This is a genomic window from Pedococcus sp. P1_H8 (assembly GCF_056405175.1).
In genome coordinates, this window is the sequence record NZ_JBFUCP010000014.1 from 1 (window position 1) to 57,239 (window position 57,239).

General features: G+C 70.3%; 51 protein-coding genes and 1 pseudogene (1 of these 52 running past the window's edge). 22 read left to right on the forward strand and 30 right to left on the reverse strand.

Going from position 1 to position 57,239, the window contains the following annotated elements; translation table 11 throughout:
- Both AC1DYG_RS17325 and AC1DYG_RS17330 read right to left on the reverse strand, forming a co-directional pair.
- Window positions 1-510 (reverse strand): annotated as a pseudogene (locus tag AC1DYG_RS17325) (hypothetical protein); the annotation flags it as partial.
- Between the two features lie 81 nt (window positions 511-591).
- On the reverse strand, window positions 592-1,389 hold the full coding sequence (locus AC1DYG_RS17330; protein ID WP_477641116.1) for a hypothetical protein: 798 nt from the start codon (window positions 1,387-1,389) through the stop codon (window positions 592-594).
- Window positions 1,390-1,623: 234 nt separating this feature from the next.
- Here AC1DYG_RS17330 and AC1DYG_RS17335 point away from each other — a divergent pair, with 234 nt between their 5' ends.
- Window positions 1,624-2,196 (forward strand): DinB family protein, encoded by a 573-nt coding sequence (locus tag AC1DYG_RS17335; RefSeq protein WP_477641117.1) that lies wholly within the window; start codon window positions 1,624-1,626, stop codon window positions 2,194-2,196.
- A gap of 93 nt (window positions 2,197-2,289) precedes the next feature.
- On the opposite strand, the gene acnA is transcribed toward AC1DYG_RS17335, so the two are convergent.
- The 3 genes from acnA to AC1DYG_RS17350 form a co-directional block, all read right to left on the reverse strand.
- The gene (gene acnA, locus AC1DYG_RS17340) at window positions 2,290-5,097 is read right to left on the reverse strand and encodes an aconitate hydratase AcnA (RefSeq protein WP_477641118.1); all 2,808 of its coding nucleotides are present in this window, start codon (window positions 5,095-5,097) and stop codon (window positions 2,290-2,292) included.
- 176 nt (window positions 5,098-5,273) lie between these two features.
- Window positions 5,274-6,572 (reverse strand): class I SAM-dependent RNA methyltransferase, encoded by a 1,299-nt coding sequence (locus AC1DYG_RS17345; RefSeq protein ID WP_477641119.1) that lies wholly within the window; start codon window positions 6,570-6,572, stop codon window positions 5,274-5,276.
- A complete protein-coding gene (locus AC1DYG_RS17350; RefSeq protein WP_477641164.1) occupies window positions 6,569-8,602 on the reverse strand; it encodes an APC family permease in 2,034 nt (677 codons plus the stop codon). Before AC1DYG_RS17350 ends, AC1DYG_RS17345 begins: the two co-directional genes overlap by 4 nt.
- Window positions 8,603-8,657: 55 nt before the next feature.
- Here AC1DYG_RS17350 and AC1DYG_RS17355 point away from each other — a divergent pair, with 55 nt between their 5' ends.
- Together AC1DYG_RS17355 and AC1DYG_RS17360 are read left to right on the forward strand one after the other, a co-directional pair.
- Window positions 8,658-9,326 (forward strand): potassium channel family protein, encoded by a 669-nt coding sequence (locus AC1DYG_RS17355; protein WP_477641120.1) that lies wholly within the window; start codon window positions 8,658-8,660, stop codon window positions 9,324-9,326.
- A 26-nt stretch (window positions 9,327-9,352) separates the two neighbouring features.
- Window positions 9,353-10,036 (forward strand): potassium channel family protein, encoded by a 684-nt coding sequence (locus AC1DYG_RS17360; protein WP_477641121.1) that lies wholly within the window; start codon window positions 9,353-9,355, stop codon window positions 10,034-10,036.
- A gap of 13 nt (window positions 10,037-10,049) precedes the next feature.
- On the opposite strand, the gene AC1DYG_RS17365 is transcribed toward AC1DYG_RS17360, so the two are convergent.
- From AC1DYG_RS17365 to AC1DYG_RS17385, 5 genes are all read right to left on the reverse strand, one after another.
- Window positions 10,050-10,757 carry a DUF3159 domain-containing protein gene (locus AC1DYG_RS17365; protein ID WP_477641122.1) on the reverse strand — a complete coding sequence of 236 codons (708 nt, stop codon included), beginning with the start codon at window positions 10,755-10,757 and terminating at the stop codon, window positions 10,050-10,052.
- Window positions 10,747-11,166, reverse strand: a complete 420-nt coding sequence (locus AC1DYG_RS17370) for an OB-fold nucleic acid binding domain-containing protein (RefSeq protein ID WP_477641123.1) — start codon at window positions 11,164-11,166, stop codon at window positions 10,747-10,749. Before AC1DYG_RS17370 ends, AC1DYG_RS17365 begins: the two co-directional genes overlap by 11 nt.
- Window positions 11,167-11,174: 8 nt before the next feature.
- The gene (locus AC1DYG_RS17375) at window positions 11,175-12,047 is read right to left on the reverse strand and encodes a DUF3710 domain-containing protein (protein WP_477641124.1); all 873 of its coding nucleotides are present in this window, start codon (window positions 12,045-12,047) and stop codon (window positions 11,175-11,177) included.
- Between the two features lie 7 nt (window positions 12,048-12,054).
- Window positions 12,055-12,549, reverse strand: coding sequence for a dUTP diphosphatase (dut, locus tag AC1DYG_RS17380; protein WP_477641125.1), 495 nt, complete (start codon window positions 12,547-12,549; stop codon window positions 12,055-12,057).
- Between the two features lie 84 nt (window positions 12,550-12,633).
- Window positions 12,634-12,933: a DUF4193 domain-containing protein gene (locus AC1DYG_RS17385; RefSeq protein ID WP_056920802.1), complete on the reverse strand. Its 300-nt coding sequence runs from the start codon at window positions 12,931-12,933 to the stop codon at window positions 12,634-12,636.
- Between the two features lie 346 nt (window positions 12,934-13,279).
- On the opposite strand from AC1DYG_RS17385, the gene AC1DYG_RS17390 reads away from it, so the two are divergent.
- Window positions 13,280-13,465, forward strand: a complete 186-nt coding sequence (locus tag AC1DYG_RS17390; RefSeq protein ID WP_477619130.1) for a hypothetical protein — start codon at window positions 13,280-13,282, stop codon at window positions 13,463-13,465.
- A gap of 21 nt (window positions 13,466-13,486) precedes the next feature.
- Here the strand turns inward: AC1DYG_RS17390 and AC1DYG_RS17395 are convergent, their stop codons facing one another.
- Genes AC1DYG_RS17395 through AC1DYG_RS17405 form a run of 3 tightly spaced genes read right to left on the reverse strand, consistent with a single transcriptional unit; the run spans window position 13,487 to window position 16,126 of the window.
- Window positions 13,487-14,356 carry an inositol monophosphatase family protein gene (locus tag AC1DYG_RS17395; RefSeq protein WP_477641126.1) on the reverse strand — a complete coding sequence of 290 codons (870 nt, stop codon included), beginning with the start codon at window positions 14,354-14,356 and terminating at the stop codon, window positions 13,487-13,489.
- Window positions 14,357-14,358: 2 nt separating this feature from the next.
- Window positions 14,359-15,477, reverse strand: a complete 1,119-nt coding sequence (locus AC1DYG_RS17400; protein WP_477641127.1) for a ferrochelatase — start codon at window positions 15,475-15,477, stop codon at window positions 14,359-14,361.
- 13 nt (window positions 15,478-15,490) lie between these two features.
- Window positions 15,491-16,126, reverse strand: coding sequence for a trimeric intracellular cation channel family protein (locus AC1DYG_RS17405; protein WP_477641128.1), 636 nt, complete (start codon window positions 16,124-16,126; stop codon window positions 15,491-15,493).
- 127 nt (window positions 16,127-16,253) lie between these two features.
- Here AC1DYG_RS17405 and sepH point away from each other — a divergent pair, with 127 nt between their 5' ends.
- Window positions 16,254-17,426, forward strand: coding sequence for a septation protein SepH (gene sepH, locus AC1DYG_RS17410; RefSeq protein WP_477641129.1), 1,173 nt, complete (start codon window positions 16,254-16,256; stop codon window positions 17,424-17,426).
- Between the two features lie 22 nt (window positions 17,427-17,448).
- Here the strand turns inward: sepH and AC1DYG_RS17415 are convergent, their stop codons facing one another.
- From AC1DYG_RS17415 to AC1DYG_RS17440, 6 genes are read right to left on the reverse strand one after another with little or no spacing between them, the layout of a single operon-like run.
- A complete protein-coding gene (locus AC1DYG_RS17415) occupies window positions 17,449-18,123 on the reverse strand; it encodes a thymidine kinase (RefSeq protein WP_477641130.1) in 675 nt (224 codons plus the stop codon).
- An 11-nt stretch (window positions 18,124-18,134) separates the two neighbouring features.
- A complete protein-coding gene (locus AC1DYG_RS17420; protein WP_477641131.1) occupies window positions 18,135-19,283 on the reverse strand; it encodes an alkaline phosphatase family protein in 1,149 nt (382 codons plus the stop codon).
- Between the two features lie 46 nt (window positions 19,284-19,329).
- On the reverse strand, window positions 19,330-19,986 hold the full coding sequence (locus tag AC1DYG_RS17425; protein ID WP_477641132.1) for a DUF5998 family protein: 657 nt from the start codon (window positions 19,984-19,986) through the stop codon (window positions 19,330-19,332).
- Window positions 19,987-20,045: 59 nt separating this feature from the next.
- Entirely contained in the window at window positions 20,046-22,712 is a 2,667-nt protein-coding gene (locus AC1DYG_RS17430) for a bifunctional acetate--CoA ligase family protein/GNAT family N-acetyltransferase (RefSeq protein ID WP_477641133.1), read from the reverse strand.
- A 56-nt stretch (window positions 22,713-22,768) separates the two neighbouring features.
- Window positions 22,769-24,220, reverse strand: a complete 1,452-nt coding sequence (locus AC1DYG_RS17435; protein ID WP_477641134.1) for a beta propeller repeat protein — start codon at window positions 24,218-24,220, stop codon at window positions 22,769-22,771.
- Window positions 24,217-24,738, reverse strand: a complete 522-nt coding sequence (locus AC1DYG_RS17440) for an RNA polymerase sigma factor (protein WP_477641135.1) — start codon at window positions 24,736-24,738, stop codon at window positions 24,217-24,219. The genes AC1DYG_RS17435 and AC1DYG_RS17440 overlap by 4 nt, the downstream gene beginning before the upstream one ends.
- Window positions 24,739-24,869: 131 nt before the next feature.
- Here AC1DYG_RS17440 and AC1DYG_RS17445 point away from each other — a divergent pair, with 131 nt between their 5' ends.
- From AC1DYG_RS17445 to AC1DYG_RS17480, 8 genes are all read left to right on the forward strand, one after another.
- Complete coding sequence (locus tag AC1DYG_RS17445; RefSeq protein WP_477641136.1) at window positions 24,870-25,553, forward strand: nitroreductase family protein; 684 nt, start codon at window positions 24,870-24,872, stop codon at window positions 25,551-25,553.
- A 66-nt stretch (window positions 25,554-25,619) separates the two neighbouring features.
- Window positions 25,620-28,067, forward strand: a complete 2,448-nt coding sequence (locus AC1DYG_RS17450) for a DNA gyrase/topoisomerase IV subunit A (RefSeq protein WP_477641137.1) — start codon at window positions 25,620-25,622, stop codon at window positions 28,065-28,067.
- A complete protein-coding gene (locus tag AC1DYG_RS17455; RefSeq protein WP_477641138.1) occupies window positions 28,064-29,053 on the forward strand; it encodes a sucrase ferredoxin in 990 nt (329 codons plus the stop codon). Before AC1DYG_RS17450 ends, AC1DYG_RS17455 begins: the two co-directional genes overlap by 4 nt.
- 190 nt (window positions 29,054-29,243) lie before the next feature.
- A complete protein-coding gene (locus tag AC1DYG_RS17460; protein ID WP_477641165.1) occupies window positions 29,244-30,515 on the forward strand; it encodes an ABC transporter substrate-binding protein in 1,272 nt (423 codons plus the stop codon).
- 154 nt (window positions 30,516-30,669) lie between these two features.
- The gene (locus tag AC1DYG_RS17465) at window positions 30,670-31,746 is read left to right on the forward strand and encodes a carbohydrate ABC transporter permease (protein ID WP_477641139.1); all 1,077 of its coding nucleotides are present in this window, start codon (window positions 30,670-30,672) and stop codon (window positions 31,744-31,746) included.
- Between the two features lies 1 nt (window position 31,747).
- Entirely contained in the window at window positions 31,748-32,662 is a 915-nt protein-coding gene (locus AC1DYG_RS17470) for a carbohydrate ABC transporter permease (protein WP_477641140.1), read from the forward strand.
- A gap of 87 nt (window positions 32,663-32,749) precedes the next feature.
- A complete protein-coding gene (locus AC1DYG_RS17475; RefSeq protein WP_477641141.1) occupies window positions 32,750-32,911 on the forward strand; it encodes a hypothetical protein in 162 nt (53 codons plus the stop codon).
- Between the two features lie 20 nt (window positions 32,912-32,931).
- Window positions 32,932-33,993, forward strand: coding sequence for a LacI family DNA-binding transcriptional regulator (locus tag AC1DYG_RS17480; protein WP_477641142.1), 1,062 nt, complete (start codon window positions 32,932-32,934; stop codon window positions 33,991-33,993).
- Window positions 33,994-34,049: 56 nt separating this feature from the next.
- On the opposite strand, the gene AC1DYG_RS17485 is transcribed toward AC1DYG_RS17480, so the two are convergent.
- The gene (locus AC1DYG_RS17485; RefSeq protein ID WP_477641143.1) at window positions 34,050-36,197 is read right to left on the reverse strand and encodes a DNA gyrase/topoisomerase IV subunit B; all 2,148 of its coding nucleotides are present in this window, start codon (window positions 36,195-36,197) and stop codon (window positions 34,050-34,052) included.
- 366 nt (window positions 36,198-36,563) lie between these two features.
- Between AC1DYG_RS17485 and AC1DYG_RS17490 the strand changes: the two genes are divergently transcribed.
- Together AC1DYG_RS17490 and AC1DYG_RS17495 are read left to right on the forward strand one after the other, a co-directional pair.
- Window positions 36,564-36,785, forward strand: a complete 222-nt coding sequence (locus AC1DYG_RS17490; protein ID WP_477613175.1) for a DUF7455 domain-containing protein — start codon at window positions 36,564-36,566, stop codon at window positions 36,783-36,785.
- 24 nt (window positions 36,786-36,809) lie between these two features.
- Window positions 36,810-37,295 carry a DUF456 domain-containing protein gene (locus AC1DYG_RS17495; RefSeq protein WP_477641144.1) on the forward strand — a complete coding sequence of 162 codons (486 nt, stop codon included), beginning with the start codon at window positions 36,810-36,812 and terminating at the stop codon, window positions 37,293-37,295.
- Window positions 37,296-37,342: 47 nt separating this feature from the next.
- Here the strand turns inward: AC1DYG_RS17495 and AC1DYG_RS17500 are convergent, their stop codons facing one another.
- From AC1DYG_RS17500 to AC1DYG_RS17525, 6 genes are all read right to left on the reverse strand, one after another.
- Window positions 37,343-37,744: a DUF3040 domain-containing protein gene (locus tag AC1DYG_RS17500; protein ID WP_477617989.1), complete on the reverse strand. Its 402-nt coding sequence runs from the start codon at window positions 37,742-37,744 to the stop codon at window positions 37,343-37,345.
- A 134-nt stretch (window positions 37,745-37,878) separates the two neighbouring features.
- A complete protein-coding gene (dinB, locus tag AC1DYG_RS17505) occupies window positions 37,879-39,162 on the reverse strand; it encodes a DNA polymerase IV (RefSeq protein ID WP_477641145.1) in 1,284 nt (427 codons plus the stop codon).
- Between the two features lie 19 nt (window positions 39,163-39,181).
- Window positions 39,182-39,955 carry a methyltransferase domain-containing protein gene (locus AC1DYG_RS17510; RefSeq protein WP_477641146.1) on the reverse strand — a complete coding sequence of 258 codons (774 nt, stop codon included), beginning with the start codon at window positions 39,953-39,955 and terminating at the stop codon, window positions 39,182-39,184.
- Window positions 39,956-40,049: 94 nt separating this feature from the next.
- Window positions 40,050-43,940: a DNA polymerase III subunit alpha gene (locus AC1DYG_RS17515; protein ID WP_477641147.1), complete on the reverse strand. Its 3,891-nt coding sequence runs from the start codon at window positions 43,938-43,940 to the stop codon at window positions 40,050-40,052.
- The gene (locus AC1DYG_RS17520) at window positions 43,937-44,410 is read right to left on the reverse strand and encodes an SAV_6107 family HEPN domain-containing protein (RefSeq protein ID WP_477641148.1); all 474 of its coding nucleotides are present in this window, start codon (window positions 44,408-44,410) and stop codon (window positions 43,937-43,939) included. Before AC1DYG_RS17520 ends, AC1DYG_RS17515 begins: the two co-directional genes overlap by 4 nt.
- Complete coding sequence (locus tag AC1DYG_RS17525; protein ID WP_477641149.1) at window positions 44,410-44,754, reverse strand: DUF6504 family protein; 345 nt, start codon at window positions 44,752-44,754, stop codon at window positions 44,410-44,412. The genes AC1DYG_RS17520 and AC1DYG_RS17525 overlap by 1 nt, the downstream gene beginning before the upstream one ends.
- Window positions 44,755-45,103: 349 nt before the next feature.
- On the opposite strand from AC1DYG_RS17525, the gene AC1DYG_RS17530 reads away from it, so the two are divergent.
- Window positions 45,104-45,628 carry a YbaK/EbsC family protein gene (locus AC1DYG_RS17530; RefSeq protein WP_477641150.1) on the forward strand — a complete coding sequence of 175 codons (525 nt, stop codon included), beginning with the start codon at window positions 45,104-45,106 and terminating at the stop codon, window positions 45,626-45,628.
- Window positions 45,629-45,657: 29 nt separating this feature from the next.
- On the opposite strand, the gene ggt is transcribed toward AC1DYG_RS17530, so the two are convergent.
- Window positions 45,658-47,451, reverse strand: coding sequence for a gamma-glutamyltransferase (ggt, locus tag AC1DYG_RS17535; RefSeq protein WP_477641151.1), 1,794 nt, complete (start codon window positions 47,449-47,451; stop codon window positions 45,658-45,660).
- A gap of 194 nt (window positions 47,452-47,645) precedes the next feature.
- Between ggt and AC1DYG_RS17540 the strand changes: the two genes are divergently transcribed.
- Window positions 47,646-48,461, forward strand: a complete 816-nt coding sequence (locus tag AC1DYG_RS17540) for an HAD-IIA family hydrolase (RefSeq protein ID WP_477641152.1) — start codon at window positions 47,646-47,648, stop codon at window positions 48,459-48,461.
- Between the two features lie 27 nt (window positions 48,462-48,488).
- Here the strand turns inward: AC1DYG_RS17540 and AC1DYG_RS17545 are convergent, their stop codons facing one another.
- A complete protein-coding gene (locus tag AC1DYG_RS17545; RefSeq protein ID WP_477641153.1) occupies window positions 48,489-48,809 on the reverse strand; it encodes an ArsR/SmtB family transcription factor in 321 nt (106 codons plus the stop codon).
- A gap of 102 nt (window positions 48,810-48,911) precedes the next feature.
- On the opposite strand from AC1DYG_RS17545, the gene AC1DYG_RS17550 reads away from it, so the two are divergent.
- Window positions 48,912-50,195 carry an MFS transporter gene (locus AC1DYG_RS17550; RefSeq protein ID WP_477641154.1) on the forward strand — a complete coding sequence of 428 codons (1,284 nt, stop codon included), beginning with the start codon at window positions 48,912-48,914 and terminating at the stop codon, window positions 50,193-50,195.
- 30 nt (window positions 50,196-50,225) lie between these two features.
- Here the strand turns inward: AC1DYG_RS17550 and metF are convergent, their stop codons facing one another.
- On the reverse strand, window positions 50,226-51,164 hold the full coding sequence (metF, locus tag AC1DYG_RS17555) for a methylenetetrahydrofolate reductase [NAD(P)H] (RefSeq protein ID WP_477641155.1): 939 nt from the start codon (window positions 51,162-51,164) through the stop codon (window positions 50,226-50,228).
- Window positions 51,165-51,259: 95 nt separating this feature from the next.
- Here metF and AC1DYG_RS17560 point away from each other — a divergent pair, with 95 nt between their 5' ends.
- Window positions 51,260-52,345: a polyprenyl synthetase family protein gene (locus tag AC1DYG_RS17560; RefSeq protein ID WP_477641156.1), complete on the forward strand. Its 1,086-nt coding sequence runs from the start codon at window positions 51,260-51,262 to the stop codon at window positions 52,343-52,345.
- Between the two features lie 21 nt (window positions 52,346-52,366).
- Here AC1DYG_RS17560 and AC1DYG_RS17565 read toward each other — a convergent pair whose 3' ends face one another.
- The gene (locus tag AC1DYG_RS17565) at window positions 52,367-52,750 is read right to left on the reverse strand and encodes an Rv2175c family DNA-binding protein (protein WP_477641157.1); all 384 of its coding nucleotides are present in this window, start codon (window positions 52,748-52,750) and stop codon (window positions 52,367-52,369) included.
- 169 nt (window positions 52,751-52,919) lie between these two features.
- On the opposite strand from AC1DYG_RS17565, the gene AC1DYG_RS17570 reads away from it, so the two are divergent.
- The 3 genes from AC1DYG_RS17570 to AC1DYG_RS17580 all read left to right on the forward strand — a co-directional run.
- On the forward strand, window positions 52,920-54,245 hold the full coding sequence (locus tag AC1DYG_RS17570) for a LysM peptidoglycan-binding domain-containing protein (protein WP_477641158.1): 1,326 nt from the start codon (window positions 52,920-52,922) through the stop codon (window positions 54,243-54,245).
- Between the two features lie 82 nt (window positions 54,246-54,327).
- Window positions 54,328-56,364: a Stk1 family PASTA domain-containing Ser/Thr kinase gene (gene pknB / locus AC1DYG_RS17575; protein WP_477641159.1), complete on the forward strand. Its 2,037-nt coding sequence runs from the start codon at window positions 54,328-54,330 to the stop codon at window positions 56,362-56,364.
- A gap of 35 nt (window positions 56,365-56,399) precedes the next feature.
- Window positions 56,400-57,239 carry the 5' portion of a DMT family transporter gene (locus AC1DYG_RS17580; RefSeq protein WP_477641160.1) on the forward strand. 30 nt of this gene lie beyond the right edge of the window, so 840 of the gene's 870 nt are visible here — the first part of the coding sequence; it begins with the start codon at window positions 56,400-56,402; its stop codon lies off the right edge, out of view.

The following is a 57,239-nucleotide window of genomic DNA, read 5'->3' on the forward strand; positions in this document are numbered from 1 at the left end:
GGCCGACACCGGAGCCGCCGCCGGAGCGGTGACCTGGTTGCCACCACCCGTCGCGTCCTGACCCGAGGTCGTGTCACCAGCAGTACCGGTCGACGAACCAGTCGACGAACCAGCCGGGGCCGACGTCGTCGAGCCCGAGGACGAGGAGTCCCCCAGCACCGACACGGCGTTGCCACTGGCCGACACCGGAGCCGCCGCCGGAGCGGTGACCTGGTTGCCACCACCCGTCGCGTCCTGACCCGAGGTCGTGTCACCAGCAGTGCCCGTCGACGAACCAGCCGGAGCCGACGGTGCGGCGGTCGTCGATCCGGAGGTTCCGGAGTCGCCGACGACCGAGATGGAGTTGCCCGTCGGCGTGACGGGAGCGACGACGGACGTTGTCGCCTGGTTGCCACCCAGGGCGCTTTCGGCGCCCGTGGTTTCATCGGCCGAGGCTTGTCCTGCGAAGAACAGGATGCCGCCCCCGACCACGAGGGCTACTTCGAGCCCTCGACGCAGATATGCATGCATGGTCTTTCCTTCCTGATCGTGCTGTGTCGCCCGCAACGCGGGCATGGCTCGTGGGCACCTGCCACAGGCGCCAGAGCAGCATCAATCAGGTCGAGAACCGGGCTGGGCCGACAGTCCCCGAGGAACCCGCCAGTCCGAGGAGCTGGATCCCGACAGGGTGAGGCGTGGAAGAGCGATGGCCGGGCCGATCGAGGCAACGTCGGCAGAGGACGCTCCCCCACCCGGGTTGGGTACCGAGTTGGTCGGAGGCATCGGGGACTGCGGGAAGGGGAACGGCTCGGGCGCGTCCGCTGGCTCTGGCGCGGCCGAACGCGGCGACGTGTTCACAGCTGCGGCGGCCCGCCTGCCGGTGCTCGACACGTCCGCGTCGAAGGACGCCCGCGCCAGCCGCCGCGAAACGGTCGAGAGGGTCGCCTCTGGTGGTTGATTCCTTTGTGTCGCAGGCGAATCCGCAGAACGATGGTCCGTCGCCTGGTCCAGTGCGCCCAGCTCCGGGAGCTTCACGGGAAGCGGCGCCTCCGACGGATCGGGCAGTGGCACGTCCACGAGTGGATCACGACCCACGACGGGGACTGAGTCCGCCACCGTCACCACTGCATCGGCGACCACGACCACCGGCGCTTCGAGCGACGGAACCGCTGCGGCGACGGCCTTCAGCGACTGCGCGGCAGCATCCACGGTCTCCGTGGCCGGCGTCTTCACCGGCTTTGCGACCGAGGCGACGAGCGCGGCGGGCGTGGCGGGTCTGGCGGGTGTGGCGGGTGCGGGACGCTCGGCCGCGTCGGCCTGCGCAGCGGAGAACAGGACCCAGACGAGGCACAGGAAGGCAGCGCCGAAGAACAGCCTCAACAGGCTGCCGACGCGTTGCGTCCCCCGCATGTAGTCGTCCCCAAGCTCCCCGGCCCAAGGTCGTTACTCCCCGTCAGTTGAGCATGGATCACCGTGGTGCGCAACCGGTGGCCGGGACAAACCCGCAGGTCAGGGGCTGACCCCAGCGAGTTCTGGGTCGGTTCGAACCTGCACTGGAACGGTCCGACCACCGCCTCACGACCACCTCTGTGCCCTTCCCGATTGAGGTCAGGAAGTGACCGCATTCCGCCCTAGCCTGAACCCATGAGCCAGACAATCGAGACCCTGTCCACCGCCCCATCGTCGAACGCCGGCGCGGGCGAACGAGCCGACCTGCTGGAGTCGCTGCGCAAGCACCGTGGCTTCCTCCGCTTCGCCGTCAAGGAGCTCACCGACGACCAGGCGCGCACCCGGACGACAGTCAGCGAGCTCACCCTCGGGGGCCTCGTCAAACACGTCGCCGACGTCGAGGCACAGTGGGCGACGTTCATGGTCGAGGGCAGCGGGTCGGCCCCGGACATCGACTGGGAGTCGATCGACTGGGCGAACCCGCCCGCCGAGGTGGCCGCCTTCGCGGACTCGCACCGCCTGCTCGCCGGCGAGACGCTCGCCGGCCAGCTCGCTCGGTACGAGGAGGTCGCGCGACACACCGACGACCTCGTGCGGACGCTCGACCTGGACACGGCCCACGAGCTGCCCAAGGCGCCGTGGTTCGAGCCCGGGGCCACCTGGTCGGTCCGCCGGACGGTGCTGCACATCCTTGCCGAGACGTCGCAGCACGCGGGCCACGCCGACATCATCCGGGAGTCGCTCGACGGTCAGAAGACGATGGGCTGACCTGCGACGACGCGGCCCCGGCCACCATCGTGGTGTCCGGGGCCTCGCAGCCACTCACGCGGCATACCGAAATCGGTTGCGGCGCGGCAGGACTCAGCTGTTGACGAGCGACCGAAGGACGTACTGCAGGATGCCGCCGTTGCGGTAGTAGTCGGCCTCGCCGGGGGTGTCGATGCGGACGACCGCGTCGAACTCCACGGGGTCGGCACCGTCACGGACCGCGGAGACCTTGACGGTCTTGGGGGTCGAGCCCTCGTTGAGCGCCGTGATGCCCGAGATCGAGATCGTCTCCGTGCCGTCCAGTCCGAGCGAGTCGGCGGACTGCCCCGCCGGGTACTGCAGCGGGATCACGCCCATGCCGATGAGGTTGGAGCGGTGGATCCGCTCGTAGCTCTCGGCGATGACGGCGCGGACGCCGAGCAGGCGGGTGCCCTTGGCGGCCCAGTCACGGGACGAGCCGGAGCCGTACTCCTTCCCCGACAGGATGACCAGCGGGACACCGGCCTCCTGGTAGGCGGCGGAGGCGTCGTAGATCGTCGTCTGCTCGCCAGCCTTCGCGGAGGGAGTGTCGACGAAGGTCTTGGTGAAGCCGCCCTCGACGCCGTCCAACAGCAGGTTCTTGAGCCGGATGTTGGCGAACGTCCCGCGGATCATGACCTCGTGGTTGCCGCGTCGTGAGCCGTAGGAGTTGAAGTCCTTGCGGTCGACGCCGTGCTCGGCGAGGTAGGTGCCAGCGGGGCTGTCGGCCTTGATCGAGCCGGCCGGGCTGATGTGGTCAGTCGTGACCGAGTCACCCAGCCTGGCCAGGACACGGGCGTCGTCGATGTCTGTGACCGGCGTGGTGTCCATGGACATCCCGTCGAAGTACGGGGGCTTGCGCACGTAGGTCGAGTCGTCGGCCCAGTCGAACGTCTTGCCCTCAGGCGTGGGCAGCGACCTCCAGCGCTCGTCGCCGGCGAACACGTCGGCGTAGTCGCTGGTGAACATCTCCTTGTTGATGCTCTCGGTGATGGTCCGCTCGACGTCCGCCGGAGCCGGCCACAGGTCCTTGAGGAACACGTCGTTGCCGTCGGTGTCCTGGCCCAGCGGCTCGGCGTCGAAGTCGAAGTCCATCGTGCCGGCGAGCGCGTAGGCGATGACCAGCGGCGGAGACGCGAGGTAGTTCATCTTCACGTCCGGGTTGATCCGGCCCTCGAAGTTGCGGTTGCCCGACAGCACCGAGACGACGGCCAGGTCGTTCTCGTTGATGGCGGCCGAGATCTCGTCGCTCAGCGGGCCGGAGTTGCCGATGCACGTGGTGCAGCCGTAGCCGACGAGGTGGAAGCCGAGCTTCTCGAGGTAGGGCCACATGCCGGCCTTCTCGTAGTAGTCCGAGACGACCTTGGAGCCCGGCGCCATCGACGTCTTGACCCACGGCGCCACGGTCAGCCCGCGGTCCACGGCGTTCTTGGCCAGCATCGCGGCGGCCATCATCACCGACGGGTTGGACGTGTTGGTGCAGCTCGTGATCGAGGCGATCGAGACGATGCCGTGGTCGATCTCGAAGGTCGCCCCCTCTGCCGAGGTGACGCTCACCTTCTTCGTGGGCCGGCCCGAACCGTCACCCTCGTAGGCCGGCTTGTCGCCGCCGTTCGTGCCGTCGGTGCTGCCCTGTGGCGACGGGTCGCTCGCCGGGAAGCTGGTGGCCGCGCCGGCGTCGCCCTCGTGGTGCGCGACGTAGGTCGGCAGCACCTTGCGGAAGGCGTCCTTGGCGTCGGTGAGCGCGATGCGGTCCTGCGGGCGCTTGGGACCGGCGATCGACGGGACGACGGTCGACAGGTCGAGCTCGAGCCGCTCGGAGTAGCGCGCCTCGGGCTGGTCGGGCCCGGCGTGCAGCCACATGCCCTGCTCCTTGGCGTAGGCCTCCACGAGGGCGACCGACTCGTCGGACCGGCCGGTGAGCCGCAGGTACTCCAGGGTCACGTCGTCGATCGGGAAGATCGCACACGTCGAGCCGAACTCGGGGCTCATGTTGCCGATCGTGGCGCGGTTGGCCAGCGGCACGGCCGAGACGCCCTCGCCGTAGAACTCGACGAACTTGCCGACGACGCCATGGCCGCGCAGCTGCTCGGTGATGGTCAGCACCACGTCAGTTGCGGTCGCGCCGGCCGGGATGGACCCGGACAGCTTGAAGCCGACGACGCGCGGGATGAGCATCGAGACGGGCTGGCCGAGCATGGCCGCCTCGGCCTCGATGCCGCCCACCCCCCAGCCCAGCACCCCGAGGCCGTTGACCATGGTGGTGTGGGAATCGGTGCCGACGCAGGTGTCGGGGTAGGCCACGCCGTCACGGACCATCACGGTGCGCGCGAGGTGCTCGATGTTGACCTGGTGGACGATGCCCGTGCCCGGGGGCACGACTTTGAAGTCCTCGAACGCGGTCTGGCCCCAGCGCAGGAACTGGTAGCGCTCGCCGTTGCGCTGGTACTCGATCTCGACGTTGCGCTCGAACGCGTCGGCGCGGCCGAAGACATCGATGATGACCGAGTGGTCGATGACCATCTCGGCCGGGCTGAGGGGGTTGATCTTGGCCGGGTCGCCGCCGAGGTCGGCCACGGCCTCGCGCATGGTGGCGAGGTCGACGATGCAGGGGACGCCGGTGAAGTCCTGCATGAGGACGCGGGCCGGGGTGAACTGGATCTCGGTGTCCGGGTCGGCGGTCTCGTCCCAGGCGCCGAGGGCCCGGATGTGGTCGGCGGTGATGTTGGCGCCGTCCTCGGTGCGCAGGAGGTTCTCCAGCAGCACCTTCAGGCTGTACGGGAGGGTCTCGTTGCCCTCGACCGCGCTCAGTCGGTAGACCTCGTAGGAGTTGTCACCGACCTTGAGCTCACCGTGGGCGTTGAAGCTGTTCGTGCTGGCCACTGCCTGCTCCTTCGATGCTCTGGGATCGATGCTGTGAGGACGCACCGATGTCGTGCCCGATGCGTGCTCGATTTATCTTGACGTCAAGATATCATGTCGGTCAGGCCTGTGCCTGATCCTGCTCCACCGGCGCGCGCAGCGAAAGTGGAAGCGGGTGGTCGCCCTCGGCGACACCGTCACGCACCGGCTCTCTCGAACAGGGCGATGCACTCGACGTGGTGGGTCATGGGGAAGGCGTCGAAGGCACGGAGCTCGGCCAGGCGGTACCCCGCCTCAGCCAGGAAGGCCGTGTCCCGGGCCAGCGCCGAGGGGTCGCAGGCGACGTAGGCGATCGCCCTGGCCTCCAGCGCCGCCACCTGGGCGGCGACGTCGCGACCGGCTCCCGTGCGCGGTGGGTCGAGCACGACGAGATCGGCGCGCAACGGCAGCAGCGGATGCCGGCGGAGCTTGCGCGCACGCTGGGCGCGGTTGCGCGCGGGACCCGACCGGTGCGCCCGCGGCACACCGAACGCGTCGTCCACCCGCGCCCGCACCACGACCACCGACGGGTATGCCGCGAGGTTGCCCGCCGCCGAGGCGACGGCTTCGGCGTCGGACTCGACCGCGACGACCTTGCCCGACTCCCCCACCCGCTCGGCCAGGACCGCGGCGAACAGTCCGACGCCGGCATACAGGTCGAGAGCGGTCTCGCCCGGCTGGGGGGCGAGCATGCCGGTCACGGTGTCCACAAAGGTCGCGGCCGCCCCGGGGTGGACCTGCCAGAAGCCGCGCGCCGACACCTCGAAGGTGCCCGAGAAGCTGTGTGCCGCAACGCGCTCCGTGACGACAGGAGCGTCCGCCTCGCCAGACGGGACAGGCACCACGACTGCGTCGCCTTCGGACGGTGCCGCGACGTCGACGGCCACCTCGCCGGACCACTCCTGCGCCAGCACCCCGGTCGCCAGGACACGCGGGTCCGCGATGAGGCACGACTCGACGGGGATGACCTCGTGCGACCGACTCCCCCTCAGCCCGGCCCGACCGGCATCGTCGACGGCGAACTCGACCCGGGTGCGCCACCCCAGCCCGGCCTCGTCGCCCGGCACCGGTTCCACCGCGACGTCGACGTCCTGCCTGGCGAGCCGGGAGAACTGCTCGCGGACGACGGCGGCCTTGAGGTCGCGCTGGTAGGACAGCTCCGCGTGCTGGAAGTCGCAGCCGCCGCACAGGCCAGGCGCGGCATACCGGCAAGGCGGGGCGACCCGGTGCGGGCTTGCGTCCAGCACCTCGACGCAGTCGGCCCGCACGAACCGCTGGCCCTCGCGCGCCTCGGTGATCTGCGCGTGGACGCGCTCCCCCGGGAGCGCGTGACGGACGAAGACGACGCGACCCTCGTGCCGGGCCACGCAGAAGCCGCCGTGGGCGACCGGTCCGATGTCGAGCACGACAACGTCGCCGACGGCGAGGGCAGCGGCTGTGGTCGGAGGCGTGCTCACTGGCCGAGTCGGACCGAGCCCGCGGTCGGGCCGTCGAACCGCTCCTCGGCGCCCTGGGAGGAGGCCAGCTGCCAGGGGACGCTGGCCACCATGACACCGGGTGTGAACAGCAGCCGGCCCTTGAGTCGCAGGGCGCTCTGGTTGTGCAGCACCTGCTCGTACCACTTGCCCAGGACGTACTCCGGGATGTAGACGACGACCACGTCACGGGGGTGACCGGACCGCAGGGACTTGACGTACTCGACCACCGGACGGGTGATCTCGCGGTAGGGCGAGTCCAGGGCCTTGAGGGGTACGGGGATGTCGCGGCGGTCCCACTCCTCCTGCAGCGCCTTGGTCTCGTCCGGCTCCACGTTGACCGTGATGGCCTCGAGCTTGGACGGCCGCGTGGCACGGGCGTAGGCCAGCGCGCGCAGGGTCGGCTTGTGGATCTTGGAGACGAGGACGATCGCATGCACGCGGCTCGGCAGCAGCTGGGCGTCGAGGTCGTCCTCGCTGAGGCGCAGCTCGTCGCGCACGCGCTCGTAGTGCTTGCGGATGCGCAGCATGATGAAGAAGATCACGACCATCGCGGCGATCGCGTAGCCCGCACCATGGGTGAACTTGGTGAGCAGCACCACGACGAGGACCACACCGGACATGGTCGCGCCGATGGCGTTGATGACCCTGCTGCGCATCATCTTGCGTCGTTCGGCGCCGTCGCGCTCCAGGCGCAGGTGCCGGTTCCAGTGCCGGATCATGCCGGTCTGGCTGAGGGTGAACGACACGAAGACGCCGACGATGTAGAGCTGGATGAGCTTGGTGACCTCGGCGTCGTAGATGACGATGAGGAGCGCGGCAGCCCCCGCGAGGATGAGGATGCCGTTGGAGAAGGCCAGCCGGTCGCCGCGGGTGTGCAGCTGACGAGGCAGGTAGCCGTCCTTGGCCAGGATCGAGCCGAGCACCGGGAAGCCGTTGAAGGCCGTGTTGGCGGCCAGGATGAGGATCAGCCCCGCGACGATCGAGACGATGATCACGCCCGGGTGGAAACCGGAGAACACCGCCTGGGACACCTGGCCCATGATCGTGTCCTGGACGTAGTCGGCGGGGACCGGTTTTCCGTTGGCCTGCAGCAGCTGGGTGTGGGGGTCCTCGGCGAACTTGATGCCGGTCCACTTCGCCAGCACGAGCATCGACATCAACATGGTGATGGAGACCAGGCCCATGAGCAGCAGCGTGGTCGCGGCGTTGCGGGACTTGGGCTTCTCGAAGGCCGGAACGCCGTTGGAGATCGCCTCCACACCGGTGAGCGCCGCACAGCCCGAGGAGAACGCGCGCAGGAGCAGGAACATCATGGCGAAGCTGCCGAGGGACGCGAAGCCCTTCTCGGGAGCGAGGGTCAGCCCGGCGCTCTCGGCCTGCGGCAGCGTCCCGCCCACCTCGCGGATCAACCCGACGACGCCCATCCCGAGGACGCTGACCATGAAGGCGTACACGGGTATGGCGAACGCCTTGCCGGACTCGCGCACGCCACGCAGGTTCATGGCCGTCAGCAGCGCGACCAGGCCGACCGCCACGATCACCTCGTGGCCGCGGATGAAGGGCAGCGCCGCCGCGGCGTTCTGCACCCCCGACGAGATGGACACCGCCACGGTCAGCACGTAGTCGACCAGCAGCGCCGCGGCCACCGTCAGGCCCGCCTTGGGCCCGAGGTTGGTGGTGGCCACCTCGTAGTCGCCACCACCCGAGGGGTAGGCGTGGACGTTCTGCCGGTAGGACGCGACCACGACCAGCATGACGCCGACCACGCACAGCCCGATCTGCCACGAGTGGGTCAGGGCGAGGAAGCCGCCCGCCAGTCCCAGGGTCAGGAAGATCTCGTCCGGCGCGTAGGCGACCGACGACAGAGCGTCGCTCGCAAAGATCGGGAGGGCGAGCCTCTTGGGGAGGAGGGTCTCGCCCAGTCGGTCACTGCGCATCGCGCGTCCGACGAGCACGCGCTTGACGACACGTCCAGAGGTGGGCACGGCCAACACTCTAGGGCGCACCATCCACGGCTGCGCGGCGCCCTGCATGCGCCTCAGGCCGCGGTGTAGCGTCGGCGTCGTGCACTTCGTCATCATGGGCTGCGGCCGGGTGGGCTCCTCCCTCGCGCTCAGCCTCGAGAGTCAGGGCCACGACGTCGCGATCATCGACCAGGAGGAGTCGGCGTTCCGTCGGCTGGGGTCCGCCTTCGAGGGTCGCAGGGTCACCGGCGTGGGGTTCGACCGGGACACCCTGCACGAGGCCGGGATCGCCGACGCCTACGCGTTCGCGGCCGTCTCGAGTGGAGACAACTCCAACATCCTCGCCGCCCGGGTGGCCCGCGAGACCTTCGGGGTCGAGCACGTCGTCGCCCGCATCTACGACCCCGGTCGCGCCGAGGTCTACCAGCGGCTCGGCATACCCACCGTGGCGACGGTCAAGTGGACGGCCGACCAGATGCTTCGCCGGCTGCTCCCCCAGGGGCACGTCCCCGAGCTGGTCGACCCGTCCGGCAACGTCGTCATCGCCGAGGTGACGGTCAACCCCGCCTGGGTGGGCCACCGCATCAGTGAGCTCGAGGAAGCCACTGGCAGCCGCGCGGCCTACCTGACGCGGCTGGGTGCCGCGATCCTGCCGGGTGCCGACAGCGTCTTCCAAGAGGGTGACCTGCTCCACCTCGCGAGCCTCGCGACGGAGCTTGCCGCCGTCGAGCGCACCCTCGACGCGCCGCCCGTCGTGACCGAGCACTGAGCCAGACCGAGCCAAAAGGAACCAGCATGCGCGTCGTCATCGCCGGGGCAGGCAGCGTGGGCCGCTCGATCGCCCGCGAGCTCCTCCACAACGGCCACCAGGTGCTCCTCATGGACCGGGAGCGCAAGGACGTCCAGGCCAGCAAGATCCCGGATGCCAACTGGCTCCTCGCGGACGCCTGCGAGATCACCGCCCTGCACGAGGCCGGGCTTGCCGAGTGCGACGTGGTCGTCGCGGCGACCGGTGACGACAAGGTCAACCTCGTGGTGTCCCTGCTGGCCAAGACCGAATTCGGCGTGCCCCGCACCGTCGCCCGCGTCAACAACCCAAAGAACGAGTGGATGTTCGACGAGGCCTGGGGCGTCGACGTCGCAGTGTCGACACCACGCCTGATGACCGCACTGGTCGAAGAGGCCGTCAGCGTCGGCGACCTCGTGCGCATCTTCCAGTTCCAGCAGGGCAAGGCCACGATGGTCGAGCTGACCCTGCCACCGGAGAGCCCCTATGCCGGCAAGCGCGTCGGTGACGTGGCGTTCCCCGGCGAGACCGTGCTGGTGGGGATCATCCGCGAGGACCACCCCATCGCCCCCAGCCGGGACGACTCGCTCGAACCGCACGACGAGCTGCTCTTCATCTCGACGCCGGAGTTCGAGGACGAGCTCGAGGCGATGCTCAGCCCCGGTCAGCGAGTCCCGCGCAACGAGGAGTGAGCCGAGCCCCGGCTCAGGCCCGCAGCTCGGACTCGCCCGATGCCACGGACTCCTGCGTCTCGTCGGAGTCGTCGAGCTCGGCAGGGGTGTGTCCCTTGACCAGCAACAGGCCCATCACGCCGACGCCGGCCAGCCAGAGGGGCCACCCGAGCACGACCTTCGCCACGCCCAGGAGAGCCACCTGCCCGGCGACGTAGAGCGGCACCATGATGAGCAGCCGCACGACGAAGAGGGCGACCAGGACCAGCGTGAGCCGCTGGCAGACCCTGACCAGCCCGCGGTCGCGGTGCCAGCCGACCGGGTCGTCGGCCATCCGCGGGTCACCGGCGCCGACCATGAAGCCGACAAGGGGCCAGCGGACGACGACCGAGACCGTCGCCACCGCGAGCATCACGGCATTCCAGATGATGCCGGGCAGGAAGGCGTCCTGCGCCCGCCCGCTGCGCAACGCGAAGAACGCCGCGATCGCCGTGGGGAACACCGCGGAGAGGACGTACTGCAGACTCTGCCGCTGCACGACTCGCAGCACGGCGAGGATCACCGTCACCACCACGGAGGCGACGATGGCGGTCATCAGCTCCTGGCGCCACACCCACAGGACGACGAACGCCACGGTGGGCAGGGCAGTCTCCACGGAGCCGCGCCAACCGCCCAAGGCGGTGGACAGGCGATGCCGGATGAGCTCCTCGACGGTGGTACCGGCAGCGGGTTCAGTGAGCACGCAGCGGGACGATCTCGTAGGAGGGGTTGAAGATCGTGGGTATGCCGCGCGTGTAGGTCACGCGCCCGTGGGCGCGCAGGTAGGTGCCTGGCTGGATGCCGCCGATGGTCCTGCGCCCCAGCCAGATGAGGTTGATCGTGCGGCTGCCGTCGTAGAGGTCGATGACCAGCGCGGGGACGTTGACCCGGGGGCGCAGGGTCACCGCGCGCACGGTCCCCGACACGGTCGCCTCCTGGCGATCCTGGAGGTCGCACATGGGGGTGCAACCCATCCTGGCGGCGTCCTCCTTGAGCTCGTCGGCCTCGATCTGGGTGACCGACTTGGTCAACCTCTCGCCGAGTCGCGACAACGCCGACTTGCGGCCGTGCACAGGGTGAGGGGCGACGGTGGTGGGCTGCTTGGTGGCCATGACGTTTCCTACCTGACCTCGGTGATCTCGGGGCCTCGCTCGAAGGGCTTGAGGTCGTCGACGTGTCCGGCTGCCCGCTGCGCGTCGGCACTCTCGGTGTCGGACGGCGATCCGTTGGCCAGGGCTGCGTCGGTCTCGGGCACCTCGATCTGCTCGGGGAGCTTGAGCAGCAGCATCTCCCGGGGCGCCATCGCGCCGTCACCACGGACGACGACCGTGCTGCGCACCACGTCGAGCAGGGGTGCGGCAGCCTCCTCCTCGATGGCGGCACGGCCGGAGAAGACCGCGCGAAGGAACCAGCGTGGACCATCCACACCGGCGAAGCGGGCTGGGGCGAAGACGGTGCGCCCGTCGGGGCCGGCCGAAGGCATCCTGGTGCGCAGCTCGGTGCCGAACGGACCGCGGGCCTCGTCGGCGGTGCCGCCCTGGGCCAGGATCGACTCGGCGATCTCGGCGCGGATGTCGTCCCAGATCCCCATCGTCCTGGGGGCGGCGAAGGCCTGGATCTGCACCGCGGAGTCGCCGATGACGGCGGTGGCGCCCACCACCTGGTTGGCCGCCTCGTCGACCTCCAGACGCAGTTCCATGCCCGGGACCCCCTGGATGCGCAGGGCACCGAGGTCCAGCCGTCCGTCGCCGTCGAGCTCGACCTCCGAGGAGTCGAACGGACCCTGGACGCCCGGCCGCTCGACCGCACCGGCCGCCTCGACCTCGTTGACCGCGCTCTCGCGGGCCGCCTGGTCGGTCAGGACCCCGGCGCCCTCGGCGTCGGCCGCATCCTGTGCGTCGTCGGAGTCCGTCCAACCCGCGGGGTCGACGGACTGGTCGAGGTCCGCCACGTCGGTCGCGTCGGTGTTCTTGCCTCGTCGGAAAATGCCCACTGGTGAGTCAGTCCTTCGTTGTCTGGGTGTGGTCGCCGAAGCCGCCACTGGCACCGTGTCCAGTGTCACCCCGCGAGGTGGCTTCGAGCGAATCAACCTCGAGGAACTCCACTCGCGCCACCTGCTGGACCACCAGCTGGGCGATGCGGTCGCCGCGACGGACGGTGAACGCGTCGCGCGGGTCGAGGTTGATCAGGTTGACGAGAATCTCGCCGCGGTAGCCCGCATCGACGGTGCCGGGCGCGTTCACGATGCTGATCCCGTGCTTGGCCGCGAGGCCGGAGCGGGGGTGGACGAGGCCGACCCAGCCGTCGGGAATGGCCAGCGCCACTCCGGTGGGGACCAGGCTTCGCTCCCCCGGCTCGAGGGTGAGGTCGGCGGCGGCGCACAGGTCTGCTCCTGCATCGCCCGGGTGGGCGTAGGACGGCAGCGGCAGCCCGGCGTCGAGGCGGCGCACACCGACCGAGACCGTCGATGGCGGAACGAGAGAAGGGCCAGTCACGTGGACTGACCCTATCTCTGCGCCGAACGTCCCCGTGCCGCGGATCGTGTCACCCAGGGGGCCGCTCACGGTGTCACCGGTCACCTACGCGGCGCACTCCCGGCACACCATCTGGCCGCCGGACTCGGAAGCCAGCTGGCTGCGGTGGTGCACGAGGAAGCACCTGGAACAGGTGAACTCGTCGTACTGGCGCGGGATGACCCGCACGGAGAGCTCTTCGCCGGACAGGTCCGCACCGGGCAGCTCGAAACCTTCGGCCTGCTCGGTCTCGTCGACGTCCACGCTGGAAGCGCTCTTGTCGACGCGGCGGGACTTCAACTCCTCGATCGAGTCCTCGGACAGCTCGTCGTCGGTCTTGCGCGGCGCGTCGTAGTCAGTCGCCATGGTCGCTGTCGCTCTCCCTGTTGTGTCGGTGATCTGTGTCTCCCCGTGCCTCGGAAAGACGAGTCGCCGGTGTTAACGCTGGTGCCTGCGGTTTTGTGCCCACCGCAGGCGGGGATTGTGCCCTATCCAGCGCGCCACGTCACCATCGGGTCCAGATTCGGACCCCCAGCGCCTTCGCGACCCCCTGCGGGACGTGCCAAGCCGCGGCCAAGTCATGGTCTGGGTTCACCCAAGATTCACCCAGATCGGGCAGCCCCAACTCCCACGAATGGCGGTTGTACCCGTAGAGTCCTCACCTCCGGCCCGGCCGACCCGACTCGTGAAACGACGAAGAGAGGGGTGCACGATGACCGAGTTCCACTCCGAGATCACCCAGCGCGCGACCCGCGCAGCGCAGTCCCTGCGCACAGCCCAGGAGTCCGGCGACGACTACCTCGCCTCCGTCCGTGAAGCAGAGCTCGAGAGCCTGGCCCGCCTCGCGGACGAGCACGGCCTGCGTATCCCCGAGCTCACCAACTACAGCGCCGCCTGACCCGCCGGGGCACCGCGTGGGCTAGCTGCCCATGACCTCCGTGCCCGCCCGCTCCGTGGCGCGGAGCACCACCTCGTGCAGTTCGGTATGCAGCGTGGCCGCCGCGGCGACCACCATCGCTTCGCTGGGTGGTTCCGAGCCGAGGCCGGAGAACACGCCCCCGGCTTCGGTGAGCACCAGCCAGGCCGCGGCCATGTCCCAGGAGTTCAGCCCCCGCTCGTAGTAGCCGTCCAGACCCCCCGCGGCGACCGCGCAGATGTCCAGCGCGGCACTCCCGATCCGGCGGATGTCGCGGATCTGCGGCAGGACCTCCAGCAGCACCCGGGCCTGCCAGTCGCGTCGCAGCGGGTCGTAGCCGAAGCCGGTGCCGACCAGCGCATGACCGAGCTGGGTCGGGCTCCCGATCTCCAGTCTGGTCGCGCGTGCGGCCCCGACGCGCAGCCAGGCCCCCGAGCCGACCCGTGCGTGGAACAGCTCACCGGTGACCGGGTTGACGACTGCCCCTGCCACCGGTCGCCAGGCCCCCGGCGTGGTCGGGTCGCCGACGACGGCGGCCACGGACACGGCATACGAAGGGATGCCGTAGAGGTAGTTGACCGTGCCGTCGATGGGGTCGACGACCCAGGTGATCTCCGAGCGGCTGTCCGTGCCGCCCTCCTCCTCGCCGAGGAAGCCGTCCTGGGGCCGGGCTTCGTGCAGGCGCGAGCGCAGCAGGTCCTGGGCCCTCTGGTCCATGATCGTGACGACGTCGGTGGCAGTGCTCTTGGTCTTGGCGACGCTCAGGTTGGCGGGACGGTCGTCGACGACCAGCCGCCCCGCCTCCAGGCACACCTCGACGGCGAGGCGCTCGAGGGTCTCGAGGGTGGGGGCGTCCGGTGCGTGCAGGTCCATGGTCAGTCCCGCCCGCACAGAGCCGGCCTGGCGTCACGCAGGTTGGGGCAGCACCCGGGGGCGCAGGTGGACGGCATGGCTTCGCGCCCCGGCCAGGCGGGCGTCGCCGGTTCCTCGCCGCGCGCCTGGGCGGCCCGCTCCAGGACGAGGTCGACCAGTCCGGAGACGAACTCCGCGTCGACCCCCACCGTGGGCACACGCACGAGGCGCAGCCCGAGCCGCTCCGCCGTGGCGGCAGCCTCGGTGTCGAGGTCGTAGACGACCTCCATGTGGTCGGAGACGAATCCGACGGGTGCCACGACCACCACGGACGCTCCCTCTTGCGCCAGCTCCACGAGGCGGTCGTTGACGTCGGGCTCCAGCCACGGCTGCGCGGGGGGCCCCGATCGCGAGCAGAAGACGAGCTCTCCCGTGAAGTCGGTGTCGAGGGTCGCGTTCACCTCGTCGGTGATGGCGGCCCCGAGGGCGATGTGCTGTCGGCTGTAGGCGTGGCCCTCGGCGTCGCCGGGGCCGGACGTGTCGTCCATCGCCGTCGGGATCGAGTGGGTGACGAAGAGCAGCCGGATTCCGGCAGCCTCCGCCCCGTCGCGCAGGGCACCTCGCACCGCTTCGGTGACCAGGCGGGTGTTCGCGCGGGCGAAGCCCGGGTGGTTGGAGTAGGGACGGACCTTGTCCAGCTCGATCGCCATCCCTGCCTCGGCCACCGTCTGCTGCGCAGCAGCCAGGTCCTCGCGGTACTGCCGGCAGGAGGAGTAGCACGAGTAGGCGCTGGTGACGACGGTGACCAGTCGCCGCAGGCCCTGGTCATGCGCCTGCTCCAGGGCCTGCGCCGTGAAGGGGGTGAAGTTGCGGTTGCCCCAGACGATCGGGGTGTCGATCTCGCGCCGGTCGAGCTCGGCGCGCAACGCGGCGAGCAGCGCTCGGTTCTGGTCGTTGATGGGGCTGCGGCCGCCGAAGCCGTAGTAGTGCTCCCCGACCTCGAGCAGCCGCTCGTCGGGGATGTTCTTGCCTGCGGTCACCGTGCGCAGGAAGGGCAGCACGTCCTCAGGCTTCTCGGGTCCACCGAAGGAGAGCAGGAGGATGCCGTCGTACGGCTCGAGGGGTCCTTGGTCGGTGGTCACGTCAGCGAGCCGTTCATGTGTGGTCTCCAGTGCGAAGGGGCTTGGGGGCGTGGACGTCGAGGATGACCGCCACCATCCGCATGCCGAAGACGAGGGCGACACACCCCCAGATGACGAACGGGTTGATGGCGTCGAAGTGATGGGCCGTGACAATGAGGACCGAGCCGAGCAGGGCGGGTAGGGCGTACATCTCGCGACGCAGCACCTCCGGCACCTGTCCCGCCAGCACGTCGCGGACGATGCCGCCGCCGACCGCGGTGATGCCTCCGACGAAGACGGAGGTGAGCGGGTCCATGCCGGCGCCCAGCGCCTTCAACGAACCGCCGATGGCGAACACCGCGAGCCCGGCTGCATCGAGCACGCGGACGAAGCGCGAGATCCGCTCGACGCCCGGGTGGTAGAGGAAGGTCACGAGCCCGGCGACCAGTGCGGACGTCAGGAGTCGCCAGTCGGAGATGCCCACCGGCGGCAGCGCGCCGATGAGGATGTCGCGCATCACGCCGCCCCCCAGCGCCGCCGCCCCCGCCAGGACGAGCACCCCGAACAGGTCCAGGCGCTTCTTCACCGCCACCAGGCCACCGGACAGCGCGAAGGCGAACACCCCGACGAGGTCGAGTGCCAGTTGGAGGTGTGCGTCGAAGGTCAGCATCGCGAGGTCAAAACTACCGTTGCGGCGTGGGCGCTTTCGCCTCGACCTCGGGGATGGCAGAGTCAGCAGCACGGTGCCCGATCCACGAGCGAGGACGATACGGGGGACCATGCCGATACTGGAGACGATGGCAATGCGGGATTTGCGGCTGATCGGAGTGCAGGAGGACGGCCAGCACCTGTTGCTGTCCGATACCGAGGGGGAACGCTTCCGGGTCGAGCTCGACGAACCGCTGCGCGCAGCCGCACGTCGCGACCGGCCACGGCTCGGTCAGCTCCAGATCGAGATCGACGGAGGCATGCGTCCCCGCGAGGTCCAGGCCCTGATCCGAGGCGGTCTGTCGGCCGAGGAGGTCGCCGAACGCTCCGGCTGGCCGGTCGAGAAGGTGCACCGCTACGAAGGCCCGATCCTCGCCGAACGTGAGTACGTCGCCGGGCTGGCTCGCGCAGTGCGACTTCGCGGGCGCAGCGCCAGTGGCGCCAGCGCCCCGACCCTGTCCGCACGGGTGAGCCAGCGGCTGTCCGGACGAGGGGTGGACCCCGGCTCGGCCGAGTGGGACGCGGCGCGCAGCACCGACGGCGACTGGACCGTCATCCTCACCTTTCCCGCCGGTGGCCGCGAGCGTCAGGCTCGCTGGTCCTTCGACGTGCACGCCCGCACCGTTGCCGCCGCCGACGACGAGGCCCGCTGGCTCAGCGAGGAGGACGTCTCCGGGACCACCTCCCCCCTGCCGGCCCCCCACCTGGTGTCCGCACCAGTGCGCACGACGACCGTCTACGACGTCGAGGCCGAGGGCGGTGTCGGGTCGGCGCGCCACACGTCCCCCCGCGGTTCGTCGTCCTCCTCGACCGACGAACCGCTTGACCTGATGTCGGCGATGCGTGAACGCGCCTCGCACCGTGGTCGGCCGCGTCGGCGCAAGAACCCCCCGACACACACCCCGGTCGACGACGCGCCCCGCCACGACGCCCTCCCCCTCGAGGACCTCGCCTACGACCCCGAGTCGATGCCGCCGCCGCCGGGAGCAAAGGGCCTGCACCCCCTGGACGACCCCGACAGCAGCATCGGTGACGACGTGCTGCCGGCGGTCCCCCAGCCGCAGGCCAGTGATCCCGAACTGGCGGACCTGCCCGACGTCGAAGCGGACGTCGACGCGGAACCAGAGCCCGAGGTCGAGGCCCCGCAGGACCCGGCGCCGCGCAAGGCATCAGCTGGGGCTGCCGGGGCTGCCAAGAGACCAGCTCGCCGCAGCGTGCCGAGCTGGGACGACGTCATGTTCGGGGCCAAGCCCCGCGACTGAGGTCGCGGTCCGAGACCTGCGTTCAGCCCTGCGGCACCGGACAGACGTCGAGGTCGAAGGGCAGGACGTCGGGCGAGGCAGCGGCGGCGCGCGCGGCTGCGGAGTTCATCCGGCGCATGAAGTGACGGCGGCAGAGCACTTCGTACTCGACGAGGGTCTCGCTGCCGGGCTTGGTGTCGCCGACGACGACCTGCTCGCCCTCGACCACCATCACGCCGTCCACGACGCGGGCGTTGTGGGTGGCACGGCGGCCACACCAGCACAGGGCCTGCACCTGGAGCACCTGGACCTGGTCGGCGAGCTCGATCATCCTGCGCGACCCCGGGAACAGCTGGGTGCGGAAGTCGGCGGTGATGCCGAACGCGAACACGTCGATGCCCATCTCGTCGACGAGCTTCGCGAGCTGCTCGACCTGGGCAGGGGTGTAGAACTGCACCTCGTCGCAGATGAGGTAGTCGACCCGCAGCCCGCTCGTGGCCCGCTCGACCACGGCCTCCCAGAAGTCGAGGTCGTCACTGACCTCGTGGGCGGCCGTTGCCAGCCCGAGCCGGGAGGAGAGCACGTCGGTGCCGGCGCGGTCCAGCTTGGTGTAGATCAGGCCGGACCTGCCGCGCGCCTGGTGGTTGTGGTCCATCTGGAGGGCAAGGGTCGACTTGCCGCAGTCCATGGTCCCGGAGAAGAAGACGAGCTCAGCCACGAGAGGACACCTTAGGCGTTGTCGCGCGCCGCGACGTGGAACAACGGCACGGCGGACTCCTCGGGTGTCAGCGAGCCGTGCAGCCCGAGCAGCGCCAGGAGCTGTGGCCGGGCGCGCCGGGAGTCGACGATGGCGAAGTTGTCCCGCATCGCGACGACCAGATCGCCGATGCGTGGCCGGTTGACCTCGCTGACCGGTCCGAACCAGCCCTCGCGGGTTGCCTCTTCGCGCGTCCGGATCCAGGCGCGCTCCCCCACCCTGGCCGCCCAGGTCTGCGCGACGTCAGCGGCCGCCCCGTCCTCGCAGTAGAGCTGGAGGGCGCGTGGCTCGCCACCGACGTGCCGGATGCCGGCGGCCAGCTCGTCGTCGTGGGCCAGGTCGATCCGCAGGGCGTGCGGAGCATCCACCATGCCGTGGTCGGCCGTGATGTACACCGCGGTGTCGCTGGGCACCGATCGCACCAACCGGCCCAGCTCGGCGTCGATGGCCTCCAGCTGGTCACCCCACTCCCAGGACTGGCAGCCGTAGACGTGGCCGACCTTGTCGAGCTCGCCCCAGTAGAGGTAGACCAAGGAACGGGTGCTGGACCGCACCGCCTCGAGCGTGGCGTCGACGCGGTCCCCGAGAGTGTCAGCCGCGCGAAACCTCCCACCCCGCAACGCGGCTCGCGTCAGCCCTGACCCGTCGAAGAATCCGGGGCCCACGCGGGTGACCGACACCCCGGCCGCCTCGGCGACCTCGAAGACCGTCTCCTGGGGCTGCCACGTGAGTGGGTCGGGGCCGTCCTCCCAGGAGAGCTCGTTGACCAGGCGGTCCTCGCCGGGCACCAGCACTTCGTATCCGAGCAGCCCGTGCGACCCCGGGGGCAGTCCCGTGCCGAACGTCCCCATCGACGTCGCCGTCGTGGCGGGGAAGCCCGCCGTGATGCGGTATGCCGCGGGCAACAGCGAGCGCAGAAAGGGAGCGTGTCCGCCACGTCGCCTGATCAGCTCGTAGCCCAGGCCGTCGACGAGGACGACAACGGCACGACGCGCCTCGGGCAGCTCGAGGTGGGCCGAGGCGGCATACCTGCGGACACCGAGGCTCACGGCGACGGCGGGCAGCACACCAGCCAGTCCGGCCTCGTCGTAGTGGGGTGGGAGCAGGCCCGCGTGTGGCATCGGCTAGGGCATCGCCTTGGGCCGGTCCTCGACAAGGAGGGGCACGTCAGCTGCCGATGCTCGCCGACAGCTCCCGCGCGAAGCTGAGGGCCTGCTGCAGGGCCGTCTCGCCCTCGGCGTCGGCGCTGATCCGCAGCGAGATGTCGTCGGAGGCCACGCTGCCTTCGTAGCCGTGGTCGGCCTCGCAGTCCGGGTCGGCGCAGGTGGCAGGCATGAGGTCGATGCGGCTCACCGCCCCCCAACCCAGCGTCAGGGTGATTTCACGGCCCAGGGATCCGGGCTGGTACTCCTGGGGGCGGGCCACCACGTGGGTGATCATCACCCCGCGCACGGCCGACAGCGGGACGCTCTCGGTCGTGGCCGTCGCGACGTCCTCGTGGCCCGGACGTTCGTCGGTGTGGTCGTCGGCGTGCGCGATGACCAGGCGCGACGTGGTGAGGGCGAGCACGGTGATGTGGCGACGCACCACGTCGTGGTCGAACGTCGTCTCCTGGTGGACCAGGTGGGAGACGACCTCTTCGCCACCCAGTGCCGCGTGGACGACGTCCGCCACCAGCGCCGGGTAGTAGCCGGCTCGCTCGATGGCCCGCGTGAGGTCGACGGGCAGCGGTGCCGAGGTGCCGTTGGAGGCGGCACCGGGTGCGGAGGCACTCGGTGAGGCGGCGCTCTGTGAGCCGGCATTCTGGGGTGAGGTGGAACCCATGGGGCCATCTTGCCCTAGGGAGTCCAACCGCGCTCCGGCCAGGTCGCGAGTCAGCGTGCCTACGTCAGGGTGCGACGCCCCGGGTCCTTGCGCCGCGGGGTCGGGGCGAGGGTCACCTCCGCACCCAGCACGTCGACGCCCCCGACCTGTGCATTGACCGGGTTCAGGACGAGGCTGGCCACCTCGGGCAGGTTGTCGGCGAGCACCGACACCCGAGCGATGAGGTCGGCCAGGGCGGCGCGGTGCACGGGGGCGGCCCCGCGGTGGCCGTGCAGCATGGGCGAGGCCTTGACCGACGAGATGAGGTCGGACACGTCCACGTCCGTCAGCGGCGGGATCCGGTGACCGATGTCGCCGAGCAGCTCGGTCGGCGGACCCGCGATGCTGAACGAGACGACCGGGCCGAACAACGGGTCCTCGTCGGTCCGCACGACGCAGGAGACGCCCGGTGTGGCCATCCGCTGCACCACGAAGGAGTTGGCCGACATCGGCGCCAGCCGCTCGTTCAGCCCGTCGAAGGCCTGGCGCAGCTGCGCCTCGGTGCGCAGGTCGACCCGGATGCCACTCAGCCCCGGCGAGTGACGCATGAGCGGCGCGACCGACTTGATGACGACCGGGTAGCCGATCACCCCCGCCGCGGCGACGGCGTCGTCGACCGTACGGGCGGGCACACTGCCCCACACCTCGATGCCGTAGGAGGCGAGGAGCTCGGTGACCTCCTGGAGGGTCAGCCGCCGCCCTTCGGGCGACTCCTCGAGGACGCGCTCGACGAGCTCCTCGGCCGCCTCACGGTCGATTCCCGCCGGACGGACCGCGACGCCGCGGTCGCGTGCCCGCCACTCGGCATACCTCGTCGCGGCGGCGAGGGCGCGGACGGCGTCCTCGGGCATCGCGTAGGCGGGCACCACGGTGGGCCGTCCGTCGGCAGCGGTGCCGGACAGGCGTTCGAGGACTCCGCGCATGCCGAGGAACGTTGCCAGACAAGGCTTCTCGTGCTTCATGGAGGCATCGAGAACAGCGGTGGCAACGTCCTCGTCGGGGGTCACCAGTGGTGGGATGAAGCAGGTGAGGACGCTGTCGACCTCGGGGTCGGCGAACGCGTCGGCGAGAGCCTCCGCGAAGTGCTCGCCACGGGCGTCGCTCGGCAGCGACACGGGGCCGTGGGCAACCTCGAGCCCCCAGCTGATGCAGGCCTCGGCAGTGAGCGCTCCGAGGGCGTCCGAGTTGCCGACGATGGCCACCCGGTTGCCCCGGGGCAGCGGTTGGTGGGCGACGAGCTGCGCGACATCGAACATCTGGTGCACGTTCTCGACCCGGATCACCCCGGCCTGGCGCAGCATCGCGTCGAAGGCCTCGGGGCGGACCCGCGTCGAGCCCGCCCGGTGCCCGGGCGGGACGCCGTACGACGACACGCCGGACTTCACGACGATCACCGGCTTGGTCGAGGCCAGCCGCCGCGCGATGCGGGAGAACTTGCGCGGGTTGCCCATCGACTCGAGGTAGAGGCCGACCACGTCGGTGCTCTGGTCGTCGATCCAGTACTGCATGAAGTCGTTGCCCGAGACGTCGACCCGGTTGCCTGCCGATGCGAACACCGAGATGCCCAGCCCACGACGGGCGGCAGAGGCCAGGACGGCGATCCCGAGGGCACCGCTCTGGGCGAACAGCCCCAAGCGCCCGGACGGCGGCAGCTCGGGTGCCAGCGAGGCGTTGAGCCGGACCGCGGGGTCGTTGTTGATGACGCCGAACGAGTTGGGTCCCAGCACCCTCATGCCCGACTCCCGGGCCGCAGCGAGGAGCTGGGACTGCAGCTCCTCGCCGTGCGGGCCGGACTCGGCGAACCCGGCACTGACGACCAGCAGGGTCCTGACGCCCGCCTGGGCACAGTCGGCGACGACGTCGAGGACCTCCCCGGCAGGCACGGCGACGACGGCGAGGTCGACTTCGTCCGGGATGTCGGACACGCGCGCGTGGGCGGGGAGCCCGAGGACCTCCATCGCCTCGCGGTTGACGGCGTGGACGACACCGTTGAAGCCGGCCGCCATGATGTTGGCCAGGATGTGGTGGCCGATCGAGTCGGACCGGCGGCTGGCGCCGACCACCGCGATCGAGTCGGGGAACAGCACCGAGCGCATGCTCACCGACTCGGCCCGGTGCTCGCGGGAGAGCCGGACCGCTTCGGAGCGTTCGGTGGGCTGGATCTGGAAGGTCAGCGAGACGACGCCATCCGCGAAGTGGCGGCTCACCTCGTAGCCCGCGTCCGAGAACACCGAGATCATCTTGCGGTTCTGCGGCAGCACCTCGGCGGTGAACTCGTCGACCCCCGCCTCCCAGGCGATGACCGCGAGGTGCTCGAGCAGCACCGAGCCGATCCCCTTGCCCTGGTAGAGGTCGGAGATGTTGAAGGCCACCTCGGCGCTCGTCGGCGTGATCCGGTCGTAGCGGCCGATGCCGATGATGGCGCCGCGCACGGTCGCGACGAGGGCCACCCGGTCGTGGTAGTCGACGTTGGTGAACCGGGTGACGTCGCGGTCGCTGAGCTGTCGCAGGGGCGCGAAGAAGCGCATGTAGATCGACTCGTCGGACTGGCCGGCGTGGAACCGGTGGACCGCGTCGACGTCGCTGGGGGTGATCGGCCGCAGGTGGGCCACGGACCCGTCCCGCAGGACGACGTCGGCCTCCCACTCTGCCGGATAGCCGGCCGGAAGCGCCGAGGCCTCACTCATGGGCGAAAGCATGTCATGCCATCGATGGGCGATGACGGGGCGGACCGAACTCGCGGCTACCTGCGCAGCGGGACGGTCTCGAACCACGTGCCCGCGTCGTCGCTCTGCCAGTACGCCAGGCCGCCGCTGATCGCGTAGACCAGGCCGCCACCAGCCGCTCCCGCCCATGAGGCGCTGTCGGTCGAGGACACCTTCGCAGTGCGCCACGAGCCACCACCGTCGGCGCTCGTGAGCAAGGTCGTGGGCTCGTCCTTCAGCCCGGCGCTTGACGGCAGGCCGTGCCGGACCGCCACGAGGTGCTTGGCGTCGGTCGCCGTGAGCCAGACCCCGGTCTGGGTGGGCCTGCCCAGACCGGGGGCCGCACGGGTCGTCCAGGTGGCGCCACGGTCGTCGGAGACCGCGAGCGAGTACTCCTCAGTCGCCTTCGCGGCCGTGGGGCAGACCCCGATCAGGGTGCCTGGGGTGTTGGCGGTCGCCGAGACCCACATGCCGATGGTGCTTTCACAGCCCTTGGGGGTCGACAGCGGGCCGGGCTTGCCGCTCAGTCGCATCGCCGCCGTGGGACCAACCTGGCTCGTCGTCACGTTGTAGTAGGCATCGGAGCCGTCCAGCGTGACCCAGGCGTTCTCCCCCGTCCCCGGCATCCCGCTGAAGGTCACCGGCTCGGTGGTCGCCGAGGTGACCGGCCCGGTGCGGGGCTCGAGGTCCTCGCATCCCCGGGCCAGGGTGTTGGTGATCGCGTTGTGCTGGCAGGAGCGTGCCGTCGCCATCCAGACCTGCCTGCCGTCGGTCTCCAGCGACAGCACCGTGCGACGGTCGACGTCGACGTCAGTCCAGCTGCGCCCACCGTCGGTCGTCCGCTTGGTCGTGCTGCCGTAGACGTATCCGACCAGCGCGTTGGCGAACCGGATCCCGACCAGCTGGTGTGCCCGGTCAGGTGTGGACCGCGCGCCAGGGGTGGTCAGGGTCGTGAACGAAGCGCGTGTCGTCCAGGTCGCGCCGTCGTCGTCCGAAGCGATGACCGCAGTGCACGCGCCCTTCGGGCACATGGCCGACCCCAACGCGTAGAGGTGCCCGTCCCCGGCGTTGGTCATCGACACGATGCCGAACGAGCTCGGGACGGGCAGCGGTCCTGGGGAGGCCGGCGTGCTGGGGGCGCTGGACGCACCCACCGACGGCGCGGGCACGACGACATCCGGCTCGACGGTCTTGGTGACCGTGACGGTCGGGACCGGCGACGTGTTGCTGGCCGGGTCGGAGGCCAGATCGGTGGAGGGGAGAAGACTGCTGCTCCAGACGACGCCACCGATCAGCACGACTGCAGCCGCGCCCGCCAGGTAGGGCACCACGTGCCGCCGCCGCGGCCGGGATGCCTCGGTGACGATCGACTCCCAGCGATCAGTGCCCGCCGGCAGCTCGCGGATGCCGGCGCGCTCCCGGGCGAAGAAGTCCGCGACGGGATCGCGCTGCTCCCCCGCGCCAGGCAGGTCGGACAGGTCGGGGTTCATCGGATCTCTCCCAGCATCGTCGCCATCCGCTGGCGCGCGTCGAACAGGTCTCGCTTGAGCGTTCCCTCGGACTTGTCGAGCTGCCGGGCCACGGTGGCCACCGGCAGGTCGGCGAAGTAGTGCAGCATCACGGCCACCCGCAGCCGATCGGGCAGCGCCTCGACGGCATCCCGGACGGTCAGCGTGGTCGCATGGTCAGCGTCGGTCGTGAAGTCGTCGCGGCCCGCCTCGTGACGTTGGTAGGCGACGGCCTCCCGGCCCCGCTTGCGCCAGTGGTCGCGCACGAGGTTGGCAGTCACGGTGTAGAGCCACGGCCGTGGGTCGTCCACCCGGTGGAACTCACGGAACAGCTTGAGAAAGGCCTCGGTCGCCAGGTCGTGGGCGAGGTCGGTGTCGCCGACCAGCCTGGCGGTCCACCCGGCGAGGCGGGCGTAGTGCACGTCGTAGATCTCACGAACGGACGCTTCCACGTCCACGCGGTCTCGCGCCGGCACTGCCACCCCTCCCGTGAATGCCACCGCGGCCAAGGTCGTCATGCCTCGTGGACGCCGCAGGAGGGCGTCAGGTTGGCCGGGGACCGACGGTGGGTCGCTCGTCAGTCTTGCAGGCACGCTGCGCCCACCTGTCGCGGGCACGACAGGATGGGCGGATGGAGTTTCGTGAGGTCGTCCGCCGGCGTCGCATGGTGCGTCGTTTCGATCCGTCCCGACCGGTCGCGAGCACCGCCCTCGACGAGGTCCTGTATGCCGCGCAGCGGGCTCCCAGCGCCGGTTTCAGCCAGGGCTGGGACTTCGTCGTCCTCGCCGAGGACGATGACCGGCATCGGTTCTGGGACGCCAGCCGCGACCCTGAGCTGCCTGCCGATGCGCCCCTCGACGGCTGGCTGTCAGGCGTGTCGTCCGCCCCGGTCCTGGTGCTGTGCCTCTCCGACCCCGATACCTACCTCGACCGCTATGCCGAGCCCGACAAGGGCTGGGACGACCGAGACCCCGCCAGGTGGCCGGTCCCCTACTGGGACGTCGACACCGGGATGGCGGCCATGCTGATGCTGCTCGCCGCAGTCGACCAGGGCCTGGGGGCACTGTTCTTCGGCATTCCCCCGGCGCGGCACGAGCAGGTCCGGCGGGCCCACGGCATACCCGAGAACCGACGGCTGGTGGGGGTGGTGGCCCTGGGCCACGAGCTGCGCCGCACCGAGGGCTCCAGCCGGACCCGGCCCCGCCGCGAGGCGGCCGAGGTCGTGCACTGGGGGCAATTCGGAGGAGCCGAGCAAGGGTTCAGCGTAGGAGCCGAACACGGGTCCAGCGGCGAGTCGGGGGCGGGCCCCGTCTAGGGGTGGGACAAGATTGGGGGGTTCCCCGCGCCGTGCGGGGACGACCGCAAGGAGATGCACACACGCATGGCCCGCAAGACCCCGCCCGTGCCCGCCGACGAGAGCTTTGTCGAGCGGATCGTCGACATTGACGTCGAGGAGGAGATGCAAGGGGCGTTCCTCGAGTACGCCTACTCCGTCATCTACTCCCGTGCCCTGCCCGACGCACGGGACGGCCTCAAGCCGGTGCAGCGCCGCATCCTGTTCTCGATGTCCGAGATGGGGCTGCGTCCCGAGCGCGGCCACGTGAAGTCGTCCCGCGTCGTCGGCGACGTCATGGGCAAGTACCACCCCCACGGCGACACGGCGATCTACGACGCCCTGGTCCGGATGGCCCAGCCGTTCACGATGCGCCTCCCGTTGGTCGACGGGCACGGCAACTTCGGCTCACTCGACGACGGCCCGGCAGCGTCGCGCTACACCGAGGCACGGCTCGCGCCGGCCGCGATGCTGATGGCCACCGGTCTCGACGAGGAGACCGTCGAGTTCATCCCCAACTACGACGACCAGCTGCTCCAGCCCGAGGTGCTCCCCGCCGCGTTCCCCAACCTCCTCGTCAACGGCGCCAGCGGAATCGCCGTCGGCATGGCGACCAACATGGCGCCGCACAACCTCGTCGAGGTCATCGGTGCGGCCCGGCACCTCATCGCCAACCCGACCTGCTCCCTCGACGACCTGATGCGGTTCGTCCCCGGGCCAGACCTGCCCCAGGGTGGCCGCATCATCGGGCTCGACGGGATCCGGGACGCCTACCTCGGCGGCCGCGGCAGCTTCCGCACCCGCGCGACGACCCGGGTCGAGAAGACCTCGCCGCGCCGGATGGGCATCGTGGTCACCGAGCTCCCCTACCTCGTCGGCCCCGAGAAGGTCATCGAGAAGATCAAGGACGCGGTCCAGTCCAAGAAGCTCCAGGGCATCTCCGACGTCAAGGACCTCACCGACCGCAAGCACGGCCTGCGGCTGGTCATCGAGGTCAAGAACGGCTTCAACCCCGACGCCGTCCTCGAGCAGCTCTACAAGCTCACTCCGATGGAGGACTCGTTCTCCATCAACAACGTCGCGCTTGTCGACGGGCAGCCAAAGACGTTGGGGCTCAAGGACCTGCTCCGGGTCTACGTCGACTTCCGCACCGACGTCGTCCGCCGACGCACCGAGTACCGGCTGAACAAGTACAAGGACCGGCTGCACCTGGTCGAGGGCCTGCTCATCGCGATCCTCGACATCGACGAGGTCATCCAGGTGATCCGCACGTCGGACGACGCGGCCGCCGCACGTGCCCGGCTGATGGACGTCTTCGACCTGTCGGAGGCCCAGGCCAACTACATCCTCGAGCTCCAGCTGCGCCGGCTCACCAAGTTCAGCCGCCTCGAGCTCGACAAGGAGAAGACCGAGCTCGAGCGGCTCATCGAGGAGCTCGAGACGATCCTCGGAGACGAGAAGCTCCTGCTCAAGACGGTGTCGACCGAGCTCGCCGACGTCGCGAAGGCCCATGGCACGCCGCGCCGCACGGTGCTGCTGGAGTCGGCCGGTGTACCCGCGACCACCGCCACGCCTCTGGAGGTCGCGGACGACCCCTGTTGGGTCCTGCTGTCCTCCACCGGTCTGATGGCGCGCACCGGCTCCGCCGACCCCCTGCCCGCCGACGCCTCGCGCAGCAAGCACGACGCGCTGGTCGGCGCCGTCCGCACGACGGCCCGCGGCGAGGTCGGGCTGGTCACCTCCCGCGGTCGGCTGGTGCGGCTCTCGGCCCTGGAGCTGCCCACCCTGCCGCCGACCAACGGCTCCCCCAGCCTGTCCGGCGGGGCGCCACTCGCGGCCTACGTCGACCTCCCGGCAGGCGAGGAACCCCTGGCGCTCGTCTCGGTGTCGCCCGACTCCGCCGGGATCGCCCTCGGCACTGCTGAGGGCGTCGTCAAGCGGGTGACGACCGACTATCCGGCGCGAGCCGACTTCGAGGTGATCTCACTCAAGGACGGAGACGAGGTCGTCGGCGCCGTCGAACTGTCTTCTGGGACAGAGGATCTCGTGTTCATCACCTCGGACGCCCAGCTGTTGAGGTTCGGCGCCGCAGTGGTGCGACCCCAGGGCCGCCCGGCGGGGGGCATGGCGGGCATCAAGCTCGCCGCGGGTCAGCGCGTCACGTTCTTCGGCGCCGTGCCCGAGGGCGCCGACGCGATCGTGGTCACCTCGTCGGGCTCGTCCGGTGCGCTGCCCGGCACCGAGCCTGGCTCCATCAAGGTGACCCCCTACGCCGAATACCCCGCCAAGGGCCGCGCCACGGGCGGGGTGCGCTGCCACCGGTTCCTCAAGGGCGAGGACACGCTCGTCCTTGCCTGGGCGGGCGCCCTGCCCGCGCGGGCCGCGGCCGCCAACGGCGTGGCGCTGGACCTGCCCGACGCGACCGGCCGACGGGACGGTTCCGGCGTCCCTGCGACGACGGCCATCGCCCGCATCGCCGGGCCGCCGCTGTCGTGACCTCCAGCCACGCCACCCACGCCACTCCTGCGCCCGATGCCTGCTCGGTCGGCTTCGACCAGGCAGACGTCAGCGCCTACGGCACGGCGGCGCGGGCGACCTTCTTCGTGGCGTTGGAGCAGCCGGGACCCTGGGGTCGCGACGCTGCGATGCAGTCGCATCTGCCTGCGGGAGTGGGAAGTTCGCTGTCGAAGGCCTGCGCCGAGAGAGGCGGCCGGCTGTCCCTCATCCGGCGACCCGGACGGCACGCTGACGACGCGCACGGCGGTGCGCACACGGCATACCTCGCCTGGGCGGGCACCAACCCCTGGCTGCTGCGCCTGACGGTCACCGACCCCGCCACGCTGCTGGAACTGGACTTCGACGCCCTCGCCAGAGGTGACCGTGACGCCGTCCTCGCCACCGCGCCCGGCGCCGCGCCGACCGAGCCGATCCTGCTGATCTGCACCAACGGACGTCGCGACGTGTGTTGCGCCGTCCGAGGGCGCCCTGTCGCCCTGGATGCCGCGCAGGCCCACCCCGGGCGCGTCTGGGAGGCGTCGCACACCGGCGGCCACCGCTTCGCCCCCACCGGCGTCCTGCTCCCCCACGGAGCGACACTGGCTCGACTCGACGCCGACCTGAGCGCCCAGCTGCTCGATCGGGCCGCCTCCGACCACCTGCCCGAGGGCGTTCTGGGGCCACGGCACGATCGTGGTCGCAGCGCGCTGACGGCTCCCGAGCAGGCCGCCGAGTCCCACGTTAGGCACGATGCCGGCATCACCGACCTCACCGCCCTGACGGTGTCCGACCTGGCCGAGACAGCACTCGGCGTGGACGCCCAGCCGTCGGGAGCCGCGACCGCCACGGGCGGGTATGCCGTGCGGCACAGGGACGGTCGCACCTGGCAGGTGGCCCTCGAGCGCCAGTCCCACGACGAACTGCCCGAATCGTGCGGGAAGGTCCCTGTCCACGTCGTGGACTGGGTCGGCCGAACACTGGTCTGAGGATCAGGACAAGTCCGACGCGTCATGCGCCGGCCTCCTGCCAGTTACCCAATCGTTACCGAGACGCATCCATCTTCGGATTGCGGGGAGGGAGCGTAAACGTTTACATGAGACCGGTTCACCTCAGCGCAGAGGCAGTCCGCCTCAGCGCTACGCGAGAAATATGGGAGGCGGGCGTATGGCCCTTCGAATGCTCAAGCGGCGCACCCTCACGGTGATGACCGGAGCTGTAGCCGTGGCGCTCGTCGCCTCGGCCTGCGGCGGCGATGACGGCGGCGGCAGCACGGGTGGTTCCTCGGCCGGCGCTGCCACGCGAGGCCCGATCACCTATGTCCAGGGCAAGGACAACAGCAACTTGCTGGCCCCACAGGCGGAGCGCTGGAACTCCAAGCACCCCACCGAGAAGGTCACGATCAAGGAGCAGTCCGACCAGGCCGACCAGCAGCACGACGACCTGGTCCAGCACTTCCAGGCCAAGGACCCCAGCTATGACGTGGTCTCCGTCGACGTCGTCTGGACGGCCGAGTTCGCGGCCAAGGGCTGGCTGACCCCGCTCAAGGACGCGATGGCCCTGCCGACCACCGGCTTCCTCGAGCCCACCATCAAGGCGGCGACCTACAACAAGACGCTCTTCGCCGCCCCGACGTCCTCGGACGGCTCGATGCTCTACTACCGGTCCGACCTGGTGAAGACGCCGCCGAAGACCATCGACGAGATGTGGGGCATGTGCTCCATCGCCAAGCAGAACGGCATGGACTGCTTCGCCGGCCAGTTCGCCAAGTACGAGGGTGGCACCTGTAACGCCACCGAGTGGATGAACGCCTATGGCGCCAAGGTCGTCGACGACGCCGGCAAGCCGACCGTCGACTCCCCCGAGGCAGCCGCAGGTCTGAAGGCGCTCGCCGACCACTACAAGAGCGGCGACATCCCGAAGCAGGCGATCTCCTACCAGGAGGAGCAGAGCCGCGCGTCGTTCCAGAGCGGCAAGCTGCTGTTCCTGCGCAACTGGCCCTACGTCTACAACCTGGCCAGCACGGACGCCTCGTCCAAGGTCAAGGGCAAGTTCGCGGTCGCACCGCTGCCCGGGCTCACCGGCCCCGGCACCTCGACGCTGGGTGGCCACATGGCCGCCATCAGCGCCTACTCGAAGAACAAGGCCACGGCCCTGGACTTCCTGAAGTTCCTCACCAGCCCTGAGGAGCAGAAGACCAACATGGAGAAGGGTTCGCTGGCCCCGGTCATCGAGTCCATCTACACCGACGAGGCGCTGGTCAAGAAGTACCCGTACCTCCCGGTGCTCAAGGAGTCCATCGCGAACGCGGTCTCCCGTCCCGTCACCCCGTTCTACCCGGCAGTCACGCAGGCCATCCAGGACAACTTCTTCGCCGCGATCCAGGGCCAGAAGACACCTGAGGCAGCCGTGAAGGACATGCAGGCCGCCATGGCCGCAGCCGGCGGCTGACCGGTCTGACGCAACATCCCAAGGTGTGGGGGTGGCCCCACGGGGTCACCCCCACACCTGCAGGACCCCTGCCATTTCGCACCTCCAGGTCGAAGCTCGATTCGACCCCCATCTCGACCCACCCTGAGACGCACCTCCCGGGCTAGGAGCAGGCATGAGCGCAGCCACATCCGCACCATCGCGATCGACTGGCACGAAGCCGAAGAAGAGCAAAGGGCTCAACGCAGGACAGGGCCGGCAGGGGCTGCTTCTGGTCGCACCCACGATTGTCTTCCTCAGCGTCATCATCATCTATCCGCTGTTGAGGGCCATCCAGCTGTCCTTCCAGAAGGACGCCGGCCTCGACCCGGCCACCGGCCTGTTCGTCGAGGGCGGGAGCGCAGGGATCTCCAACTACACGCACTGGCTGCTGCAGAAGTGCGGCGAGGTGGACTGCCCGCCCGGCACCCTGGGGGCACAGTTCTACGACGCGCTCTGGGTGACCCTCTTCTTCACCGTGGTCAGCGTCACGATCGAGGTCCTGCTCGGCATCTGGTTCGCGATGATCATGAACCGCGACTTCAAGGGCCGCGGGTTGGTCCGCGCCGCGATCCTCGTGCCGTGGGCCATCCCCACCGCCGTGACCGCCAAGCTCTGGTTCTTCATCTTCGCCTTCGACGGCATCGCCAACAGGCTGATCGGCACCATCGGCATCTCGCCACAGCTGTGGACGAGCGACCCCTGGGCCGCCAAGTTCGCGATCATCATCGCCGACGTCTGGAAGACCACACCGTTCATGGCCCTGCTCATTCTCGCGGGTCTGCAGCTGATCCCCGGAGACGTCTACGAAGCCGCCCAGATCGACGGCGCCACCAAGTGGCAGACGTTCACCAAGATCACGCTGCCCCTGGTCAAGGTGCCGCTCATGGTGGCGGTCCTGTTCCGCACCCTCGACGTGCTGCGCATCTACGACCTCCCTGCGATCCTGACCCAGGGCGCCGGTGGGACCACCTCCTTGTCGATGCTGGTCATCAAGCAGATTCGCGGTGGCTTCCACAGTGCCTCGGCCCTGTCGACGATCGTCTTCGCCCTGGTCGCATTCACCGCCTTCTTGTTCATCAAGTTCGGTGGTGCGGACGTGATCCAACGCCCACCGCAGGCGAAGAAGCCCAAGGCCGACACCACCACCGGCGGCAAGGACACCCAGACGGGCAACCCTGTCGCTGCCAACGCGACCTCGACGGGAGCTTGACATGACTGCGGAGGCCACGACCTCGACGACCGCACCGCCCAGCGGCGGCCGTACCGAGGCGCAGGAGATCCACTTCAAGAGCGATCGCAACGCCAAGATTCGGATGTACCTCGGCCTCGCGGCCCTGGTCGTCTGGGGTCTCGCGCCGTTCTACTGGATGATCGTCACGGCCTTCCGTGACGTGGGCTACACGTTCGACACCAGCCCGTGGCCCACCCACGTGACGCTGGACAACTTCACGACGGCGTTCTCCACCGCCCGTGGAAACCACTTCGGTGCAGCGCTCTGGCACAGCGTGGTCGTCGGTGTCGTCACCACGGTCGTGGCGATGGCGGTGGGGGTCTTCGCGTCCTACGCCCTGGCCCGGCTCAATTTCCCGGGCAAGTACGCCGTTCTCGGCATCATCCTCGGCGCCTCGATGTTCCCCGGTGTCGCCCTGGTCTCGCCGCTGTTCCAGATGTTCTCCAGCTTCGGCTGGCTGACCGGTGCCAACTACCAGGCGCTGATCATCCCGAACATCTCGTTCGCGCTACCACTCACGATCTACACACTCACCGCGTTCTTGGCAGAGATGCCCTGGGAACTCGAGGAGTCGGCGCGCATCGACGGGTGCACACCCGGCCAGGCGTTCCGCAAGATCATGCTCCCGCTGGCCGCGCCCGGCCTGTTCACCACGGCCATCCTGTCGTTCATCGGCAGCTGGAACGAGTACCTGTTGGCCGCCCAGTTCTCGACCGCCAAGACCCAGACGGTGACGGTGGCCATCGCCCAGTTCACCGGCGCCCAACCTCACCAGGAGCCGTACACCGCCGTCATGGCGGCCGGAACCATCGTCACGGTTCCGCTCATCATCATGGTGCTCATCTTCCAGCGGGCCATCGTGTCCGGTCTGACGGCAGGAGGTGTGAAGGGCTAGGCACCGGCCTAACCCTCACCACCCATGGGAATCTTCAACCCTGGGGGCGGCACAGGCGGTACGAGGGCGAGAGCCCAACGGCTGGACATGCTGCTCGGAATCCTCGGGTTCTTCGCGTTCATGGCCGTGATCCAGACAGTCGTCCTTGAGGTTCGCGGGGAGCCGGCGGCCGCAGCCGCCGTGCTCCTCGCGGTCCTCCTGGCAGCTCTCTGGTTCGTCTGGCGGCTGCGGCGCAACACCGGCGTCTAGACCTCGACTGGAGGTGCGAGATGACCACCATCGGCGACGTGGCCAAGGCCGCGGGCGTGTCGGTGGCCACCGTGTCCCGAGCGCTGCGCGGGGTGGACAGGGTGAGCCCCCGCACCCGCGACCGGGTCCTCGCGGCGGCCACCGAGCTGCACTACGTCGCCTCCCCCGCTGCGACGAGCCTGGTCTCCGGTCGAACGCGCGGGGTCGGGGTCATCACCCCCTACTTCAACCGGTGGTTCTTCGCGACGGTGGTCAGCGGCATCGAGAAGGCGCTGCGCGAGGAGGGCTACCACGTCCTGCTCTGCGACCTCGAGGGCCACACCTTCGACACGCGGCTGCCCATCACCCAGAACATGCTCTGGAAACGCGCCGACGGCGCCATCATCCTCAACGTCCCGCCCGTTCCGGCTGAACGTTCGCTGCTGGACCGCCTCGGTATGCCGGTGGTGACAGTGGGCAACCGGCAGCCGGGATGGCCTTCGGTGCGGATCGACGACCGTGCCGCGATGGCCCTGGCGACGCGCTATGCGATCGAGCTCGGACACCGCGACATCGGCTACGCGGGAACCGTTCCCTCCTCGATCACCCACCTGCAGACGCCCTTCGACCGGCGTGACGCCTTCGCCAAGGTGATGTCCGACCACGGCCTCGTGTGTCCGCCCGAGTGGACCCTGGAGTGCGACTGGACCGCTGCCGGCGCCGCAGAGCACGCCGACCGCATGTTCTCGCTCCCCCAGGTGCCCACCTGCGTGATCGCCGCCTCCGACGAGATGGCCTTCGGAGTCCTGAGCTCTGCCCGGCGGCACGGCCTGGACGTGCCGCGCGACGTATCGGTCATCGGCATCGACGACCACATCCACGCCGAGATCTTCGACCTCACCACCGTGCGCCAGGACGTCGAGTCCCAGGGGCGGCGAGCCGGGCGTCTCATGCTGGACGCGCTGCGCGGACGCGGGTCCGACACCGTCATCGACGACGTGCTCGACGTCGAGCTCGTCGTCCGTGGCTCGACCGCGGCCCCGTCACGCCAACCGTCCCGCCAGCCGTCACCTCAGGCAGCCGCGCTCCACCCGTCCGCCTGACGCCAGCCGTGGCCTGACCCCGTGGCGGCGCCACTCATGGCGTCGCGCGGCTCGGCTCAGGCGTCGATCCGCTCCCGGTCCAACCCCGCGGCGGAGTCGACGATGAAGTCCTTGCGCGGTGCCACATCGTTGCCCATGAGCAGCTCGAAGACCCGCTCGGCCGCCTCGGCGTCGCGCAGGGTCACCTTGCGCAGGGTGCGGTGGCGCGGGTCCATGGTGGTCTCAGCGAGCTGGTCGGCATCCATCTCGCCGAGTCCCTTGTAGCGCTGCAGGGGCTGCTTGATGTTCTTGCCCCGCTTGCCGAGCGACGCCACCGTCGCGCGCATCTCCTTCTCGGAGTAGGTGTAGATCAGCTCGTTCTTCTTGGACCCCATGTTCACCACCTCGATGCGGTGCAACGGGGGCACGGCGGCATACACCCTCCCCGCCTCGACGAGGGGACGCATGTAGCGGAAGAACAGGGTGAGCAGCAGGGTGCGGATGTGGGCGCCGTCGACGTCGGCGTCGGTCATGATGATGACCTTGCCGTAGCGGGCCACGTCGAGGTCGAACGACCGGCCGGAACCCGCACCGATCACCTGGATGATGGCGGCGCACTCGGCGTTCTTGAGCATGTCGGAGACCGAGGCCTTCTGGACGTTGAGGATCTTGCCGCGGATGGGCAGCAAGGCCTGGTAGTCGCTCGAGCGAGCCAGCTTGGCGGTGCCCAGGGCGCTGTCGCCCTCGACGATGAACAGCTCAGACCTCTCGACGTCGGTGGAGCGACAGTCGGCGAGCTTGGCGGGCAGGCTACTGGTCTCCAGGGCGTTCTTGCGACGCTGGGTCTCCTTGTGCAGCCGCGCGCTGATCCGCGACTTCATCTCGGAGACGACCTTCTCGAGCAGCAGCGCCGCCTGGGCCTTCTCGCCCCGCTTGGTCGAGGTGATCCGGGCGGTCAGCTCCTGCTCGACGACCTTGGCGACGATGGCGCGCACGGCGTTGGTGCCGAGCACCTCCTTGGTCTGGCCCTCGAACTGCGGCTCCGCGAGCCGCACGGTCACGACCGCCGTGAGCCCCGCCAGCACGTCGTCCTTCTCGGGCTTGTCGCTGCCGACCTTGAGTCGACGGCTGTTGACCTCGAGCTGTTTGCGGAAGACCTTGAGCAGGGACTGCTCGAAGCCGGTCATGTGGGTGCCGCCCTTGGGCGTGGAGATGATGTTGACGAAGGAGCTGACCTTGGCGTCGTAGCCGGTGCCCCAACGGACCGCGATGTCGACCGCGCACTCGCGCTCGACCTCCGTGGGTGACATGTGGCCCTTGGCGTCGAGGACCGGCACCGTCTCGGTGAACGTGCCGGTGCCCTGCAACCGCCACACCTCGGTCACCGCGGCGTCCGGAGCCAGGAACTCCACGAACTCGGAGATGCCACCGTCGTGCACCAGGGTCTCGACGTGGGTCGCCGACTCCCCCGCGGTGCCGGGTCGACGCCGCTCGTCGCGGATGACCAGGGTCAGTCCGGGGATGAGGAAGGAGGTCTGACGCGCCCGCGCGATGAGCCCGTCGTAGTCGAACTCGGCGTCCTTGAGGAAGATCTGCTCGTCGGCCCAGTAACGGATCCGGCTGCCCGTGACACCACGCTTGGCCTTGCCGACGACGGCCAGCTCGCTGGTCCGCTCGTAGGGGGTGAACTCGTGGTCAGGGGCCTTGTCGTCGGTCGCGACGTCCGGGAAGTAGCCGGGCTCACCCCGTCGGAAGCTCATGGCGTAGGTGTTGCCGCCACGGTCGACCTCGACGTCGAGCCGGGCCGACACCGCGTTGACCACCGACGCGCCGACGCCGTGCAGGCCACCGGAGGCGGTGTAGGAGCCGCCACCGAACTTGCCGCCGGCGTGCAGCTTGGTGAAGACCACCTCGACACCGGTGAGCCCGGTCCGAGGCTCGATGTCGACGGGGATGCCGCGTCCGTTGTCGCGCACCTCCACCGAGCCGTCACGGTAGAGGATCACCTCGATCCGGTCACACACCCCGGCCAGCGCCTCGTCGACCGCGTTGTCGATGATCTCCCACAGGCAGTGCATGAGTCCGCGGCCATCGGTCGAGCCGATGTACATGCCAGGGCGCTTGCGGACCGCTTCGAGCCCCTCGAGGACCTGCAGGTGGTGAGCGCTGTAGTCCGACGTCGACTTGGTGGTCGCGGCTTTCTTGGCAGTGGTGGCGGTGGCCAACAGTCCTGTGCTCCTGTGGTGGGTTCTGGCTCCCTCCGTGCTCACGGAGGGTGGCCCCACGCTATCCCGGCGACCCGGGCGCCCCGCGCAGGCACGCGGCATACCTCCACTCCAGCCTCCTCCGGCCCCCTCTTTGGCTCACATTCCCATCCACCGGACACCCGACCTACGAATCACCCTTTGCGACATGAGATGACACACATGGTGACCCAATACCCGCCGGGAAGAACAAGGCGTGCTTGACTGTTGACATCGGCACCGGATGGGCCACCAGGGAACTTCTCCCGACGGTGGAGCAACCAAAGTCCGGGGTAGGACGTCTCTAGGAGACAACGCGCCTCCGGGCGCAACGAAAGGAAGGCTGACGTGACCACTGCACTGGCACCCTCATTGAACGCGGCCGACCGCTGCGACCGTTGCGGCGCCCAGGCCTACGTGCGCGCTCGCCTTCACGCGGGTGGGGAACTGCTGTTCTGCGCTCACCACGGACGCGAGCACCTGCCCAAGCTGCGCGAGCACGCCGACATCCAGGACGAGACCGAGCGGCTCCACGAGACGCCCCCTGTCGCTCCCCTCGAAGAGCGGTAGGAAAGCCACACCGGACCTCCCGCCGTGGAGGCCACCCTCTGGGTCCCCGCCGTCCTGATCCTGATCGGGATGGTGGGGATCGTCATTCCCGTCATCCCCGGGCTGCTGTTGTGCCTGGCTGCCGTGTTCGTGTGGGCCTTCGACACCAGGAGCACGCTCGGCTGGTCGGTGTTCGCGGTCTGCGCCGCGCTCTACCTCGCCGGGGTGGCGCTGCAGTATGCCGTGCCCGGACGGCGGCTGCGCGAGGCCGGCGTCCGCCGGTCCACCCTGGTCATCGCGGTGCTCGTGGCGGTCGTGGGGTTCTTCGTGATCCCCGTGGTGGGTGCGCCGATCGGGTTCGTGCTCGGGATCTACCTCGTGGAGCTCGGGCACTCCCAGGACCGGGCCACGGCCTGGACGTCGACGAAGGCCGCGCTGAAGGCGGTGTTCCTGTCGATGGGGATCGAGCTGCTCGCTGCGCTGGCCATCGCCACGACGTGGGTCGTCGGCGTGCTGTTCAGCAGGGTCTGAGAGCGGGCAGGGTCTGAGAGCCGGCTGGGTCTGAGGGCTGGCTGGGCTCAGTAGCCGTCGTCGCGACGGCGGTCCCAGCGTTCCTCGATGCGGTGCATGAACGAACCGCCAGAGCGGGGCGCCTTCGACTTGGTGGGAGTGGCCCGACGCACGCTGCCGTCGGGCTGGACGGTGCCCAGGGCCGCCTTGCGCCGCGGCGGCGTGAGGGCGAAGGCGACTGCCCCGACCATGACGGCGAAGCCGATCGCGCCGATCCACATGGTGGTGTTCACCCCGACCAGGACAAGGGCCAGCCCGGCGACGACACCCACCACCCCGACGGCCATCCGACGACGCGCCGACGCACGCGCCCCGGCGCCCTGCATCTGCGACGCGAACTTGGGGTCCTCGGCATACAGCGCCTGCTCCATCTGCTCAAGCAGCTGCTGTTCGTGCTCGGAGAGCGGCACGGTGACCTCCTGGACGTTCGGCGTGCACCCACTAAACGCATCAGGCCACCGAATCGTTGCCCGCCCGGGAGCATCGTTGCCGGTCAGTGGCCATCCGCTGACTTCTTCAGGATATGTCCCCGCGCGTGGTTGCACTACCCGTTCGCTCGGCCCGGTCTGGGCTGACCGCGTTGCTTGTCTCGTTCGCTGTGGGCGTCGCGGTCGGGGATCAGGCTCGCCGGGCGCACGCTGCCGGCACCGAACCGCGCACTGGCCCGGTCGACTGCGCGGTCGGCGTCGCGCCAGCCGTGGTCGGGCTCGTCCAGGGTGCCCTGGATGGGGGCCCCGACGCTCTCGACCAGTCCCTCCATCCGCACCCCGACCAGTCGGATCCGGGCCCGCTGCAGCCCCAGGGCGTCGTAGAGGCTCTTGGCGGTGTCGAAGATCTCCCGACTCACGTCGGTGGGGTCGCGCAGCGTCTTGCTGCGGGTGATGGTGGTGAAGTCGGAGAACCGCACCTTGATCGAGACGGTGCGGCCGAGCACCCCGGCCGAGCGGGCGCGCGCCGCGGTGCGGTCGCTCAGCTTGAGCAGCTGCCGGTGGATGTATGCCGGGTCGTCGACGTCGAACTCGAACGTCTCGTCCGAGCCGATGCTGCGCTCGCGACGTTGGGTTTCGACGTGGCGCGGGTCGCGCCCCCAGGACAGGTCGTGCAGGTGTGGCCCGGCGCTCTCGCCGAGGGCCCGTCGCAGCGTGTCGACGGGGGTGTGGGCGATGTCGGCGACGGTGTGCAGCCCGAGGCGCAACAGGGTCTCCTCGGTCTTGTCCCCCACCCCCCAGAGCGCCCCGACCGGGAGCTGCTGGACAAAGGTGACCACCTCGTCGCGAGGCACGACGACCATGCCGTCCGGTTTGGCCAGTCCTGAGGCGAGCTTGGCGACGAACTTGGTGGGGGCGACCCCGACCGAGCAGGTGATCCCCTGCTCGTCGTGGACGATGTCGCGGATGAGCTGGCCGATCCTCGCGGGGTTGCCGAGGCGGCGCAGTGAGCCGGACACGTCGAGGAAGGCCTCGTCGAGAGAGAGCGGCTCGACCACCGGGGTGATCGTCTCGAAGGTCGCCATGACGGCAGCCGAGATCTGGCTGTAGAGGTGGTGGTCGGGGGCGATGACGGTCGCCGTGGGGCACAACCGTCGAGCTCGGGACATCGGCATCGCCGAGGCCACCCCGAACTTGCGGGCTTCGTAGGTCGCTGAGAGGACCACGCCGCGGTTGCCGCCACCGCCGATGATGACGGGAGTGCCGACGAGCTCGGGGCGGCTCAGCAGCGACGCGGAGGCATAGAACGCGTCCATGTCGACGTGCAGGACGGTGCACCCCGTGTCATCGGGCGGGTGCTCCGCCCCACGCTGTGGGAGCGCGTACTGGCGCCGGCTCATCGGTGGCCCCGGCTCACCCTCAGCGTCGGGCGAGGACGTGGACGGCCGCGCCGAGCTGGCCGAGGAAGCCGAAGTCCGGGTGGCGGCTGGCGACCTGTTCGAGCTCGAGCAGGGCGATGCGGTCGGCATCGGAGTCGATCAGTGCCGACGGCACGAGGTCGCTGAACAACCGCACGCCGTGGACGTCCTCGACGACGAGGCCGGTCTGCTCGACGAGGGCCTGCAGCGCGGCGGCGTCGAACCGGCGCGGCAGCGGGTCGGCGCCGCCCCAGCGGCCGTCTGACGACGTCAGGGCGGTGTGGGCCTGGGCGAACTGGCCGGCCAGCGCTCGGGCCAGGACGACGGCGAGTCGTCCTGCGGCCACCAGGCTGAGGTATCCACCGGGAGCCAGCACTGCGGCCAGCGCCGCGAGGGTGGCCTCGGGGTCGTCGACGACCTCGAGGGTGCCGTGGCAGCAGACCAGGTCGACTGGTTGGTCGCCCACGAAGTCGGCAAGGGAGTCGGCGTCACCCTGCAGTGCGGTGACCCGGTCGGCGACGCCACGCTCGGCGCTGCGCCTCGACAGGGAGGCGAGGGCGTCCGGACTCGGGTCGACGACGGTGACGTCGTGTCCGAGCTCGGCCAGAGGCACCGCGAGGCCGCCCGTGCCGCCCCCGAGGTCCAGGACCCGCAAGGGGCGACCCAGCTCGGCCTGCTGGCGCTCGATGAGGGTGCGCACGGAGGTCCACACCGCCGAGGTCCGCAGGGCTGTCTCGACGCCACCGCGTCGGGTCCGCCACTGCTCTTCGGCCACGACGGCCACCTCCTGTGCTGGGTCTGCGGGTGCGTGGCCAGCCTAACGGGCAGTCAGGTCGGTGACGGCCTGCCGTGCCCGGGACGACTGGGGGTCAATGACCAGAGCTGCCGGGGCTCGAGTGCCAGAGCTTGCGCGGCGGCGTGAACTGGTCTGCTCCTCCCGCCTCGGGCACCGCCGCCCCTTGACCGAGTCGGTGCGACCCGCGCACGTCCTCGCCCGGCGGCCGGGTGTCGGCATAGGGCGACTGCTTGAACCCAGAGGCGTGCACCAGGACCCGCCTGCCCCCGCTCACCTGCTGCTGGTGGGCAGCCTCCAACACCTCCGCCTGTTCGGTGGCGGCGCGCTCGCTGGCGTCCATCGCGGCATACACCGCCTCGAGGCCACCACCTCGCCACGCGTCCCACAACGGGGTGAGCTCCCACGCACCCGTCGCCCGCAGCGAGATCCCCCGCGGACCGGTGCGGCGCACGACACCACGGACGAGCAGCATCCACGAGTGGAAGACCGTTGCGGCATAAGGGCCTTGGACATCCTCGAAAAAGGTCGCGTCGATGGGTCCGGTGGAGTCGTCGAGGGTGAGGAAGACGACTCTGCGCCCTGACCGGATCGGTGGCGTCTGGGTGGCGACCTTGACTCCGCACGCCCACACGGTGGATCGGCTGCGCGCCCGCAACAGGTCACGACTGCGAGTGACGCCGAGCGCATCGAGCATCGGCGCGTAGAAGTCGACCACGTGGGCACTCGCGTCGAGGCCGAGGATGTCGAGCTCGGCGCGGACGCGTTCGGGACCGCTCAGCTCGGGCAGGCCGGTGCCACTGGTGAGCTCGGGTCGGTCACCGAGGTCGAGCGCGAGCTGGGTCGGTTGCAGGTCGGCTGCCCGCACCGGTAGCGCTGCCTGGGACTGCGCCGCCGCCCGGGCCCGCACCTGCCCACCCTCGAGGTGCTGGTCCGACACCGGCAGGGCGCGACTCCCCCTCGCCCGGCGTGGTGCCGCCCTCCGTGCGGAACGGTCCAGCGCCCGGCCGTAGCGGTCGAGCTCTGCGACGTGCAGCAGCAGGTCACGGCGAGTGGTCCTGCCACGGCGTCCCAGTCCCCCGGCATCGATGCCGGCGGAGGCCACCCGCATGCCGTAGAGGCTGTCGAACCCCCCGGCGAGGACGAGCCGTTCGGCGATCGGCCGCGAGACGTGGGCGCGGTGCCAGAAGTCGGCCAGCCCGGCATAGGGCTGCCCGGCGACGATGCGGGCCACCTCGGCGTCGTTGATGCCGCGGACGTCAGCCAGGGACAGCCGGATGCCGTAGTCGCTGGCATCGGGCAGGTCGGGGTGCGGCGGGACGAACCCGGACGGGTCGCCGCCGTCCAGGCGCTCGATGCGGTAGCTGCCGGTCGAGATGTTGACGTCGAGGCCGAGCACCGCGATGCCCAGGCTCCGGGCGTCGTCGAGGATGAGGCGCTTGGGGTACATACCCGGGTCGTGGGTGAGGACACCGGCGAGGAACGCGGCGGCATGGTGGGTCTTGAGCCACGCGGAGTGATAGGTCGGCAGGGCGAAGGCCGCGGCGTGGGCCTTGCAGAACCCGAACGACGCGAACGCCTTGAGCACCTCCCAGATCCGGTCGACATCGGCCGGCGTATAGCCGCGGGCCGAGGCGGCCGGTCGCCACCAGGCCTCGATCTCGAGCTGTCCCTTGGGGGTGCCGAGGGCACGACGCACCTCGTCGGCCTGGGCCAGCGACACCCCGGTCGTCTCGGCGACGATCATCAGCACCTGCTCGTGGAAGACGACGACCCCCTCGGTCTCGCGCAGCGCCTCGATGAGCGTGGGGTGCAGGTAGCTGACGTCCTTCCAGCCGTGACGGGCCTCAAGGAACGGCGTGATCATGTCGGACTTCACCGGGCCGGGCCGGAACAGCGAGATGTCGATGACGAGGTCCTCGAACCGCTCCGGACCGAACTTGCCGATCAGCTCACGCTGTCCGGGGCTCTCGATCTGGAAGCAGCCGAGGGTGTGGCTGGTGCGGATCAGCCGGAAGGTCGCCTCGTCGTCGAGCGGCACCTGGGCCTGGTCGTCGAGGTCGACCCGCACTCCGTCGACCCGCTCCACCTCCTGCACGGCGTGGGCCATCGCCGACTGCATCCGGATGCCGAGGACGTCGAGCTTGAGCAGCCCGAGCGTCTCGACGTCGTCCTTGTCGAACTGGCTCATCGGGAAACCCAGCCAGCTCGCCTCCACCGGCGTCCGGTCGAGCAGGCTGCCGTCGGACAGGATCACCCCGCACGGGTGCAGCGCGATGTGGCGGGGCAGTCCGTCGAGCCGCTCGACGAGATCGAACAAGGCTCGCAGCCGAGGACTGTCCAGGCCTCGCGAGCGCAGCTCGGGCAGCTCGGCGATGGCGTTGCGGGCGTCTCTGGCCCGGATGTGCGGGAACGCCTTGGCGATCTCGTCGATCTCCACCGGCGGCAGCCCGAGCGCCGCCCCGACGTCCCGGATGGCGTGCCGCACCTTGTAGGTGTCCATCATCGACACGCAGGTGACCCGCTCACCGCCGAACCGGTCGAGGATCCGCTCGTAGACCTCGGTGCGGCGGGCCGACTCCACGTCGATGTCGATGTCGGGCAGCTCGGCCCGCAGCGGCGAGCAGAACCGCTCCATCAGCAGGCCGTAGCGGATCGGGTCGACCCCGCTGATCCCGAGCAGGTAGTTGACCAGCGACCCGGCCCCCGAGCCGCGGGCCGCGACTCTGACCCCCATGTCGTGGATGAGGTCGACGACCTCGGCGACGGTGAGGAAGTAGGTCGGGTAGCCCAGCTCCGCGATGACCTTGAGCTCGTCGGTGAGCCGGCTCTCCACGGCCATCAGGTCGCGCTCGCTGGCCCCGGGGTAGCGCCCGGGCACCGCCGCGCGGCAGCGCTGCTCGAGCACCACCTGGGCACTCATGCCGGGCTCGACCCCGACCCGATCGGGTTCGGGCAGGTGGACCGACCCGATGCCGAGGTCGTGGCGGGCGCTCTGGGCGCAGCCGAGCCCGAGGGCCAGGGTCCGCCCGACCAGGTCGTCAGCCCGGCCGAGGTCGCCACCGGTGACCTCACGGGCGATGGCGTGCATCGTGTCGGTCGTCGCCAGGTGGGCGGCGTCGGTGACCCGGTCGAGGTGCCGGGTGTCGAGGGCGACCAGTCGCCGCGCGGCATCGAGGACGTCGACGACGGCCGACTCCCCCGGGTCGACGTGGCGCACCGCGGCGGTGAGCACCGCGGGGACACCCTGTTCGTCGGCGAGCCCCAGCAGCCGCCGGGCATGGCTGCGCGATGCAGGGGTGCCCTCGGGTCCCCCGTGGCAGACCACCTCGACGACGACGGCATCGGGCGGCAACCGGCGCCGCCAGGCGACCAGCAGCTCACGCGCCCGGTCGGTGTGCTTGGCCAGCAGCGCCCGACCCACGTCGGAGTCGGGGCCGAGCAGCACCACGAGCGGACTGGGCTCCCCTCCACCACCTCCTCCACCAGCTGCGCCGCCGCACGCTGCTGCGACCACGGCGGCGGAGCTCACGGGCACTCCCCGCTCACCGCGCAGGTGGGTCTGGGTGACCAACCGGCACAGGGCAGCCCACCCCACCCCGGCGGGTACGCCGGACGCGCGCCCCCGCGCCAGGACGGTGACCCGTGGGTGGCGGGCGTCGCGCTCGGCGCCACCCCGGACCGGGGTCCGACCCGCCACAGCCGGGCCCATCGCACCTTGGCCCATCGCACCCGGGCCGACCACGTCCGGGCCCACCGCGAGATCGACCCCCAGGACGGGTGCGATGCCTGCCGCGGTGGCCGCCTGGACGAAGCGGACCGCACCGTAGAGACCATCGCGGTCGGTGAGCGCGAGGATCGGCTGACGGTGCTGGGCTGCGCGTTCGACCAGCGCCTGGGGCGTCGCGGTGCCGTAGCGCATCGAGAATCCCGACGCGACGTGCAGGTGGGCGAACTCGGTGCTCACGGGCCGGCCCCCGGACTGCTGGTCACCGCGGTGTTGATCATTGCGGTGGGCACCAGCAGGTGGTCGTGCGGTGACCTGTGCACCGGTAGGCCCAGGGTCCGGCAGACGAGGTCGAGGAAGAGCTCGGACTGGCGCAGCAGGTCGTCGGCCTCCCGCGCGCTGTGGTCGTGGTGGCGGCGAGCTCCTACGACGTCGAAGAACCCGGCCCACTCGGAGAGCTCGGGCGCGACCGTGGGCAGCAGCTCCCACAGGCTGCGTGGACCGGACTGGCCCGCGGACGGGTGGGTGGACGTGATGCGGGTGGCGACCACGGCGGCAGCGGCGCGCAGTGCGCCGAGCTGGGCCTGGTCGTAGCGTCGGGCGACCTCCTCGCTCTGGCAGGCCTCGAGCAGCGAGTGCCGTGCCCGGTCCAGCAGGTCGAGCGTGGCACCGGCTCCGGTGGCCGTCCCCTGGGCACTCCGGGCGCCCATCAGTCCGCCACCCTCAGCAGGCGCCACTGGTTGCCTGCGTGACTGGCCGGGTCGGCGCACAGGTCGTAGACCCCGATGCCGGCGAGTCGGCCGGCGCTCGCCTCGACCCGCCAGACCTGCCGCTCCCGCGCATCGGTGAGCACGTCGGTGCCCTCGCGTTCGCGGGCATCGCGCCACCACGGCCGGCGCTCCTGCCAGCGGTCGAGCACGGCCCGGACGACATAGAGCCGGCCCCGCCAGACGAAGGCGTTGGGGCCGCGGCCCACCACCTCTCCCAGACCAGGGGTCAGGTCCTCGCGAGCGCCCTCTCGGACCTCGATGGGCTCTTCGTAGCGGCGGACCACAGGGCGCTCCTTCTGGGATCTGGTTCGGGTTGCGGGCATGGCGCAGCGCAGCGTCACCAAAGACACAGCGTCACCAAAGACACAGCGCTGCTGGGTCACTGGGTGGTGCGCTCTGGGCCCTGTGAGAGGCGGGGTCGAGGCGCCTGCTCACAGGGCCAGAGCCGCAGTGGTCCGCAGGATGACCGTCCGCCACGGTGTGGGGCCGTGACCGGTGGATCGGTCGTCGTCGTGAACCACGAGTTCGAACAGGTGTTCGATAAGAAGAACCGTACACCCCGCCACGGACAGTCCGTCAACCCCTGTGGGACGACTGGTGACAGGCGTGACCTGACGGTTCTAGTCTTCGGCCATGACAGCGTCCGACGTGCCGACGTCGGCCCCCGACCTCACCGGGCACCCTGCCGTCCGCAGGGTCCTGCAGACCCTGGCGATCCACCACGTGGTCCCCGAGGTGGTCACCCTCCCGGACGCCGCTCGCACTGCGGCCGCCGCAGCCGCCGCCCTGGGCATCACCCCCGCCGAGATCGCCAACTCGCTGGTCTTCCGGGCCCACGCCCCCGACGGCACGGTCAGCCCGATGCTCATCCTCACCTCGGGCGCGCACAAGGTCGACCTGGTCAAGGTCGCCGAACTCGTCGACGACGTCGACCACCTCGACCGGGCAGACGCCGACTTCGTCCTCGCGGCGACCGGGTTCACCATCGGGGGCGTGGCACCGGTCGGCCACCGCAGCCAGGTCCGCACCCTCGTCGACGTCTCACTCAGCCGCTACCGCCACGTCTGGGCGGCCGCCGGCCACAGCCACACCGTCTTCCGCACGACCTACGAGGAGCTGCTGCGAGTCACCGGTGGCCACGCCATCGAAGTCGCCTGAAGGTCCCACCACCGAGACGTCCCACCACCTCAGGGTGCGGGCAGCACCACTCCCGCGTCACCACCGCCGCGTCGCACCGGCTCAGCGACCGCGACCAAGGCACCGTCGTCACGCTGTTCGATCGCGGTCACGGCCCCGATCTCGGCCACCCTCGTGAAGACGTGACCGCGTGCCTGCAGCGCCGGCCCGAAGGACGCGATGTAGGCATCCTCTGCCGACACCGACGCGGTGTTGCGTTGCGATGCCCGGGGGGCGGCGACGGCAGCAAGGAGGTCGTCGCCGTAGTCGAGGCGGTTGAGCAGGGTCTGCAGCACGGTCGTGATGATCATCGACCCGCCCGGAGAGCCCACAGCCAGCACCGGCGCACCGTGGTCCAGCACGATCGTCGGAGACATCGACGACCTCGGCCGCTTGCCGGGAGCGGGCAGGTTGGGATCCGGCGCCCCGCCCTGGGTCGGGGTGAAGTTGAAGTCGGTGAGCTCGTTGTTCAACAGGAAGCCGCGCCCCGGGACGACGATGCCCGAACCACCGGTCTGCTCGATGGTCAGCGTGTAGGAGACGACATTGCCCCACCGGTCCCAGGTGGTGAGGTGGCTCGTCGAGAGGCCCTCCTGCTGGCTCTGCGCGGCGCTGACAGGAGCCGGTGCGCAGGTGACGTATGCACCGTCCGGCGAGCCGGGTGCCACCGGCTTCGACGCCGCCGACGGTCCGATGAGGCAGGAGCGTTCGTCGGCGAACCCCTGCGACAAGAGCTCCGCCAAGGGGACGTCCACGTGGTCGGGGTCACCGACGAACCGGTTGCGGTCGGCGAACGCGAGTGCCGTGGCCTCGAGGTAGCGATGCTCTGCCTCGACACGGTCCAGCGCGCCGAGGTCGCTGCTCTCGAGGATGTTCAGTGCCTCCCCGACGGTCGACCCTCCGGAGGAAGGCGGCGCCATCCCCGCCACCGCGAGGCCGCGGTACCCGACCATGGTCGGGTCGCGGAACAGCGCTTGGTAGCCCGCAAGGTCGGCGGGCCGCAGAAGGCCCGGCCGGACCGTCCTGGTCGATCCCGGGGTCACCGGCGGATCCATCACCGTTGCCACCATCTCCGCCGCGAGCGGGCCCTGGTACAAGTAGCCGGTCCCTTGCTGGCCGAGCCGGTCGTACGTGCGCCCCAGGTCAGGGTTGTGGAAGATCGAGCCGACTTCGGGCGCAGCGCCCCCTGGCAGGAAGAGCGCTGCGGTGCTCGTGAAGTCGGCAAAGCGGGCCGCGTTGTCGATGGTCTGCTGGCGGAAGGTCTGGTCGACGACGAAGCCGGACCGGGCCAGCTGTGCGGCGGGGCGAAGCGCGTCGCGCAACGACAGGGAGCCCCACGTGCGAAGAGCCAGGTCCCAGGTTGCCGGAGTGCCCGGGACCCCCACGGACAGTCCGCTGGTCACCGCCTCGGCGAAGGGGATCGGTGTTCCCCCTTCGACGAACGCGTCTGCTCCCATCAGCCGGGGTGCGGTTTCCCGGCCGTCGATGGTGTGGACCCTGCCGGTGGCCGCGTCGTAGTACACGAGGAATCCGCCGCCACCGATCCCCGCGCTGTAGGGCTCCGTGACACCGAGGGCGGCAGCCGTGGCGACGGCCGCATCGACGGCGTTGCCGCCACGTCGCAAGACGTCCAGGCCGACCTGGGTCGCGTACGGGTCGACCGACGAGACGGCGCCGCCGCGACCGATGGCCAGGGGATCCTTCGAAGGAGGGGCGGGGACGGCCGAGGCCTGGCCCCCGAACAGCAGGGAGGCCGCAAGTCCGGAAACCGCGGCCGTCACGAGTACACGCGAGCGCTGGATCATTGGCAGTCCTTGGTGTGACCGAATGGCAAGCCAGCCATGGAACGACAGCCAGCATGCGCATGCTGATCGCTCCATCGTGGCCGCCCTCCGTGCGAAGCGCAACGCCACGCGACGCCCAGGCGTGGCACAGGACGTTGCCGTCCGGGGAGCGGCACTCCCCCAAACCGCTCACGCCACTCGGACACAATGGGCCCATGACCACACCGAAGCCCGTCGAGTGCTGGCTCACCGACATGGACGGCGTCCTCGTCCACGAGGAGAGCGCGATCCCGGGAGCGGCCGACTTCGTCGCCGCGCTGCAGGAGTCAGGGCGACGGTTCCTCGTCCTGACCAACAACTCGATCTTCACGCCCCGCGACCTGCGCGCCCGACTGCTCGCCAGCGGTCTCGATGTGCCCGAGGAGGCGATCTGGACCTCGGCCCTCGCGACAGCGCAGTTCCTCGCCGACCAGCGGCCGGGCGGGAGCGCCTTCGTCGTCGGCGAGGCAGGCCTGACGACGGCCCTCCACGAGGTCGGCTACACGATGACCGAGCGCGACCCCGACTACGTCGTGCTGGGTGAGACCCGCACCTACTCGTTCGAGGCGATCACCAAGGCGATCCGGCTCATCGAGGCGGGAGCCCGCTTCATCGCCACCAACCCGGACGTCAGCGGGCCCAGCCCGCACGGCATGCTCCCCGCCACGGGCTCGGTCGCAGCCCTCATCAGCGCGGCCACCAGCCACAAGCCCTACTTCGTCGGCAAGCCCAACCCCCTAATGATGCGCAGCGCGCTCAACCGGATCGATGCCCACTCCGAGTCGACCGTGATGATCGGCGACCGGATGGACACCGACGTGATCAGTGGGCTCGAGGCGGGGCTGCGGACCATCCTCGTGCTGACCGGGTCGACCCGGCGCGACCAGGTGCAGCGCTTCCCCTACCAGCCGACGCGCGTCGTCGACTCCATCGCCGACGTCGTACCGCTGGTCGGCGAGCTGCAGCCGCTGACTGGACCGTCCGGCGACTGACCCCCTCAGGTATGCCGCGCTGCCGGGTCAGCCGCGCGCGTCGCCGAGCACGCTGGCGAGCAGTCCGGGAAAGGTCGCGTCGAGCTCCTCGCGGCGCAGCGACACCAGCCGTTCACGGCCACGGGGTTCGTTGCGGATGACCCCCGCCTCGCGCAGCACCTTCATCAGGTGCGACTTGGTCGACTTGGGAAGGGCCGGGTTCGTCGCACCGCACTGGGCCATCTCGAGCGGGCCGTCGGCAAGGTCGCGGACGATCTGCAGCCGGGCCGGGTCGCTGAGCGCGAAGAGCACGTCGGTGAGCGCCACCTCCGCCATGGCGGGGTGTGGCAGCTCCTGGTTTGCGGGCATGGTTCGATAATACTCGAACCAATCTGGCGAGATCGGGAATGTCCGGGGCCGATCCATAGTTCGATAAGTTTCGAACCGTTGTTTTCGTCCGAGAGGCCCGTCATGAGTGCGACCAGCAGCATCCCGACCGGAACGACCCGCTCGAGCACCCCCCGTTCGACCGGCCCCAGCTCCTCGCCGACAGCCACCCCCGACGGTCAGCGCAGCGGATGGCGGCTCCCCCGTCGCCCTGCCTTCGTGCTGGCCCTCGTGTCGGTCGTGGCGCTGATGGTCGGCGCCAGCGCCCCGTCACCGTTCTACCCGGTGCTCCAGGCCGAGATCGGCTTCTCGGCCGGGACGATGACCACCATCTTCGGGGTCTATGCCGTCACCCTCCTGGTGACCCTGCTCGTGACAGGCTCACTGTCCGACCACGTCGGACGCCGACCGGTGCTGGCCGTGGGGTTCCTGGTCCTCGCGGTGAGCATGGTCGGGTTCTGGCACGCCGACGGCGTCGGCACCCTGCTGGTCTCCAGGGCCGTACAGGGGGGCGCCGCGGGGCTGCTGATGTCGACCATGTCGGCGGCCGTCGTCGACCTCGAGCCGACCACCCGTCCAGGACTGGCCGCGACGCTCAACAGCGTCACGCCACTGTTCGGTCTCGCCGCGGGCGCGCTCGCGGCCGGCATCGTGCTCGACTCCAGCCCGAACGCCCTCCCGCTCGTCTTCGCGACCCTGACCATCGCCTACCTCGCCCTGGCCGTGGGGGTCCTCGCACTGCCTGAGACCTCGCCGCGTCACGAGGGGTGGCTGCGCTCGCTACGGCCACGAGTCGGCATACCCGCTGCTGCCCGACCCGCGTTCCGGCGCAGCGCACCGGCCCTGTTCGCGGGCTGGGCCACCGGCGGCCTCTACCTGTCGTTGGGTGCGCCGATCGTCGGCCAGCTGCTCGGCGGTCGCAGCCACGTCGAGCAGGGCGCGGTGGTCACCGTGCTCACCGGTGTCGGCGCCCTCAGCTCCTACCTCGGCCGGCAGCGCACGCCACGCCAGATCACGCTCTACGGCACGACCATGCTCGCGGTGGGCACCGTGCTGACGCTGCTCGCCCTGCACGCCGGGTCGCTCGTGGCCTTCCTGCTGGCCGCGGTGGTGGCGGGGTCGGGATTCGGCACGTCCTTCCTCGGGATCATGCGCTCGATCACCCCGACCGTCGGGCCCGCGCAACGCGGCGAGCTCTTCTCCAGCGTGTTCGTCGTGAGCTATCTCGCCTTCGGCCTGCCGGCCGTTGCCGCCGGGTTCGCCGCCCCGAGGTTCGGCCTCGAGACGACGGCGACCGTCTACGGGCTGGCCGTGGTCGTGCTGTCCACCGCCGCCGCCCTGGCCCGGGCATTCACCACGCGCGACTGAACGCCCGCGCAGAGGGGTCAGGCGCCGGGGTCAGGCGCGGGGGGCGGCGCTGCGGGCGGCGAGGTCGAGGTTGCGGTAGACCTCGAGGGTCGCCGTCGAACGGTTCATCGTGATGAAGTGCAGACCCGGCGCACCTTCCGCGAGCATCCGCTCGGCGAGCTCGGTGGCGATCTGAACGCCCACCTCGCGAGTGGCGGCGGGGTCGTCCGAGACCCTCTCCAGCCGGCTGACGACCGCAGTCGGCAACGGGGTGCCCATCAGCTCGGACATCCGGGCCACCTGCTTGAAGTTCGTCACGGGCATCAGGCCCGGCGTGATTGGCAGGTCGCGGCGAGCCGCCACGGCGTCGCGCAGCCGCAGGTAGCTGTCGGCGTCGAAGACCATCTGGGTGATCGCGAAGCTGGCACCCGCATCGGCCTTGCGGACCATGATCTCGACGTCGTGCTCGAAGCTCGGCGACCCGGGGTGCACGTCGGGGAACGCCGCGACCCCGATCGTGAAGTCCCCCAGGGTCCGCACCAGCGCGACGAGGTCGGTCGCGTGGTTGAGGCCCTCGGGGTGGGCAACCCACTCACCGCCCACGTTGCCAGGCGGGTCGCCCCGCAGGGCGAGGATGTTGCGGACCCCGCTCGCGGCATACAGGCCCACGACATGGCGCAGCGCCGCCACGGACGCCCCGACACAGGTGAGGTGGGCCAGCGGCGTCAACGTCGTCTCACGAGCGATCCGCTCGGTGACGCGCACCGTGCGGTCCTGGTTGGAGCCGCCCGCGCCGTAGGTGACCGAGACGAAGTCGGGTCGCACCGACTCCAGGCGCCGGATGGCGTCCCAGAGCATGGACTCCCCGGCGTCGTCCTTGGGCGGGAAGAACTCGAAGCTGATCGACGGATGCGGCGCCGCGAGCATGCCGGGGATCGACCACGGATGCTGCGTCGGTCGATTCGCTCCCGAGGTGTGCCCCAAATCCATGGCGGTGACACTAGTCGAGGCCCCACGCCGTAGGCTCAGTGCCAGCACAGGATGAGACATTTCGCGGATCGACAGACGCCCGGGAGGAACGCGTGGTGACCAACCCGCTCGATGCCGCCTCCCTGCGTGAGCGGGTGCAGCGCACCGTCGACGACGTCCTCGCCCACCAGGCCGGGATCCTCGCCGAGGTGGGCCCCGACGCGCAGGAGCTGCTCGGCGCCGTCGCCCGCCTCCTGACCGGCGGCAAGCGGCTGCGGGCCGCCTTCCTCTACTGGGGCTACCGCGCCACCGGACAGCCCGACTCCGACGCCCTCGTCCGCGTGGCCACCGCCATGGAGTTCTTCCAGGCGGCGGCGCTGATCCACGACGACGTCATGGACGACAGCGACACCCGCCGGGGTATGCCGGCTGCGCACCGTTCGCTCGCGGCGCGCCACGAGCGCGAGTCCTGGGCCGGCGACGCGGACCGGTTCGGCGTGGCCGGCGCGATCCTCGCGGGCAACCTGTGCCTCAACTGGACCGAGGAGATCTACGCGACCTCCGGGCTCAGCCCCGACCACCTTGCGCGCGGGCGCGGCGTCTTCGACGTGATGCGCACCCAGCTCATGGGCGGCCAGTTCCTCGACGTCGTGGAGTCCGCCCGGTCCTGGGACGGCGTGTCCACCCATGAGCGCATCGACCGGGCCGAGCACGTGATCCGGTTCAAGAGCGCCAAGTACACCGTCGAGCACCCACTTCTCATCGGAGCCACTGCCGGCGGCGCCTCCGAGGAGGACCTCTCTGCCCTGTCCCGCTACGGCCTCGACCTCGGTCAGGCGTTCCAGCTCCGCGACGACCTGCTGGGCGTGTTCGGCGACCCGGCTGCGACGGGCAAGCCTGCTGGCGACGACCTGCGCGAGGGCAAGCGCACCGTGCTGATCGCGCACGCCCTCGCCGGTGCCGACCAGGCGGGGGTCGAACTCATCGAGGCCCGACTGGGCGATCCCGCGCTCGACGACGACACGGTGCAGCGGCTGCGCGAGGCGATCACCGCCGCGGGCGCGGTCGACGCGGTCGAGGCCGACATCGCCCGCCTCGCCGGCTCGGCACGGATGGCGCTGAAGTCGACCCGCGAACTGTCACCCGAGGCCGCCGGGGTGCTCGACCAGCTGATCGACAGCTCGACGACCCGCGCGCACTGACCCCCAGTTGCCCAACGGCAGCTAGAAGGCCTGCTCCATCGCGCGGCGACGCACCTCGGTCTTGAACCCGGCGGCGAGGTTGTCGACGGGAGTCCCGCCGACGCGAAGGGTCTCGTCGGGAGTGAACAGCCAGCGCAGGATCTCCGCGTCGTTCAGGCCTCCGTCCGCGAGCACCGTGAAGGTGCCCCGCAGGTGACGGAAGACGTCCTCCTCGAGGAACTGCGTCGGGACCGCGACGACGTTGCGCTCGCCGATCCTGGCGCTGAGCAGTTCGCGGTCCTCGATCAGCTTGCGCACCGACGACAGCGGGATGCCGAGGCGCTCGGCGATGTCGGGCACGGTCAGCCAGGAGCCGACGAGGTCTTCGAGTGGGGTCTCGGCGGAGTCCGCGGGCTGATCGGTCACGGGACAAGAGTGCCAGCGAACTCAGGCAAAGCAAATTGCGTCCGCGAGCGAATTACATCGATGTAAGTCGATATGGAGGGCTCAGATGGTGTACCTTTCACAATCGTCACACTTGCCCCACTGTTCACTCCAGCCACGTGCTCCGCCACCGCCCGAAAGGCAGCCCCCGATGTCCCCAGTGATCGCTCCGGCAGCGCTCCCTTCGGCCACCCTCCAGGCGGTCGCCGTCGTCCAGAAGGCCAAGCCTGCTCCCTACGGCTGGGCGACCTACACGGTCCGCACCGGAGACAACCTGGCCGACATCGCCGCCCGGACGGGCACCACGCCGGGCACCCTGGCGGCACGCAACCACCTGAGCCACGGCGGGAACCACCTGTCCATTGGGCAGCGCCTGTCGGTGCCCAAGACCGCCGCGCAGGCCCGCGCCGAGGCAGCCAGGGCCCGCGCCGCGGCCGCTGCGAGGGCGGCAGCGATCAAGCGTGCGACCTACGTCGTCCGATCCGGTGACACGCTGAGCCACATCGCCGCGCGCAAGGGCGTGTCCCTCGCCGCCCTCCTCAAGGCCAACAAGCTCTCCACCCGTTCGGTGCTGCAGATCGGCGGAAAGATCCGCATCCCCGGCGCCGGGGCCGCCAGCGCCAGCCGCCCCGCTGCTGCCGCAGCCGCAGCACCGTCGATCACGACCTACCGCGTGCGCAACGGCGACACGCTGAGCGCCATCGCCACCCGCACCAAGACGGCCCTCGCGACGGTGTACTCGCTGAACCGGCTGAACGCCCGCAGCGTCATCCACCCCGGCCAGGTCCTCAGGGTCCACGGGGCCACACCGGCGGCCACCCGCCCCGCCGGCACCGCGGCATACGCGGTCCGCGCCGGTGACACGCTCAGCGGCATCGCCAGCAAGCACAGCGTCACCCTCGCCGCACTGCTCAAGACCAACCGGCTGTCGGCGGCGTCGGTCATCTACCCCGGCCAGCGCCTCAAGGTTCCGGCCAAGCCGGCCAAGTCGACGGCGAGCGCCAACTCGTTCGCAGGCCGCACCTACCCCAGCTCGATCGTCAACGCCGCCAACCGCAACCGTGCGGCCCTGGCCCGGCACGCTGTCCCGAGCCGCAGCCAGACCAAGGCGATGATCGTCGCCACGGCGCGCCGCCACGGCGTGGACCCCAAGCTTGCGCTGGCCGTCGGGTGGCAGGAGTCGGGCTGGAACCAGCGCCAGGTGTCGGTGGCCAACGCCATCGGCGTCATGCAGGTCATCCCCTCGTCCGGGCAGTGGGCCTCCGAGATGGCCGGGCGCCGTCTCGATCTGCTCAAGACCCAGGACAACATCACGGCAGGCGTGGTGATCCTGCGCTCATTGACCCGGTCCGCCAGCACGGTCGACCAGGCCATCGCCGGGTACTACCAGGGGCTCTACTCGGTGCAGAAGAACGGCATGTACGCCGACACCAAGGTCTATGTGTCCGCCATCAAGGCGCACCGCACCCAGATGTGAGCCCGCCTGACGAATGCGGTCGGGACACCACCCACGGACCCGCCTGCGCGAGATGACCAGCGAGACCTCCTACACTTTGCGGGTGTCTTCCGGTGTCACCGAGTCCTTGCTCGGGCGTGTGTTCGACGGGCGTTATCGCGTCCAGTCGCACATTGCCGACGGCGGAATGGCCTCGGTCTACCTCGCACTGGACACCCGGCTGGACCGTGACGTCGCGCTGAAGGTGATGCGCCACGACCTCGCCCAGGACGAGGCGTTCGTGAGCCGGTTCAAGCGTGAGGCGCGCTCGGCGGCCCGGCTGTCCCACCCCAACGTCGTGTCGGTCTTCGACCAGGGCGAGGACGACGGCCACATGTTCCTCGCGATGGAGTACGTCCCCGGACAGACCCTGCGCGAGGTGATGAAGGCCGAGGGTCCGCTCACGCCGCGCGCCGCCCTCGACATCATGGGCCCGGTCCTGCAGGCGCTCGGCGCGGCCCACCGCGGCGGCATCATCCACCGCGACGTCAAGCCGGAGAACATCATCCTGCGCGAGGACGACGGCACGGTGAAGGTCGCCGACTTCGGCCTCGCCCGGGCTGTCTCGACCCAGACCACGGCCTCCCAGACGGGCGTGCTGCTGGGCACGGTCGCCTACTTGTCCCCCGAGCAGGTCGAGCGCGGCATCGCCGACGCCCGCAGTGACGTCTATGCCGCCGGCCTGATCCTGTTCGAGATGCTCACCGGCACCAAGGCCTTCACCGGTGACACCCCGATCCACATCGCCTACCAGCACGTCCACGGTTCCATCCCCGCGCCGTCGTCGAGGGTGACCTCGGTGCCTGCCGAGCTCGACGCACTGGTCGCCCTGGCGACCTCGCGCGACCCCGACCATCGGCCCTACGACGCCGAGGACTTCCTCACCGAGGTCCGCAAGTCGCGGGCGATGCTCACCCCCACCGAGCTCGACCGCCGCCCCGAGGGCCCGGCTGCCCTGGCCGGTGGAGCGAGCACCGTGGCCGTCGAACGCACCAGCGCGCTCCCGGTGCAGGCTCGCCACGAGTCGGCCGGCGACCAGGCGGCTGGCTACGAGGCGGCTGGCTACGAGGCGGCTGGCCACGCGCCGCGTCATGCCGCTGCGCCCGGTCGCCCCGTGCCGCGGCTCGCGCTCCCCATCGACCACACCCCCACCGTTCCCCCGGTGCTGCACGGCCGGGTGCTCGACACCATGGGCAGCGACGACGACTACGACCGTCGCGACGGACCCTGGCGCTGGATCTGGATCGCCCTCGGCGTCGCCCTGGTCGCCGGCGTCGCCGCCTGGTGGTTCCTCGCGGGCCCCGGCTCCCCCACCGTCGTGCCCACGACCACCAGCCTCACCTACGCCCAGGCAAAGGCGAAGCTGGACGTCGCCCACCTGGGCGCCGACCGGGTCGACAGCTTCGACGAGTCGGTGCCCAGCGGTGTGGTCATGTCCACCGACCCCGGCGCCGGCGCCGAGGTGCGACGCGGCACCGACGTCAAGGTCACCGTGTCCAAGGGGCCTGAGCGGTATGCCGTGCCCAACGTGGTCAACAAGTCGGCCGCCGAGGCGCGCGACCAGATCACCGCTGCCAAGCTGACGGTCGGCAAGAGCACGGAGGCCTTCGACGAGGCTGTCGCCGCGGGTCTCGTGGTCGGCGTCGACCCCAAGGTGGGCACCCCCCTCAAACGTGGCACCAAGGTCAACATCGTCGTGTCCAAGGGCAAGCAGCCGATCCCGGTCGCCGACTTCACCAACAAGCCGGCCGCCGAGGCAGTCGATGCGCTGTCCAAGGCCGGGCTCACCGTCGACGCGACCGAGCAGGCCAACAGCGACACCATCGCCAAGGGCAACGTGATCTCGCAGTCGCCGGCCGGCGGCACCCTGTTCAAGGGCGAGACGGTCAAGCTCGTCGTGTCCAAGGGCCCCGTCCTGGTCAAGGTGCCCGATGTCTCCGGCAAGCAAGCCGACGAGGCCGAGGCGATCCTGCGAGCCGCTGGCTTCGACGTGAAGCGCGAGAACGCCCTGGGTGGCATCTTCGGCACCGTCCACCACACCAACCCTGCGGCCAACACCGAGGCGCCCAAGGGCTCGGTCGTCACCATGGTGATCGTCTGAGCCTGTCCCCGTCGCGGCTGGCGACGCTGCTGCTCGTGTCGGTCACCGCCGTGTGGGGCTCGACGTTCTTCCTCATCCGTGACCTCGTCGAGCACGTGCCGTCGGCCGACTTCCTGGCCGTGCGCTTCGCGATCGCGGCGGTCGTCATGGCCCTGCTGTTCCGCCGCCAGCTGCTCGCCCTGACCCGGCGCGAGGTCCTGATCGGTGCCGTCCTCGGGGTCCTCTACGGCCTGGCCCAGCTGCTGCAGACGGTCGGGCTCGAGCACACCGACGCCTCGGTGTCCGGGTTCGTCACCGGCACCTACATCGTGCTCACACCCGTGCTCGCAGCGGTCCTGCTGCGCGACCGGATCCCGGGGACGACGTGGCTGGCCGTCCTGCTTGCCACCGCCGGACTGGCGGTGCTCTCGCTGCGCGGCCTCTCGGTGGGCTACGGCGAGATGCTCACGCTGGCCGCGGCGGCGCTCTACGCGTTGCACATCATCGGGCTCGGCAGGTTCTCGACTGCCGCTTCGGCCACCGGGCTGGCGACGGTCCAGGTGGGGGTCATCACCGTGGTGGCGCTCGTCGGGGCGCTGCCCGGAGGCGTCACCCTGCCCGCGACGGGCGGCCAGTGGACCTCGCTGCTCTACATGGCGCTGATCGCCGGAGCCGTCGCGCTCTGGGCCCAGACGTGGGCACAGTCGCATCTGAGCGCTACCCGCGCCGCCATCGTGATGACCATGGAACCGGTCTTCGCGGCGTTCTTCGCGGTGCTGTTCGGGGGCGAGTCGCTGACGGTGCGCATGCTGCTGGGTGGCGCCCTGGTGCTCACCGCGATGTACGTCGTCGAGCTCCTCGGCCGCCGCTCCGGCGCATCAGCCGAGGAGGACCGG

Excerpts from the sequence above, each read along its gene's own strand:
- AC1DYG_RS17550 (WP_477641154.1), top strand. The coding sequence starts at position 48,912 with ATGAGTGCGACCAGCAGCATCCCGACCGGAACGACCCGCTCGAGCACC.
- AC1DYG_RS17520 (WP_477641148.1), bottom strand. The coding sequence starts at position 44,410 with ATGGGCGCCCGGAGTGCCCAGGGGACGGCCACCGGAGCCGGTGCCACG.
- AC1DYG_RS17435 (WP_477641134.1), bottom strand. The coding sequence starts at position 24,220 with ATGAACCCCGACCTGTCCGACCTGCCTGGCGCGGGGGAGCAGCGCGAT.
- AC1DYG_RS17425 (WP_477641132.1), bottom strand. The coding sequence starts at position 19,986 with ATGGGTTCCACCTCACCCCAGAATGCCGGCTCACAGAGCGCCGCCTCA.
- AC1DYG_RS17570 (WP_477641158.1), top strand. The coding sequence starts at position 52,920 with ATGTCCCCAGTGATCGCTCCGGCAGCGCTCCCTTCGGCCACCCTCCAG.
- sepH (WP_477641129.1), top strand. The coding sequence starts at position 16,254 with ATGGCAATGCGGGATTTGCGGCTGATCGGAGTGCAGGAGGACGGCCAG.
- AC1DYG_RS17430 (WP_477641133.1), bottom strand. The coding sequence starts at position 22,712 with ATGAGTGAGGCCTCGGCGCTTCCGGCCGGCTATCCGGCAGAGTGGGAG.
- dinB (WP_477641145.1), bottom strand. The coding sequence starts at position 39,162 with ATGAGCCGGCGCCAGTACGCGCTCCCACAGCGTGGGGCGGAGCACCCG.
- AC1DYG_RS17460 (WP_477641165.1), top strand. The coding sequence starts at position 29,244 with ATGCTCAAGCGGCGCACCCTCACGGTGATGACCGGAGCTGTAGCCGTG.
- ggt (WP_477641151.1), bottom strand. The coding sequence starts at position 47,451 with ATGATCCAGCGCTCGCGTGTACTCGTGACGGCCGCGGTTTCCGGACTT.
- AC1DYG_RS17395 (WP_477641126.1), bottom strand. The coding sequence starts at position 14,356 with ATGGACCTGCACGCACCGGACGCCCCCACCCTCGAGACCCTCGAGCGC.
- metF (WP_477641155.1), bottom strand. The coding sequence starts at position 51,164 with ATGGATTTGGGGCACACCTCGGGAGCGAATCGACCGACGCAGCATCCG.
- AC1DYG_RS17470 (WP_477641140.1), top strand. The coding sequence starts at position 31,748 with ATGACTGCGGAGGCCACGACCTCGACGACCGCACCGCCCAGCGGCGGC.
- AC1DYG_RS17370 (WP_477641123.1), bottom strand. The coding sequence starts at position 11,166 with ATGGCCACCAAGCAGCCCACCACCGTCGCCCCTCACCCTGTGCACGGC.
- AC1DYG_RS17330 (WP_477641116.1), bottom strand. The coding sequence starts at position 1,389 with ATGCGGGGGACGCAACGCGTCGGCAGCCTGTTGAGGCTGTTCTTCGGC.
- AC1DYG_RS17335 (WP_477641117.1), top strand. The coding sequence starts at position 1,624 with ATGAGCCAGACAATCGAGACCCTGTCCACCGCCCCATCGTCGAACGCC.
- AC1DYG_RS17445 (WP_477641136.1), top strand. The coding sequence starts at position 24,870 with ATGGAGTTTCGTGAGGTCGTCCGCCGGCGTCGCATGGTGCGTCGTTTC.
- AC1DYG_RS17475 (WP_477641141.1), top strand. The coding sequence starts at position 32,750 with ATGCTGCTCGGAATCCTCGGGTTCTTCGCGTTCATGGCCGTGATCCAG.
- AC1DYG_RS17385 (WP_056920802.1), bottom strand. The coding sequence starts at position 12,933 with ATGGCGACTGACTACGACGCGCCGCGCAAGACCGACGACGAGCTGTCC.
- AC1DYG_RS17405 (WP_477641128.1), bottom strand. The coding sequence starts at position 16,126 with ATGCTGACCTTCGACGCACACCTCCAACTGGCACTCGACCTCGTCGGG.
- AC1DYG_RS17480 (WP_477641142.1), top strand. The coding sequence starts at position 32,932 with ATGACCACCATCGGCGACGTGGCCAAGGCCGCGGGCGTGTCGGTGGCC.
- AC1DYG_RS17530 (WP_477641150.1), top strand. The coding sequence starts at position 45,104 with ATGACAGCGTCCGACGTGCCGACGTCGGCCCCCGACCTCACCGGGCAC.
- AC1DYG_RS17350 (WP_477641164.1), bottom strand. The coding sequence starts at position 8,602 with ATGGTGCGCCCTAGAGTGTTGGCCGTGCCCACCTCTGGACGTGTCGTC.
- AC1DYG_RS17360 (WP_477641121.1), top strand. The coding sequence starts at position 9,353 with ATGCGCGTCGTCATCGCCGGGGCAGGCAGCGTGGGCCGCTCGATCGCC.
- AC1DYG_RS17390 (WP_477619130.1), top strand. The coding sequence starts at position 13,280 with ATGACCGAGTTCCACTCCGAGATCACCCAGCGCGCGACCCGCGCAGCG.
- AC1DYG_RS17465 (WP_477641139.1), top strand. The coding sequence starts at position 30,670 with ATGAGCGCAGCCACATCCGCACCATCGCGATCGACTGGCACGAAGCCG.
- AC1DYG_RS17540 (WP_477641152.1), top strand. The coding sequence starts at position 47,646 with ATGACCACACCGAAGCCCGTCGAGTGCTGGCTCACCGACATGGACGGC.
- AC1DYG_RS17420 (WP_477641131.1), bottom strand. The coding sequence starts at position 19,283 with ATGCCACACGCGGGCCTGCTCCCACCCCACTACGACGAGGCCGGACTG.
- AC1DYG_RS17545 (WP_477641153.1), bottom strand. The coding sequence starts at position 48,809 with ATGCCCGCAAACCAGGAGCTGCCACACCCCGCCATGGCGGAGGTGGCG.
- AC1DYG_RS17450 (WP_477641137.1), top strand. The coding sequence starts at position 25,620 with ATGGCCCGCAAGACCCCGCCCGTGCCCGCCGACGAGAGCTTTGTCGAG.